The following is a 49642-nucleotide window of genomic DNA, read 5'->3' as shown; positions in this document are numbered from 1 at the left end:
CGTCACCCCCGACGAGTTCAAGTCCTACGAGACGGTCGCCTACAGCAAGGGTTTCCTGATGGTCGCCTCAAGCCCGCTGACCCGCTCCTCCCACCATGCCGGCGACGACTTCGCGCGGCTGAGGGCGGCGCGCGAAAAAGCCCCGCGACCGCAGAGAGATCCGGTGCCCGGGAACGGGAGGACCCTCGATTGCGAAATGGGTGTGATTTGACCGTCGGACGCACGAAGCACGCAAGGGAAAGATCATGTCAACGATAGCCATGCCGGAGCCGCGTGCTGACATTCTGGCGCGATTGCCTCAGATCATCGCCGAATTGGAAGCGGCCTTGCCCAAAGGCACCGTGATTTCGGATCCGCAGGAGACCCGGGCCTATGAATGTGACGCACTGACAGCCTATCGCTGTCCGCCGCTTGCGGTCGTCTTGCCGCGCAGTACCGAGGAGGTCGCGACAGCGATGCGTGTCTGTTATGAGCGCCGCGTCCCCGTCGTGCCTCGCGGGGCAGGGACCTCGCTCGCCGGCGGCGCCTTGCCCACCGCAGATAGCGTCGTTATCAGCACGATCCGGCTGCGCGAGATCCTCGAAGTCGACACGGCAAACCGATTTATCCGGGTCCAGACCGGTGTCACCAATCTTGCCGTGAGCGCCGAACTGGACGCGGATGGATTTTTCTACGCGCCCGACCCATCGTCGCAGCTTGCCTGTACGATTGCCGGCAATATCGCGATGAACTCAGGGGGCGCACACTGCCTCAAATACGGCGTCACCACGAACAATCTGATGGGCCTTCGCATGGTGCTGCCGAGCGGCGAAGTCGTCGAGCTCGGTGGGCCGTTTTTGGGGACGACCGGTCTTGATATTCTCGGACTCTTGTGTGGTTCCGAAGGCCAGCTGGCGATCATCACCGAGGCGACCTTGAAGATAATGCCCAAGGCCGAAGGCGCCCGGCCGATGTTGATCGGTTTCGAAAGCGCCGAGATTGCCGGTGAATGCGTCGGTCGCATCATCCGCTCCGGTCTGCTGCCGGTGGCGATCGAATATATGGACGACGTGTGCCTGCGCGCGGTCGAAGCATTTGCCAAAGCCGGATATCCCGCCTGCGCCGCCGTTCTGATCGTCGAGGTCGAGGGATCCGAAGAGGAGATCGACGAACAAACCCAGCGCATTCGCGCCATCGCTGAGGCGCTGGGAGCGGTAGAGTTTCGCAGCAGCCGAAACGCCGATGAATCGCTCGCGATCTGGAAAGGCCGCAAGTCGGCGTTTGGCGCGATGGGTCGTCTCGGCGACTACCTGTGCCTCGACGGAACGGTGCCGGTTTCGAAACTCCCCTATACGCTGAAGCGCATCGGCGAGCTCTCAACGCAATACGGCCTGGAAGTCGCCAACGTCTTTCATGCCGGTGACGGAAACATGCATCCGCTCATCTTGTTCAACGCCAACGCGCCGGGCGAGTTGGAGCGCGCCGAAGCTTTCGGCGCCGACATTCTTCGTCTTTGTGTTGACGTTGGCGGCTGCCTGACCGGCGAGCATGGGGTCGGCATCGAAAAGCGCGATCTCATGGCTGCACAATTCAACATGACGGACATGGACATCCAGATGGCGATCAAGGACGTCTTCGATCCGGCCTGGCTGTTGAACGCTGCCAAAGTCTTTCCCCTTGAGGTGAGTAAGCCCTACCGCGAGAGAGCTCGATCACGATGACAGAAGGCAACATGCCTGCATCCGTAGAGACCTTCTTCGCCCCCGCGGACGAACTTGAACTTTCCGCCTTCCTGGATGAGGCCTGCAAGACGGTAAAAGCGCTCCAAATCATGGGCGGCGGCACTCGCCTGAAGCCGAGTTTTCCATTCGAAACCACCACGCTGACGACCCGGCGCCTCAGCGGCATCGTGACCTACGAACCTGGTGCCATGACGCTGATCGCCCGAGCGGGGACGCCCGTTGAGGAAATCGAGGCGACGCTTGCCATAGAAGGCCAGGCACTGGCTTTCGAGCCCATGGATCATCGAACCGTTCTTAGCACGGGCGGTGTTCCAACCATCGGCGGCGTGGTTGCGACCAATGCTTCAGGGCCGCGGCGCGTCCAGATCGGCGCCTGCAGGGACCATCTGCTTGGGGTTCGCTTTGCCGATGGCCGGGGCCGGATCATCAAGAACGGCGGCCGGGTGATGAAGAACGTCACGGGTCTCGATCTTGGCAAACTTCTCTGTGGTTCCTTCGGCACACTGGGCGTCCTGACGGAAGTGGCCATAAAGACGCTGCCAGCGCCCGAAAGCGAGCTGTCGGTCGGCTTCAACAATGTGTCGGTGTCGGAAGCGAGCCGGATTTTTCAAACCGCGCTTGCCAGCCCCATGGAAATCTCCGGCGCCGCCTTTAGATCCGGGACCGCCTGGCTGAGGATCGAGGGGCGCTCCAAGCAGGTTAAATACAGGCGCGAAAAGATATTCGACCTGCTACCTCACTATAATATCGACTTTCTCTACGATGTTGTGAGCAAGGACCTGTGGAGCCGGCTGCGAGACCTGCACCACTTTGACGACCCGCAGTTGCCGCTGTGGCGAATCCTGGTCAAGCCGACGGATGCGCCGATCGTCGCATCCGCACTCGAGAACCTTGGAGGAACCGTATCGCTCGATTGGGGAGGCGGGTTGATCTGGTTTGCGGGGCAGGCGGAGCCGCTTGAGGTTCGCAGGGCCTGCGGCACCGGACAGGCCCTGTTGATGCGCAATGAAAGCCCATTTTGCGGCCCGAGGTTCGCGCCTGAAGGCGAAGCTGTTGCTCGCCTCTCGAAGGCATTGCGCAACCAGTTCGATCCCGCCGCAATCCTGAACCGCGGTTTGATGGACAGCTAGATGCAGACGAATTTCAATCAGACCCAGCTTTCAGACCCGGCTACACGCACATCAAACGAGATTCTGCGGTCCTGCGTCCATTGCGGCTTCTGCACGGCAACCTGCCCGACATATCGTGTGCTGGGCGATGAACTCGACAGTCCGCGCGGCCGGATCTACCTGATCAAGGATATGCTGGAAAACGACAGGGTTCCCGACGACGCAACCGTAAAGCACATCGACCGTTGCCTTAGTTGTCTCAGCTGCATGACGACATGCCCTTCCGGCGTGAACTATATGCACCTGATCGATCACGCGCGCGATTATATCGAGAAGAATTATACCCGCCGCTGGGACGATCGGGCGTTGCGATGGCTGCTGGCCCGGATAGTGCCGTATCCTCAGCGGTTCCGCTGGGCTTTGACCGCAGCCAAATTGGCCCGCCCCCTGCGGCGCCTTGTTCCCGATGCCCGGTTGCGGGCAATGCTGGAGATGGTGCCGGAGAGCATCCCTAAGGTCAGCAACAACGACAGGCCACAAGTATTTCCTCCAAAAGGCGAGCGGCGCAAACGCGTGGCTCTCCTGATCGGCTGCGCCCAGCGTGCGCTGAACACGGATATCAACGACGCAACGATCAGGCTTCTGACCCGCCACGGCTGCGAGGTGGTCGTTCCGAAAGGCATCGGCTGCTGCGGAGCGCTCACGCATCACATGGGAAAGGCCGAGGAAAGTCACGCCATGGCCAGCGCCAACATTCGCGCCTTGGTTCGGGAGCTTGACGGGGGAGGGCTGGATTCCATCGTTATCAACACGTCCGGATGCGGGACCACCGTCAAAGACTACGGACATATGTTCCGAAACGGCCCGATAGCGGCCGACGCCGAGCGCGTTTCGGCTATTGCCAGGGATGTCACCGAAGTCATGGCGGATATCGGGCTTGAGGACGCTGGGCACGCCGATCCGCTTCGCGTCGCCTATCACGGCGCCTGCTCCCTGCAGCATGGCCAGCAAATTCGCGCCCAGCCGAAGGATCTCCTGAAATCGGCGGGCTTCGATGTGGTCGAGCCGCGCGATTCCCACATCTGCTGCGGTTCGGCAGGCACCTACAATCTGCTGCAGCCGGCAATATCGCAGCAACTGCAATCGCACAAAGTCGCAACCATCGAGGCCGTTCGCCCGCAGCTGATCAGCACCGGCAATATCGGCTGCATGATGCAGATCGGTTCGGGTACCGAGCTTCCGATCGTCCACACCGTTGAACTGCTGGATTGGGCAACCGGCGGGCCAAAACCGAGAGGTCTTTCCAAGCTTCGATCTGGGCGACCGGCGCGGCGCGGCGGTTGAGATCGTGAGGCTATCCGCCCCCCAATCTGCGAGAAACGGTTTTCGCAGCTCCGGCGACGCGCTCGCCGATTTGCCCGATGAGCCGGTCAGGCATTCGATGCGTAGGACCGGAGACGGATATACCGGCCACGGCTTCGCCGTGTACATTCAAGATCGGCGCGGCGACACAGCGCATGCCTTTGGTCCGCTCCTCATCGTCAATCGCATAGCCCCGCTCCCGGCTGACGATCAGTTCCTCTTTCAACTGAGCGACCGAGCGCGCGGTATTTTCGGTAAACCGCTTCAAAGTGGAAGTCTTGAACAGGGCGGAAAGGCGACCATCATCATAGGTGCTCAGCAACGCCTTCCCGATGCCGGATGCATGAAGAGGCGAAAGAGTTCCGGGCGGAAAAAAGGCCCGTATGGATTCATGTGTCTCGACCTGGCTGATGAAGAGAATATTCCCGTCCTTCTCTATGCCGAGGTTCGACGTCTCTCCTGTCTCCAGCATCAATTCGCGCATGATCGGGCGGCTTCGTTCGACGACATTGGATCGGCGCAGAAATGCCGCTCCGGTGCGGTAGGCTTCCGGGCCGATGAACCAGACCTGCCGATCAGGGCTGATCTCGACGAACTCGCGGCGTTCGAGTGTGGCAAGAACGCGATGCATCGTCGCGGGCGATTGATCGAGATGGGCAGAAAGTTCAGACAGCGTCATTCCTTCCGGCGACGCCAGCGCCTCCAAGACATCCAGAGCGCGATCGAGCGACTGTATGACGCTTGAGGACTGGGGTTCGTTGAAGGATTTCGGGCGCCCTCGCCGTCGGTTTAAGTTTTGCATCGATCACCCTCGCAATTGCAGGCTTTTATCGTTAACTGAAAAACGAATTCACGCAATGAAAAATATCAAACTATTGAAATTCATTATAAAATACCAAATTATTACACGATTGAAAATATTTTTCAAAAAAATATATCTTCGCGCAAACCCATGTTATCTAGTTTGAAAGCACAGGAGGATGCATACCATGTACGGACAAAATCCGGTTTTCATCCCAGGCCCCACGAACATGCCGGAAATCTTGCGCAAGGCGGCGGACATGCCGACCATGGACCATCGTTCATCGATGTTCGGCGAAATCCTTCATCCCGCTCTGGCGGGTGTGAAACAGGTTCTCAAAACCGAAACTGCTTCCGTTTTCATTTTTCCTGCCACGGGCAGCGGGGGATGGGAGACGGCGATCACGAATACGTTGAGCCCGGGCGATCGCGTCCTGGCTGGCCGACACGGCATGTTCAGCCATAAGTGGATCGACATGTGCCGGCGCTACCAGCTGAAAGTCGATGCTATCGAGTCCTCCTGGCACGACGGCGTCCCGCTGGCGCAATACGAGGAACTTCTCAACGGCGACAAGGCGCACGAGATCAAGGCCGTTCTCGTTACCCACAACGAAACCGCGACCGGCGTCAAGTCCGACGTTGCGGCGGTGCGCAGGCTGCTGAATGCCGCCAATCATCCCGCTCTGCTACTCGTCGACGGCGTCAGCTCCATCGCTTCGATGGACTTTCGAATGGACGAATGGGGCGTCGATGTTGCCGTGACCGGGTCGCAGAAGGGATTCATGCTGCCTGTCGGTCTGGCGATTACCGCCTTTTCACCCAAGGCCATGGCGGCACTGGAAACGGCGAAACTTCCGCGGGCCTTCTTCGACGTGCGCGATATGGCCAAGGGCTATTCGACCAACGGCTACCCCTATACGCCGTCGGTCGGGCTCCTGAACGGTCTCAAAGTATCGATGGAGCTTCTTCTTCAAGAGGGGCTGGAGAACGTTTTTGCGCGCCACAGGCGCATCGCCTCCGGTGTTCGCGCCGCGGTTGGGGCCTGGCGGCTTGAGCTCTACGCCGCGCGCGAGGAGCTCTATTCCGACACGGTCACCGCGGTTCAGACGCCTGCCGGTTTCGATGCCTCCCGGTTTGTCACGCACGCTGCGACAAAATACGACGTCGCCTTCGGTGCCGGCCTCGGAGACGTCGCGGGTAAGGTGTTCCGCATCGGTCACGTCGGCAGCATGACGGATGTGATGGCGCTGTCCGGTATTGCCACGGCCGAGATGGTCATGGTCGATCTGGGCCTCAACATCAAACTCGGCTCCGGCGTTGCCGCGGCACAGGCGATCTATCGCAATAGCCAAACGTCCGCTGTCGAAATGGTCGCCTGAGGTCTGATCCAGATGTACATACCCACTCTATCCGACATGTTTGAAGCCCATCAGCGCATCAAACCGCACATCCATCGCACGCCTGTCCTTACCTCGACGTTCATCGACACGCTTGTCGGTGCCAATCTGTTTTTCAAATGCGAGAACCTGCAGAAAGCCGGTGCCTTCAAGGCCCGTGGCGCCTCCAATGCGGTCTTTGGCCTCAGCGAAGAGCAAGCGGCGAGGGGCGTTGCCACCCATTCGTCCGGCAACCATGGCACCTGCCTATCCTATGCCGCCGGGCGCCGGGGAATTCCGTGCACCGTCGTCATGCCGCGGACGGCACCGCAAGCCAAAAAGGACGCGGTGCGGGGCTACGGCGGCCAGGTCGTCGAATGCGAGCCATCGACGTCATCGCGCGAGGCGGTTTTCGCCGAGGTCGTCGCCGAAACGGGCGCCGAATTCGTTCATCCCTATAACGACCCCCGCGTCATCGCCGGCCAGGCGACATGCTCGAAGGAACTGATAGAGCAGGTCGATGACCTGGACGCGGTGATTGCACCCATCGGCGGCGGCGGCATGGTATCGGGCACCTGCCTGACGCTGACAAATCTTGCGCCAAGGGTGAAGATCTATGCCGCCGAACCCGAACAGGCCGACGATGCCTATCGTAGCTTCAAGGCCGGACACATCATCGCCGACGACGCGCCCAACACCGTCGCGGACGGTTTGAAAGTTCCGCTGAAAGAGCTGACCTGGCACTTCGTAAAGAACAATGTCAGCGACATCCTCACTGCATCGGAGACTGACATCATCGATGCCATGAAGCTCATCTGGAAGCGTATGAAAATCGTCATGGAACCGTCGAGCGCCGTTCCGCTGGCGGCCATTCTGAAGAACAAACACCTGTTTTCCGGCAAGCGCATCGGCGTCATCGTCACCGGCGGCAATGTCGATCTCGACACGTTACCCTGGCAATAAGGGAGAGGTAAATGAACATGCAAGCAAACTTCGACGGCCTTCAAGTCGGCTATGATGTACCGGCTCTGCCGGGAATGAGTGTCGAGGACATCCAGACGCCGTGCCTGATCCTCGATCTCGACGCGCTGGAGCGAAACATCCGGAAGATGGGTGACTACGCCAAAGCGCACAATATGCGTCACCGCGCCCATGGCAAGATGCACAAGTCCGTGGACGTCATGCGCCTCCAAGAGCAATTGGGCGGAGCCATCGGCGTGTGCTGCCAAAAAGTGTCCGAAGCAGAGGTCTTCGTCAGAGGCGGGATCCGGGACGTCCTCGTCTCCAACCAGGTGCGCGATCCGCTGAAGATCGATCGCCTTGCCCGACTTCCCCAGCAGGGCGCCAGGATAATCGTATGCGTCGACGACCTGGACAATGTCGCTGAACTGTCCACCGCAGCCCGGAAACATGGCACGTCTCTGGATTGCTTCGTTGAAATCGACTGCGGTGCCGGTCGGTGCGGGGTCACCACGAGTTCAGCCGTTGTCGCGCTTGCTCGCGCTATCGATGCGGCTCCAGGCCTCCGCTTTGCCGGCATCCAGGCCTATCAGGGCGCCATGCAGCACATCGACAAGTATGAAGACCGCAAGCTCAAGCTCGACGTCGCCATTGCACAGGTGAAGGACGCTGTCGAAGCTCTGAAGAGCGTCGGCCTGCAGCCTGAACTGGTGAGCGGCGGCGGTACCGGCAGCTACTACTTCGAGAGCAATTCCGGCGTCTATAACGAGCTGCAATGCGGAAGCTACGCTTTCATGGACGCCGACTACGGACGCATCCAGGACAAGGACGGCAACCGGATCGACAGGGGCGAATGGGAAAACGCGCTCTTTCTGTTGACCACCGTGATGAGCCACGCGAAGGCCGACAAGGCGATTTGCGACGCTGGCCTAAAGTCACAGTCGGTCGATTCCGGTCTGCCTTTCGTCTTTGGCCGCAGCGACGTGAAATACGTCAAATGCACCGACGAACACGGCGTCATCGAAGATCCGCATGGCGTCCTGAAGATAAACGAGAAGCTTCGTCTCGTTCCCGGCCATTGCGATCCGACCTGCAATGTCCACGACTGGTATGTCGGCGTCCGCAACGGCAAGGTCGAAACACTTTGGCCGGTATCGGCAAGAGGCAAGGCGTATTGAGATGATCATCGTTCCAGAGCGCGCAATTGCAGATCTGATCGGATCGGCCGAATGCTTTACCGCTGTAGAACAGGTGTTCGCCGCCATGGCCAGAAAATCGGCCTATAATTTTCCGGTGGTCCGCGAATCGATAGGATATGCAGACGCGCTCTACGGATTCAAATCAGGTTTCGACCGGGAGAGCCTCTCTCTCGGTCTGAAATCCGGAGGTTTTTGGCCGAAAAATGCGGAAAAGGGCCTGACCAACCACCAATCGACGGTATTCCTGTTCGACGCGGACACCGGACGATGCCGTGCTGTGGTGGGCGGAAATCTTCTGACCGCATTACGGACCGCAGCGGCGTCTGCAATCTCGATCAAATATCTGGCCCGTGAAGACGCGAAGATCCTCGGCATTATCGGCGCCGGACATCAATCAACCTTCCAGCTAAGGGCAGCAGTCCAGCAGCGAAACTTCGAGAAAGTGGTTGCCTGGAACTATCATCCGGAAATGCTGGCCCGCCTCGAGGACGTTGCCAGAGAGATCGGCTTACCCTTCGAAGCCGTCGATCTCGACAGGCTCGGAGCAGAGGCCGACGTGATCATCTCGATAACCTCGTCATTCAGTCCCAGCCTGATGGCCTCCCAGGTTCGTCCGGGCACGCATCTGGCCTGTATGGGAACCGATACCAAGGGCAAGCAGGAGGTGGACGCCAAGCTGGTGGCTGCGTCTTCGATCTTCACCGATGAAGTGGCGCAGGCGATAACCATCGGCGAATGCCAGCATGCCATCGCCGAGGGCCTGATCGCAGAAGAAGACATTCTTGAGATTGGCGCTGTCATCACAGGCGACGTGAAAGGGCGCCGCTCAGCCGACGACATTACCTTGTTCGACGGAACAGGCGTCGGACTGCAGGATCTGGCGGTGGCCTCGGCTGTCGTCGACCTTGCGGTTTCGAAAGGTGTAGCGATCGAAGTCGATTTCTAATCGTCGCTAATCATTCCGGTCGAGGCGCGAGTTTTGAAAGGACCGGTTCCCACTTCTTCTATGTGTGGCCGAGCATGAGGTTTTCGATGAGCAGTGGACTTCCAGGCTTTCGTGGCTTCGATCACATCGGCATCACTGTGCCCAATCTTGGCGAGGCAATTGCCTTCTTCTGCGATGTGATCGGATGCGAACTTATCTATCGTGCCGGCGCGTTCGGAGATGACGAAGGCACGTTCATGAGGGATCAGTTGAATGTCCACCGGCGCGCGCGAATTCGCGGCGTGGCGTTTCTGCGCTGTTGGAATAACTCGAACTTAGAGCTGTTCGAATACGATTCTCCCGATCAGAAAAATGTTGCACCCAAAAACAGCGATATCGGCGGGCATCACATCGCGTTCTACGTGGAAGATATCGAAAGGGCTGTTGAGCATCTGCGTCACCACAACATTCGCATACTCGGCAATCCGGTTGTTGAACCGGGGGGGCCGGACCATGGCGTGACTTGGCTTTATTTCCTGGCGCCTTGGGGACTGCAGTTGGAACTCATAACCTATCCGACAGGGAAGGATTACGAGGCGGAAACGCAAGCTCGACTTTGGGATCCGCGCCTCACTTGAAGGATCATGAGTTGCCATTCGTCTTCAAGCCGATCACCGCTCGTTATTTGCGGCAACGAGTCGCGGCTGCAGAGGAGGGGCATCGCATTCATAGCGCTGAATGTAATCGTTGACATAGGCAACATTGCCTGATTGTATACGTTAACATCCGCGCAGAACCAGCGACCTTGGAAGAGAGGCGACAATCTGTGAAGCTTAACGCTTCTCATCAACTGACTGCTGGAGGCGGCAATTACCAATCCCCAGGGAACTCGTCATGACAATAAAGCGACTTGATACTGTGACTCACGCTTGTGATTTGGAGGCGCGCTATCGACCAATCGCGTTGAAGGCTGTGGTTGCTGCCTGTTGCATACGCTCTAAAATAGATCATCACAGATCTGGCAAAAGAGAACCTCGTCTATTGGAATTTCATTTCGACCGTTACTCGGAACAGGAGCGATAAACGTAGCGGGATCGAAACTTTGATTGTTGGCCGATGAGGCGCATGTCTTTTCCATGGTAGTTGGCTGGCCATACCGCGTATTAGAACTTGCGGAGGCGCTGGCGCCGACCGTTGGGCATCACATAACGCCGGCGCCGACCGTCAGTGTTTTTCGCGCGGACTCTGCAGCCAAGAATGTCCCCAAGTTTCAGCAACCGGGAACGCTCTTCATTCTGCAAGGGACGGAAAAGCTATCTTGTCCCGGCAACGTCCACATCGTTGATCCAGATCATTTTATGCTGACTTCGGCCCCTGTCGCATTCCACATCGATACCGATGCTGCCGTCACAAAGCCGTTGCTGTCTGTCCACGTAGCGTTTGACCCAGCCACGGCAATGGATATCGCTTCGCAGATGGAGTGGCAAGGTGGCGCGATCAGCAAACCTGCGGCGATATGCCAGACGTCTGGTCGGATCGATGATTCAATGAAAGACTTTCTCTACCGCCTGCTGACAACGCTATGTGATCCCCTGGCGTGTCGAATTTTAATTCAAGGCCTTATTCGCGAGCTTCACTTTTTGTTACTTCAACGCGATGAGGGCAGCGCAATTCTTGCTGGGCTCGAGGGAAGGGGGGCACGTGGCAAAGTACTCAAGACCGCCGCTGAACTCTTGGATCGGCGGCGAGTTGGAATCACAATTAACACGGTTGCCGCGTCGGCCGAGCTTGGGCTTTCGTCGTATCATAGCCATTTTAAGGCACTATTTGGCTCCACACCGCTCGAATATCTGAAGGCGGCGAGGCTTCACGACGCCCGAAATTTGCTCAGGTCCCGCGATGTGAACATTGCCGCAGTCGGACAAGCGGTCGGCTATAAGGGCACGTCCCAATTTAGCCGAGAATTCCATCGGCACTTCGGTCGTACTGCGCGTGAGGAGCGGAAGCTTTTGGAGATTTCCAAAAGTAACTCCGACCTCGTATAATCAATTCGATCATCTTCCCAGTGTCCACCAGTTCGAACGAATGCCTATATCTGAAGGCATCATTAGCGACATAATGCGGTTCCATAAGATAGATTACGCCACGCCTACAATTTAAAGTTGTCAATCTCAACTCAAAGTGCGACATGCCAAGGAAAAACAATGGCGGCCGGCAAGGCGCATGGCTACTTCTCGACGGTTGCCAACGATCTCCGCCAGCCCTAGCTGACTTTTCTGCCCTCGGCGCGCCTTTCTGCGATATGGCTGGCGATCGCACCAACGATTCGACAGCGTCAGCTTAGTCAAACTTATTGGCGCGCAGGCCCTCCAAAAAGGTTCGAAAGCTCTCCACAGCCCGCTTCGCGATGGCATCCGGATTTTCGGCATTAGCGATCCATTGCGCCGCACTGCTGCTGGCGGCGTTGATCAGGCGAGCACCGGCTTCAGGGTCGATATCGACGATGACACCTTCTTGTTTCAAGGTCTCGAGACTTTGGGCCACCGCGGCGATGCAGCCGTTTGCATTCGGCCACTGCGATGGATCGCCGAGGACGGCCGGCCCATCACGAAACATGATGCGCTGAAGTTCCGGCTCCAGCGCCATTAGGACGTAACCAATATTCTCATCCACGAATCCCTGCCAGCGCGTCGATGCCATAGAAGAGATCTCGCAGAGTCGGGCCGTCATCTCGCTGTCGATCTCGGCTACAACGGCCGCGAACAGTCCTTTCTTGTCGCCGAAGTGATGATAAAGAGCGCCGCGCGTGAGTCCGGCTTCACCTGTAAAGTCGTCCATGGAAGATTCGGCGTAACCAGAGGCACCAAATGCTCTTCGGCCTGCAGCCAAGAGCTTAGCCCGAGTCTCAGCAATCATTTCATTACGTGACCTGCGCATAGGTCCTCCATCATCCATTCTCATACGTACCGTATGTTAATTGACATACGCCGTGTATTTGATTACACATTTACATACGTTACGTATGTACGTGGCGTTAGCTCTAACACGGAACACGCCGATGCATAATCCATATGTAGAAATTTTCCGCGCGCCCGGTACTAAAAGCTTTTCCGCTGCAGGTTTCTTCGCCCGCCTTCCAATAGCGATGGCGCCGATCGGTATCGTCGCCATGCTTTCTCAGACTCATGGAGGATATTGGCTCGCCGGCGCTGTCTCCGCGACCTTTGCGCTGACCAACGCCGTGATCTCCCCGCAGATTTCGCGGCAGGTGGATCAGCTGGGCCAACGGGCCGTCCTGATCCCCACCACCGTCGTCTCGGTGATCGCATTCGGGACGCTGATCGCGGCCGCAAACCAGGGTTGGCCTTCGTGGACGCTGTTCCTCTCGGCACTCTTTGCTGCAACAATGCCCAGTATTCCAGCAATGCTGCGTGCCCGCTGGACAGAGATCTTTCGCGACAGACCTGAGCTTAATACAGCCTTCGCCTTTGAATCCGCTGCGGACGAACTTGTCTATATCGCTGGCGCATCGCTTTCTGTCGGCCTGGCTGTCTCGCTGTTCCCGGAGGCGGGCATGATCGTGAGTACTCTCTTTATGGCGCTCGGCAGTTTTGCCTTTCTCGTGCAGCGTTCGACAGAACCGAAAGTGCGCCGGGTCGACATGGGCGCCAACCATCGGTCGGCAATCTGGTTGCGCCCGGTCCAGATTATCACGCTCGCGTTGGTCTTTGTCGGCTCTACCTTCGCCACGGCTGAGGTCAGCGCTGTTGCAATTACCAAAGAGCTCGGGCGGCCTGAAGCTGCCAGCTTCGTCATCGGCGTTTATGCCATTGGCTCTTTCATGGTTGGCCTCATAATCGGAGCGATAAACCCCAAGCTGGCCCTCCAGCGCCAACTGCTAATCGCTGTCGGCGTGCTTGCGCTCACCGCTCTACCACTTCTCATCGCCAGCAGTTCTGTCTGGCTGCTTGCCTTCGCAGTCTTCGTGAGCGGCATCGCCATCTCACCCGTCTTCATCACCGCCTTCGGGCTCATCGAGCGCCGCGTGCCGGAATCGATGCTGACGGAAGGTGTGACCTGGGTTATGACCGGCATTGGTATCGGTATGGCGCTCGGCGCCTTCGTCTCCGGCTGGGTGGTCGACACTTACGGCCCGAGCAATGGTTTTTGGGTTTCGGTCGCAGCCAGCTTGTCTGCAGTACTGATCATAGGCATGGGTCAGCAGAGTCTCACTGGAGACCGAACAGTGGCGCCGCTCCCGCTCAGGCAACCTGCAGAGTGATACAACCGCGTTCCCCATCTTCGCTTTCGCTCGCCGCTGGTAGAAATACGCCCTGCGGCGAGCAGTCGCACGCCTTGATGCGAACCGTCCGTTGTTTTCTATCGCACCTCGAATTCCGGATCGGGCGGAACCTGCATGGCGAGGGCGAGATGGTTTGTCTGCGCGGCAAGCCCGATGATCGTCAGGAGTTCGCCATGTTGGGCATCGCTCATCCCTCGCGCCCGGGCGGCTGCGGTGTGGGATTGAACGCAGTACTGGCAGGCATTGGCCGTCGACACCGCTATGTAGATCATCTCCCGCGTCAACGGATCGATGGCGCCTTCAACCGTCATGACCGATTTGAGCGTCTCCCATACTCGCTTGAGGTTTGCGGGGTCGTTTGCAAGAGCACGCCAGAAGTTGTTGATGAAATCGGTCTTGCGTGTCGCCCTGATGTCATCGAACACGGCTTGCACGGCCGGAATGTCTGCGGCCTCTTGATCCGACAGAAGTTTGACTGTTGCCATCGAAAGTTCCTTTCCGGCGCCGATCTACGGCATCAAGCATGATGTTGTTCGGCGATCCCGCGCCGTCGGCGGAAGATACGAAGAAACGGCAGCGGCCGCCAGCCTCCCGCCTGGCGAGGAAATCGAAGCGGCTGTTTCACGAAAGCAGGCAAAATTAGAAATTATTGTCTACAGATTTTGTAGATTATGCGGTTCCATAGCCCTGTCGACTTCAGCGCTGAGATTTCGAACGCCCAATGGATGCATCCTTGGGCGCATGTAACCCGCCGTTTTCTTCCAGATCAAACAGGAGATTTCCATGAGCAATCCGGTTCTCGTCAATCAGATCATTCCCGAGTCCGATACCGTCCCGCTGACCGGCCGTGTTGGCGCCGAAATCAAAGGCATCCGCCTCGGCGGAGAGCTTTCGGATGCAACGGTGGCCGCCATCAACCAGCTTCTCCTGAAGCACAAGGTGATCTTCTTCCGCGATCAGGGACATCTTGACGATCCAGAACAGGAAGCCTTCGCACGCCGCCTCGGCGATCTCGTGCCGCATCCAACCCAGGGACCGGTCGCCGGCACGGCGTCCATCCTCAATCTCGATTCCAGCCGCGGCGGCGGCAGGGCGGACCAGTGGCACACCGACGTCACCTTCGTCGACGCCTACCCCAAATTCTCCGTCCTTCGCGGCGTCGTCATTCCGGCGGCTGGCGGCGACACGATCTGGTCCAACACCCATGCCGCATATGAAAGCCTGCCAGCGCCGCTCAAATTGCTGGCGGATCATCTATGGGCCATTCACAGCAATGCCTATGACTATGCCGCCGTGCGCCCTCGCGCCACCGCCGAGGAGAAGAAGCATTTCGAGGAGGTTTTCACCTCGACCATCTACGAGACCGAGCATCCGGTCGTGCGTGTCCATCCGGAAACCGGCGAAAGATCGCTGTTGCTCGGCAACTTCGTTCAGCGCCTTGTCGGCCTGTCGAAGAGCGACTCCGTAAAACTCTACGAGGTGTTCCAGTCTTACGTCACCGCTCCGGAAAATACCGTGCGCTGGCGCTGGAGAGCCGGCGACGTGGCGATCTGGGACAATCGCGCCACGCAGCACTATGCCGTCAACGATTATGGCGACCAGCACCGCGTCGTGCGCCGCGCCACCGTCGATGGTGACGTTCCCGTCAGCATCGACGGCCGCCGCAGCGTAACCCACGTCAAGGCTGCCAAGCCGCAAGCAAAGGCGGCGTGATCGCGCACATATGAGTGTCGCCCGGAAGCAAAATGCGCCGCATGCCTTACGAGAAGGACAGCTTCTCGCTCGGCCGGGTCAGCGTTTCCGGGCGCAGCACCGCATCGAGATGCTCCTTCTGCATCAACCCGCGTTCGAGAAGGATTTCATAGACCCCCCGTCCCGAATGATGCGCTTCCAGCGCAACCTCGGTGGCATTGCGGTAGCCGATATAGGGGTTGAGCGCCGTCACGATGCCAATCGATTGCTCGACCATCTGCCGCAGCCTTTCGCGGTTGGCGGTGATGCCTCGAATGCAATTCGCCTCGAGCGTCAGGCAGGCATTGGTGAGATGGCTCAGGCTGCGATAGAGGCTGTAGAAGATCACCGGCTCGAAGGCGTTCAGCTGCAGCTGGCCGGCCTCGGCGGCCATGGTGATCGTCACGTCGTTGCCGATCACTTCGAAGGCGACCTGGTTGACCACTTCAGGGATAACAGGGTTGACCTTGCCGGGCATGATCGAGGAGCCGGCCTGGCGTGCCGGCAGATTGATCTCGTTGAAGCCGGCGCGCGGCCCCGAGGACAGAAGCCGCAGGTCGTTGCAGGTCTTGGAAAGCTTGACCGCCACCCGCTTGAGGACGCCCGAAAGCTGCACGAACGAGCCGCAATCCTGCGTCGCCTCCACCAGGTCAGGTGACGTCACCAGATCGACGCCGACGATCGCAGACAGGCGCTCGCGCACCAGCGCCGCATAGCGAGGATGGGCGGTGATGCCAGTGCCGATCGCCGTCGCGCCGAGATTGATCTCGCGGATCAACGACACCGCTTCGGAAAGGCGTGCCTCATCCTCCGCCAGCATCAGCGCGTAGGTTCCGAATTCCTGCCCGAGCGTCATCGGCACGGCGTCCTGCAATTGGGTACGGCCCATCTTGAGGACGTCGGCGAACTCGACCGCCTTGGCCTCGAAGGCCCGGCGCAGGATCGCCATGGCGTCGACCAGACGGTGAACGCCGATCCATGCGGCAAGCTTCAACGCCGTCGGATAGACGTCGTTGGTGGATTGCGAGAGATTGACGTGCTCGTTCGGATGCAGGTGCTGGTAGTCGCCGCGGCGATGGCCGAGGATTTCGAGCGCCCGGTTGGCAATCACCTCGTTGGCGTTCATGTTGGTCGAGGTTCCCGCCCCGCCCTGGATCAGATCGACGACAAACTGGTCGTGCAGCGCTCCGTCGCGGATTTCGATACAGGCCGCAATGATGGCGTCGGCCCGCTCCCGATCCAGAAGGCCGAGGCTAACATTGGCCTCAGCCGCCGCCTGCTTGATCGCCGCCAGCGATGCGATCAGATCCGCCGATTCTTTCAGGGTCTGACCGGTAATCGGAAAATTCTCGACCGCGCGCAGCGTATGCACGCCGTAATAGGCCGAGGCCGGTACGTCGCGATCGCCGATCAGGTCGTGCTCAACGCGGATAGCAGTCATATCGGATGTCGTCATGGCAGGAACTTTCGAAAGGGGCGCTGCAAGCACGCATTGCGGCGACGGGATGAAGAAGAGGATGGGCGCAGACGCGGCGGAATGGCCGCGTCCGGAGGTGTCATCGGGCCAGAGCGGCAGGACGAGGATCGTCCTCGTGCGGCTTCGATCCGCGCAGCTTGAATGGAAAAGACACGCCGCCTGTTGTAACACCCATCGTGTTCACGCGCGGGGGATGATGGAACGGCGCGAGCCGGCTTCGGATCTCAGGCGAACCGATGCCGAGCCGCTCGAGGAGCTCCGTCACGACGGCGTAAAGGATTTCAAGATTGCCGTCCTCGATCTTGACCGAGATGCCGAGCGCCCCGTCCGTTCCCAATCGCCGGGTTTCATCCGAGGCCCGCACACCGATCGCGTAGCTGGCATCGGCTCCAAGCTTGCCGATGAGGGCACCGTTGAATGCGCGCATCAGCAGCGTGCAGTAGCGTCCCTCGCCCGCAACCATGTCAGGATGGCGCGCCATTGCCTGGAAGATGCGGGCGAGTGCCGGCCCCCGCGTCGACGAAGCCTCGCCCGCCTCTTCCCCGTCGGCTGCCGCGGCAAGCTTGGCATAGATGCGGGCCAGGCGGTCCAGGGCAAAGGCGGGGGTCGGGAGATTGCATCCGTCGATCCCCCATTCGACCTCCCGGGCGTCCAGATCGCAGAGTTCGGCGAGCGCGCGCTTGACCCGCCCCTGCATCGGATGATCCGGCAGGTGGTAGTCCTCCATGCCTGCCCCGATCGCCCGGGCGCCGGCAAGCATGCCGACGTGCTTGCCCGAACAATTGCTGCAGACTGCCGTCGGGATAAAGTCCTGCTTGATCCAGACGCGGTTGACCGTTTCCGACAGCGAAGGATGGCCGCCGCAGCGAAGGTCGGCCTCCTCGGCCTTGATCTTCGACAGCATGGTTCGCGTGCGCGCGATATGCCGCTCTTCGCTGCTGTGGGACGCGCACATCAGCGCAATATCCGCATCATCGAAGCCGAAACGCTCGACACCCTCCGTCTCCAGGATGGCAAGCGCCTGGGCCGGCTTGGCGGCGGAGCGGGCAAGCGTCAGGCGCGCCGGATTTCCGAGCGTGTAGAGCAGCCTGCCCTTGGCATCGACGACCGCCGCGTGGACGCGGTGCCTGTTCTCGACGATCCCGCCACGATCGGTGACGACGAAATCCTCACTCATGTCTCTCTCCATTCATGCCGCACCCCGGCGGCGACTGCGCCGCCGGAGAAAGCTTGGGTATCAGGCGAGATCGAAACCGCCGCGATCCTCGCCCTGTTCGGCGGCGAGCATGTGGATGCGCTCACGCATCAAGAGCCAGCCGACCACCAGCGCCGGAATGATCAGGGCCAGAGAAGCGACCGTGTAGGTTCCAACCGGATAGTCGAGAGCCATCAGGATCACGACGACAGCAAGGAAGCCCAGGGTCAGCACGCCGGTATAGGGCGCGCCGAACATCCGGAATTCAGGCCGCGCCAGCTTGCCCTGCCGCGACAGCTGCCACAGCTTGAGCTGGCAGAGCACGATCACCCCCCATGCGGCGATGATGCCGAGGGCGGCGACATTCAGGCCGATCTCGAAGGCTTCTGCCGGAACGACGGCGTTCAGCACGACGCCGAAGGCGGTCACGACAGCCGTCACCGCAATGCCGACATAGGGCACGCCGGAGCGGTTCATTTTCGCCAGTGCGGCCGGCGCCGAGCCTGATATCGCCATGGAATGCAGGATGCGGCCGGTCGAATAGAGGCCGGCATTGAGCGACGACAGGACGGCGGTCAGCACCACGAGGTTCATGACGACGTCGGCGCCCTGGATGCCGATCTTGCCGAAGAAGGTCACGAACGGGCTCTCGCCGCCCTTATAGGCGGTATAAGGCAGCAGCAGCGACAGCAGCAGGACCGAGCCGACATAGAAGACCACGAGGCGCAGCACGACCGTGCGGATCGCCCGCGGCATGACCTTGCGGGCATTTTCGGTTTCACCGGCGGCGGTGCCGATCAGCTCGATCGAGGCATAGGCGAAGACCACGCCCTGGATCACCACGAGAGCCGGCAGGACGCTGTTCGGGAACACGCCGCCGAAATCGGTGATCGTGTTCAGGCCCGGAACATGGCCATCGATCGGCGTGCCGGTGACGACGAAGTAGACGGCGACGATCAGGAAGACGACGAGGGCAAGGACCTTGACGAGGCTGAACCAGAATTCCAGTTCCCCGAAGACCTTCACCGACAGGAGGTTCATCGAGAGGACGAGGACCAGCGCCGCCAGCGCAAACACCCACTGATCGATCATCGCGATCCACGGGACATAGGCCTTGAAGAAATTCATGTAGAGGGCGACTGCAGTGACGTCGGCGACCGCCGTCATCGCCCAGGTCAGCCAATACATCCAGCCGACCGCGAAGGCGAGCTTTTCGCCGTAAAATTCGCGGGCATAGGAGACGAACGAGCCCGAGGTCGGGCGATGGACGATCAGTTCGCCGAGGGCTCTGAGAACGAGGAAGGCGAAAAAGCCGCACAAGGCATAGACCAGCACAAGTGCCGGACCGGCAGCGGCAAGCCGGCCGCCGGCGCCGAGAAACAGCCCCGTGCCGATGGCGCCGCCGATGGCGATCATCTGGATCTGCCGCGGCTTCAGCGCCTTGTGGTAACCGAGGTCCTCCTCGGCAAAGACCTGGCCATCGGCCTCGCTTCTGTTGGATTGCATCACTGTCATTTCTCCTCCCTATCCATGGGTTCGGCAACCTCCCGGCCGCCCCTCCGCGCAGATCCATAAAGATGTTAATCTGCTATGCGGTCTGACAGGTTTGCCGATTAAAGGAAAAACTACCCTGCAGTCAAGGATTTTTGCTCTGCTATTTGTGGATGCGTAACCGACGGCCTGGGAGAGGCGGTCTTTGGCGGCAGGATTACATCGATTCACGAAGGCGTTGTTGAGAGCGCCACAGACCTTAGTGCGACTCGGCGCCGATGATACGGCTGACAGCCGCCTCGACCTTCTTCAGATGAATTTCCATTGCCGCCTGGGCTTCGGCCTCCGCCCCTTTGCGGATGGCTTCGACGATGGCGCGATGCTCTTCATTCGATTCCTGACGCCTCGGCCCCAAGGCGGTCAGCAGCCCGGACTGCCGCGCCATCGCCTCGCGGACATCATCGACAATGTCGCGAAAAACGGCATTCTTCGATGCCTCGGCAATCAGCCCGTGAAAATCCGAATCCAGCCGCACCCAGACCTCGGTATCTTCTTCCTGTTCCATCCGGTCGCAAAGCGCCAGCAGCCGGGACAGCTCATCGTCGCTCCGGCGCAGCGCCGCCCAGCCGGCAGCTGATACCTCGACGAAGGGACGCGCCTCCATCAGATCACGCGCCGAATAATTGCCGTAGCGGATATCTCCGTCGGCTGCGGCGGTAAGCACATAGGTCCCGCTCCCGGTCCGCGTCTCCGTCAGCCCCAAAATCTGCAGCGAGCGCAGCGCTTCCCGCACGATCGGGCGGCTGACACCGTATTTTGCCGCGAGTTTCGCTTCCGACGGCAGCTTCGAACCGGCGGCAAAGCGGCCGGACAGAATGAGATTGCGCAACTCCTCGAAAACCAGTTCCGAGGCGCTTTTTCGACTGAGGATCGCGGAGTCGGAAAGCCAGCTTTCTAGATCATTCATCGCTTTGCATTCGATCGGCAGCGACCCGGATATCCGGGCGCGACAGTGGAAATCATATCGTCAGCGGCGCGCGCTCTTCACCGGCAATGCCGATGATGGAGCGCTTGACCTCGAGCAGGTGCTCCGCCATGGCGGCGCGCGCATCCGCCTCGCTGCCTGCGGCAATGGCCTGCAGAATGCGGCGGTGCTCGGCGTTGGAGGCTTTGCGCCGGCCGCGAACATGCTCCACCAGTTCCGATTGCGTCGAAAGAGCGCCGCGGACATCGGCGACGACTTTCCGGAAGATCGCGTTGCCCGAGGCTTCGGCGATCTCTCCATGAAACTCAGCGTCCATCCGCACCCATGTCTGAACGTCCTCCTCCTCGTCCATCCGGTCGCACAAGGATGAGAGCGACGCCAGTTGCGCGTTCGAGCGCCGCAATGCCGCCCATCCCGCAGCCGGGATCTCGATGCAGGGGCGCGCCTCCATGAGATCGCGGGCGGAATAGGCGCCGCCGCCGAGCTGCCGCGCCGGGCTCTCCGAGACGACGAACGTGCCCCGCCCCGTCCTGGTTTGCGTGAAACCCAGCGTCTGCAGCGAGCGAAGCGCCTCACGCACGATGGCCCGGCTGATGCCGTAACGTTCGGCAAGCTGCACCTCCGCGGGAAGACGGGTTCCGAGCGCCAGTTTCCGACTAACAATAGCCGTGCGGATATCTTCGAAGACCGCTTCGGCAGCGTTTCTCCGGCCTATCTCTTTCTTCTCCGACAGCCATGAATCCATATCCTGCATCGAAGGACGATGCGGGCATTCGAAAGAGCTGTCAAGCAACCGGACAGGTGCGTGCAGACGCGCCGGCGGGATGCCGACGCGGGGCCTACCAGAGCTTCATGTGACGGTTGACGTCCTTGTAGAGCAGGTAGCGGAAGCGGCCGGGGCCGCCGGCATAGCAGGCCTGCGGGCAGAAGGCGCGCAGCCACATGAAATCGCCAGCCTCGACCTCGACCCAGTCCTGGTTGAGGCGATAGACCGCCTTGCCCTCCAGCACATAGAGCCCGTGCTCCATGACATGGGTTTCCATGAACGGGATCACCGCGCCCGGCTCCAGCGTGACGATATTGACGTGCATGTCATAGCGCACATCGGCCGGATCGATGAAGCGGGTCGTGCCCCAGCGCCCGTCGGTGTCGGGCATGGCCCGGATCGGATGGTCATCCTCATGGGTGACGATCGCCGGCGGCGGCTCCAGTCCCTCGACTTCCTGAAACGCCTTTCGAACCCAGTGGAAGATCACGGCAGCCGAGCCATCATTCTTCAGGCGCCAGGCCGAACCGGCAGGAATATAGACGAAGGAGCCGGCGCGCAGCGTATGGCTGACGCCTTCGAGCTCCACCGTCATGCCGCCTTCAACGACAAACAGCACCGCTTCGGCCCGCTTGTCCGGCTCCGGCCGATCGCTTCCGCCGCCCGGCTGAACCTCCATCACATATTGCGAGAAGGTCTCGGAGAAGCCGGAGAGCGGACGGGAGAGAACCCATGCCCGCGTCCCCTCCCAATGCGGCAGGAGGCTGGTGACGATGTCGCTCATGACGCCGCGGGGGATGACCGCGTAAGCCGTGGTGAAAACCGCCCTGCCGGAAAGCAGCTGGGTCTGCGGCGGCAATCCGCCGAGCTTCGAAAAATAATCTGTCTTGTTCATCGGTCCGGGCTTCCAAGCATTTGTTTCTGCATCTGCTTTATGCGCCGCGGGCCGGATAGGCAACTGCGAATAGGCCAAACCAACCTACCGGTCGGCCATCACCAGATGCCCGGGCCCGACCTCGCGATAGAAGGTGGCCGGGGGCTTATAGTCGACGGCACGCATCGGGCTCTTGATCTCGTCATTCGCCACCATGCGTTTTTCGTGGCGGCGGTCGGGATCCGGCACCGGCACGGCGGCGATGAGTTTCTTCGTATAGGGATGCTGCGGATTTTCGAAGACGGCGGCGCGCGGGCCGATCTCGACGATCTCGCCGAGATACATCACCGCCACGCGGTGGCTGACGCGCTCGACCACCGCCATGTCGTGCGAGATAAACAGGAAGGCGAGGTTCAGGCTCTGCTGCAGGTCGAGCATAAGGTTGATGACCTGCGCCTTGATCGAAACATCGAGCGCCGACACGCTTTCGTCGGCGACGATGACCTTCGGCTGCAAGGCGAGCGCCCGGGCGATGCAGATGCGCTGGCGCTGGCCGCCGGAAAATTCATGCGGGTAGCGCGAAGCCATGTCCGGGGAAAGGCCGACCTTGACCAGCAGGTCGACAACGACCTCCCTCGCCTGTTTCGAATTGCCCATCCGGTGTTCAAGATAGGGCTCGGCGATCGCCGCACCGACCGTCATGCGCGGATTGAGGCTGGCGAAGGGATCCTGGAAGATCATCTGCACGGATTTGCGCATCTCGCGCAGATCCTTCTTGTCGAGGCCGATCACCTCCCTGCCCTCGACGAGAACGGAACCGGCCTGCGGCTCGATGAGACGCATGATGGCGCGGCCCGTCGTCGATTTGCCGCAGCCGGATTCGCCGACAAGCGACAGCGTCTCGCCGGCGTGCAGATCGAAGGAGACGTTTTCAACCGCATGCACGCGGCTCGTCAGCCGGCCGAACAGGCCGGAGTGAATGTCGAAACGCTTCGTGAGGTTCTTCACCTGCAAGACCGGCGTTGCTGCGACGGTATCGGCGGCCTCGGCCGGAATGTCGGATTCCCCTGTCGCCGTATTGACCACGGGAAAACGCAGCGGCCGCTGACGGCCCTGCATCGAGCCGAGCACCGGCACGGCCGACAGCAGCGCCCTGGTGTAAGGATGTTTGCCGCGGTGAAAAATATCGGCGGTCGGGCCGCTCTCGACCTGCTCGCCGCGATACATCACCACCGTCCTGTCGGCGATCTCGGCGACGACGCCCATGTCGTGGGTAATGAAGAGAACCGAGGTCCCCTCCTCTTCCTGCAGCATCTTGATGAGATCGAGGATCTGGCCCTGGATCGTCACGTCGAGCGCCGTTGTCGGCTCGTCGGCGATCAGCAGTTTCGGCCGGCTGGCGAGCGCCATCGCGATCATCACCCGCTGCCGCATGCCGCCGGAAAAACGATGCGGATATTCGTCGAAGCGCGTGGCGGCCGAGGGGATGCGAACCTTTTCCAGGAGCCTGATCGTTTCGGCCCTGGCATCGGCCCTACTGATATCGGAATGGCAGAGCAGCGCTTCGGAAATCTGATCGCCGATGGTGAAGAGCGGATTGAGCGATGTCATCGGCTCCTGGAAGATCATCGCCACCTCATTGCCGCGCACCTGCCGCATGGCCTGTTCCGGCAAGGCCAGCAGATCGCGCCCGCCGAGTATGACGCGGCCCTCGATGCGGCTCACTTCCGCCTGCAGCAGCCGCATGATCGACAGCGAGGTGACGCTCTTGCCCGAGCCGGATTCGCCGACGATCGCCACGGTTTCGCCGGGCGCCACGGTGAAGGAAACGTCGCGCACGACAGGCTTCCAGGCGCCGTCGACCAGAAAGGACGTCGTCAGCCCCTCGACGGAAAGAACGGGGATGGCGGTCTCGATCGATTGTGCTTGGACGCTGCCCATGTCGGCTCCTCTTGCGGCGGATGAGAACGGCGGATCAATCCGGCCAGCGCAGCAAGCCGTCGAAGCGATGCCTGCTACGGTTTTCGATCGGGGTTGCGATGATCTCGTTGGAAGCGCGCGCCTTGTCGAGTTCCTCGGCCAGGCGGTTTGCGACGATGACCTCCTGGCCCGGATGCAGGTTGCACGGGTCGAGATAGAAGTAGCGGTGCTCCACTTCATGGTCGCGCACGATGATCGGCGGGTTGCCCCTTGCCAGCGCATCGGCGAGATCCCAGGCGGTGATATGCGCCTGTTCGGGATCGACGATCAGGCGCAGCCGGTCGAGCGGATTGTTGGTCGGGTCGGGTTCGATCAGCGCGGTGATGCCGGGGCGGCCGTCGAGCGTGCGTTTCCACAGATTGAGATAACCGGTCTCGCGTTCACGGATGCCGGCATGGTCGCGGCTTTCCCAGGCTTCGAGGGCCGCCATGACGCCGAAGATGCTTTCCTTGCCGACCTTCATGCCGCGGCCGATGCCCATATTCTGCAGGAAGGCATGGCGCACCAATTCCTTCCGGCCGGCGACGATGCCCGAGGTCGGGCCGCCGAGGAACTTGTGACCGGAATAGAGCGCGATATCGGCCCCCTGCTCGAGGAAAATCCTCAGATCATATTCCGACGCCGCATCGACGATAACAGGCACGCCCCTGGCATGGGCGATCTCGACGAATTCCTTGAGGTTCAGCAGGCCGTAATCGACGACATGATGGGAGACGACATAGACGGCGGCGGCGGTCTTGTCGGTGATCGCCTTCTCCATGTGGAAACGGTGCGTCGAGGTCGCCTGCCCCACGAGCACGACCTTGCCCCCGGCAAGCCGGATCGCCTGATCGACCGGGGCGCCATAGCTCACCACATGGCCCATCTGCACCAGCACCTCGTTCTTCTCGGGCACGGCATCCGGCAGCTTCTCGATCGCCAGCAGATCATCGCCGGTGATGGCGCCGGCGACGGCGAGCGAAATGCCGGCCGAGCAGGAGGCGGTGACGAAGCCGGCTTCCCCGCCGGTCAGCCGGGCGATGACGCTGCTTGCCTTGCGCTGCAGGTCGTTGATCTCGACGAAGTGCGGCAGGATGGAGGTCATCGCGGCGATCGCCTCCGGAACGACGATCGAGGCGCCGAGGCTGGTCATCGTGCCGGACACGTTGATGACGGGGCGAAGGCCGAGCGAAGGTCTGATATCATCGGGCATGAAGATCTCCGGAAGTCTGGGGCGAAAAGCCGAACATGGCGCGATCATCCGGCAGTGTCGAGCAGCCGGAGCAAAAGCCTGGGTTAAAATAGAAAGAGCTCATCCGAAGACCACTCCAAACATCAAAGCGCCTCAGCCATGCAAGGCGACGATGGCCTCGATCTCGACGGTGATGTTGCCGGGCAGCGAGCCGAAGCCGACGGCCGAGCGGGCATGTTCGCCGGCCGCGCCGAAGACCGCGATCAGCAGATCCGAGCAGCCGTTGATGACACTCGGATGATCTTCGAACTCAGGCACGGCATTGACCATGCCGAGCAGCTTGACCACCCGCTTGACGCGGGAGAGATCGCCGAGCGCCTCCTGCATGACGGCAAGCAGGTTGATGCCCGTCAGCCGCGCATGCCGGTAGGCCTCCTCGACACCGACGCCGCCGCCGACCTTGCCCGCATGCAGGAAGCCGTCGGCCTCGCGCGGCCCCTGGCCGGAGAGGTAGAGCATATTGCCCTCCACCACATGCGTCACGAAATTGGCGATCGGCGGCGGCGGCGGCGGCAGCTTGATGCCGAGGGCGGCTAACCGTTGGTAAGGCGAGTTCTCAACCTTGCCGGCGGCGTTGGGAAATTGATTCACGCAAACTCCTGTCATGCGAATTTTGGATTGGCGAATTTGGTTTTGGATTGGCCGATTTAGGTCGGCGGATTAAAGGTCCTTGCGAAGTCTTGGATCGAGCATGTCCCTCAGGCCATCGCCGACCATCTGCAGCGACAGCACCGAGAGGATGATGGCGACACCGGGAAACAGCGTCATCCAGTCGGCCTGGCCGATATATTGCCGGCCGGCGGCGATCATCGTTCCCCAGGTCGGAATCTCCGGGCTGACGCCGAGGCCGAGGAAGGAGAGGCCGGCTTCGGCCAACATGGCGCTGGCGAAGAGGAACGTGGCCTGCACCAGGATCGGCGACAGCAGATTGCGCAGCACATGCCGGGTCATGATGTGGAAGGTGGAAATGCCGAGCGCCCTCGCCGCCTCGACATAGGGCAGTTCGCGAATGACCAGCGTCGAGGCGCGGACAATGCGGGCAAGGCGCGGGGAATAGACGATCGACAGCGCGATGATGACAGTGGTCAAGGACGGGCCGAGCGCAGCGACAAGGGCGATCGCCAGCAGAATATCCGGGAAGGCCATCATCGCGTCGATCAGCCGGGCGATCGGCGTGTCGAGCTTCTGGAAGAAGCCGGCAAGCAGGCCGAGCGTGACGCCGATCACCGCCGACAGGCTGACGACCGCCGCGCCGACGAGCAGCGACAGGCGGCCGGCAAAGATCGTCCGCGAGAAGACGTCGCGGCCGAACTCGTCGGTGCCGAAGAAAAAGGTGCCGCCTGGCGGCTTCAGCCGGTTGACGATCGAAAGCTTGGAGGGCGAATAGGGCGCGACCATAGGCGCGAAGACCGCCAGCAGCACGAAGATCGCCAGGATCAGCAGGCCGAAGGCCACCGTCTTGCGTTTCAGCAAGCGGCGGAGGAATTTGCTGCCGCCGCTCTCGGCGGGCTTGATTGCAATGTCGGCCATCAGTAGCGCACCCTCGGATCGACCAGCAGATAGAGCATGTCGATCGCAAAATTGATCAGCACGTAGAGCGCGGCGATGACGAGCAGCGCCCCCTGGATGACGGGATAGTCGCGGCGCAGCACCGCCGAGACGACGAGATTGCCGACGCCGGGCAGGCCGAAGACCGTTTCGGTGACGACGGCGCCCGAAATCAGCACCGCCGCCGTCAGGCCGAGCACCGTGAGGATAGGGATCAGCGCATTCTTCAGCGCGTGCTTGAGGATGACCTTGCGCTCGACCAGTCCCTTGGCGCGCGCCGTGCGGATATAATCGTCGCCGAGCACATCGAGCATCGAGGCGCGGGTGAAACGCAGGATCAGCGCCGAGGAGACGATGCCGAGCGCGAAGGCCGGCAGCGTCAGATGATACATCCGGTCAAAGAAGGTCGAGCCCGGACCGCCATAACCCGAGACCGGGAAGAGGTTGAGCCGGACGGCGAAGAATTGCATCAGGATGAGGCCGAGCCAGAAGCTTGGGATGCTGGCGGCAAACATCGCCAGCGTCGTTGCCGCCTGGTCGACGAAGGAGCCGCGCCGATAGGCGGCATAGATGCCGATCGGCAGCGCGATGATGCTGGCGATGGCAAGCGAAAACAGCGTCAGGAAAAAGGTCGGCTCGGCCCGGTCGAGCAGCGCCGACGTCACAGGCATGTTGAGGAAGATCGACTGGCCGAGATCGCCCCGCAGCAGTTGGCCGATATAATAGACATATTGCAGGCCGAGCGACTGATCGAGGCCGAGCCGGGTTCGGAGATCGGCAACATCCTGCGGCGTCGCATCCGGCCCGAGCATGACGGCGGCCGGATCACCCGGCGTCACCCGCACGATGACGAAGACGATGGTGACGACAAGAAACATCACGACGATCATGCCGAACAGGCGCTGGAGGATATAGCGGATCATCCGAACTGCTCCCGCCGTTGGTGCATGGAGTACCGTAGCGAATGCCCCCTCTCTCCCTCATTCCTGTGCTCGTCACAGGAATCCAGCGCGCCCAAGTCCTTGGGCGCAGAAGACTCTTCGACTGGAAAAGGGTCATTCACGGCGCAGACGCGCCGTGGCTGGATTCCTGTGACATCCCTCGGGTCAAGCCCGAGGACAGGAATGAGGGAGCAAGCGGTGGCCAAAGAACTCTCCATCACTTCTTGATCGAAGCGTTCCAGAAATACGGCCACGGAGCCGGATCGACGCCTTCGAGCGTGACCGATTTCGCCGAGACGGCGTTGAAATCCCCGATCTTCATGAACGGCGCGTCTGTATAGATGGCCTTCTGGACATCGGCCCAGAGCGCGACGCGCTTTTTCGGGTCGACTTCGGAGGTGAAGGCATCGACGGCGGCCTTGCGGGCCGGCGTATCCCACCAGCCGGGCGAGCTGGTCGAGAGCGAGCCGATCAGCGCCGGCTCCGGCAGGAAGGGGCTGTGGGTGATGTAGATATCCCAGAGCTTCGGATCGGTGCGGCGCTGCGTCAGCGTCGCCCAGTCCACCACCTGCATATCGACGGTGAAGCCGGCAAGCTTCAGATATTCGGCGGCGACCTGCGCCATCTTGTAATGGAATTCATACTGGCGGCTGGTCAGGATCCGGATCGGCTCGCCGTTATAACCGGCCTTCTTGGCGGCAGCCGCCGCCCCTTCCGGATCGGCGACGTTATAGGCGCCCTCGACACCGGCATCCGTCGACCAGGAGAATGTCTTCGGATAGATGGCACCGTCGACCGCATAAAAATCCTTGCTGCCGAAGGCTGCGGCCAGCATGTCTTCCATGCTGAGCGCCTGGCGGATCGCCTTACGGACTTCGACATTCCCAGCAACACCTTCCTTCGTGTTGAAGACGAAGACCGGATAACCGAAGGGTTTTAGCATGACCGGCTGCGAGGCTGTGGAGGCCTTCACCTTGTCGTAGGATTCGACGGCGATCGAATCGACATAGTCATACTGGCCGGAGATCGCGGCCTCGACGCGGGTGTTCGGGTCCGGCACCGGCACGAAGCGGATTTCATCGAGATATTGATGGCGGGCGCCGCCATAACCATCACCCTCGCCTTCGCGGGACTTGTAGCCGTCGAAGCGGACGAGCTGGATATACTGGTCGGCCTTGCGCTCCTTCAGCATATAGGGGCCGGTGCCGATGAACTCCTTCATCGGCTCGTCCTGTTTTTCGGCAGGGATGATGATCGCCGCCGAATTGTTGAAGGCGAGCAGCGAGGTCAGCGGCGCATAGGGCTGCTTCAACGTGATCGTCACGGTTGCGGGATCGGCAGCAGTGATCTTGTCGATGAAGCCCGCCACCTGCTTGCCGCGCGAGGCGATCTTCATCCAGCGGCCGAGCGAAGCGACGACATCCTCCGAGGTCATGTCGCTATTGTCGTGGAACTTGATGCCGGTCCTGAGCTTGATCGTATAGGTTTTGCCGTCGGCGCTGATTTCAGGCAGGCTTTCGGCCAGCAGCGGCGTGACGTTCCAGCTCTTGTCGAACGTATAGAGCGTTTCGAAAATATGCTGCGTGACGATGCCGACGAGATCGGCCGTAGACGACATCGGATCGAGCGTCGGCGGCTCGCCGATCGTCGCAACATTGATGACGCCGCCCTTTTCCTGGGCAAAGAGGGTCGAAGGCAGGGCGACGAGCGCGGTGCCGAGCAGGAATGCGACAAGCGTTTTCATATGAGGGCTCCCGGTTAAGTTCCACAATTATGTAATTCATCTTTTTACAACAGAATAAGAGATGACGTGGTGGTGTCAAGCGGAAGCCGTCGATTATATCGTGGGACGAGGATCAGGAGGTCGGGAAGCGTGCGCCCTACTGGCCGCCTGCGCCAGGGTTGCGCATTATATCAGGGTGGAGAATCGACGGCGCCGGGGCTTCAACAGAGGGAGGACGAATGAACATCGATTTCAACGACGGAAAATGGCTGAACGAACCGGCCAGCTGGCACACCGACGACACTGCCCTCACCCTAACGACCGATGGGAAAACCGATTTCTGGCGCGAGACTTATTACGGCTTCACCCGCGATAGCGGTCACTTCCTCGCCTTTCCCACGACCGAGAGCTTCACTGCCCAGATCCGCATCCAAGGCGAATTCCGCACCCTCTATGACCAGGCCGGACTGATGGTGCGCCTCGACGAAAACCGCTGGGTCAAAACCGGCGTCGAATTCACCGACGGCGAAGCCTTCCTCAGCACCGTCGTCACCGACGGGAAGTCCGACTGGTCCGTGTCACAGCCCTTCAGGGAACTGGAAGATTTCCACATCCGCGTCACCGTCGCGGGCGGCGCCATGCGCATCCAGGCCTCCCGCGACAGCAGCCGCTGGCCGCTACTGCGGCTGGCGCCGTTCCCAATCGCCGACCGATACGAGGTTGGGCCGACAGCGTGCACGCCGGAACGCAGTGGATTGACGGTGCGCTTTTCCGAGTTTTCGATTGGCCCGGCGATTACGACGGATCTGCATGATTTGAGTTAGCGGCAACGTCAGACAATGACGCTTGGGAAAGCCTTTCATACAAGGCGCTGCACCTAGACGTTGTCAGAATGCAGTATAAAGAGGCCTGCCTCTGCGATCTCCTCCTTAAGGGTGCTTAAACAAGCGGCGTCCTCGATGATAAATAAGTCGGTTCGATCATAGCGTCCTAGCACGCGAGCCCCGTGACTCATAAAGTAGACGTCCATTGACCCTTGCTCCCGTAAGCTGTTGAGGAATATCCGGTCTAGCTCTTCGTCCGCTATATCGAGCCGGCGTAAGGGCCTTGGTCGGTTACAAATCACACCCCGTTTTGATAGCGATCGATAAAGCTCCAGGAATTTTTTTTCACCTTCCATGTATTCATCAATTTTTCCGCTGCTTCTAGCGATAGAATAACTTATTATCCGGGAATCTTCTGCTTCCCCTTTAGTGAGCCAATGATCGAATATCGAAACGTTAAGATATGTAAATCCTCCGTCACTTAAATCATCTTCGCTTAGATCCAAATCTGGAAAATGAATTTGATACGAACTAATGTTCGATGAATTTCTCATTTATACTTCCAACCGACTGATTTCATACAACTCTTTTTCGGTCGAGAGAACGACCTCTCATATCACCATAAGGGGCGCAGCAGTTTTGAAAGCCGTAAGCAATCGCGGCACATCTGATTCATCAACAGGAATTGGTTGCGATTTCGCAGAATCAAAGTGCGCCATAAATTCCTCGGGCATTCGCACTTTATACTTTTCGACCCGATGCAGTATTATCCCGTCCCAGAAATAAATCCCGTCCGAGAATACGACGTTCCGAACCAAATCAGCAGGGCTATACGGATCTGGCGTAGGGCTGACAAATTCAATAAGAACCAGTCCGCGCCTCAAATAGGCCGAAACTTCCTTTGCGAGTGACGCGGGCATTGTATTTATATTGCCTTGGATACTTTGAGTTATCGGCATCAGCTCGGCATATTGCTTTTCTCTGTACAGTACCAAGCGTTTTAGGTTCTCGACGGCATCATTTCGTCGCGTCATATCTCGTCTCAGTTCCTCGGGAGCCGGCATCGTTCAACTTCTATGCAGCTGCGTGTAGCCCGACGCTCATGTCGATCGAGCCCGCCACGGTGCCACGACGACCAGGTTCATTCTTGAACGCCGAAAGGGGCACCTTCGGCGCGTCAGGGCAGGACGTGCCAAAGACTTGCGTTCTCATCGTAGACGTTCTTGATACAGCCAGGACCGTAGCAAATCCCCTGAGCTTCCAAAAAGGGGCCGAGGCTCATGAAGCTTCCCTTCTCCCCTTTCTCGCTGTAGCGGTCGGCTTTGAGTTCTTCAATGTCATCCCGCCAAATTGCATCGCATTCCAGGCAAAACTGAACGATTTGGCCGGTTTTCATTACCCGAACAGGTACAACCCAACCCTGATTACATCGCCGGCACCATTTCTTGTGTGACATCATCCCCTATAGTGGCCCCTTTCAAATTCAGCTGCGTCTTTTGCTTCGCCTGGAGACCTTGTCCTCCCACTCGGCTTGAGTGATAACCTTGCCCGAATTTCCGACTTTCTTTCTTACGCCGCTTGGGGTCGTTCTGAAATGGATATCAAAACGCAGCCCGCATAAACACAGGCACACGGCTCACAGGTCAGGGTCGTCCTTGCAAGCTCCAGTCATCAGGCATTTGGAGCCGATTGATGTTTTATGGGGCAATTGCCCGAGGGCCTCGCACGTCCACATGTGTTTTGCGAAATTGGAATCAACTTCTGTGCCGTCAATCATGACCGTTCCGCCTCTGACAATGGGCTGGAACCGCCCGTCTCCAATCGCAATGGCGATTGCTCTAATCAATACATTCGCGGTTTGGCATGGCCGCATAGCCAGCGTAATCTTTCGCTGTTCAGCCTCTCCAAGCTCCGCCACGTCCGCCAGCTCAGACAGCAGAGGCCCATCCTCGGCTTGGATTTGCTTGCTGAGCGCTTTCAGGCCAGGCTTATCGGCCTTCTCAACCAGCCCGGCCAGTTTCACGGCCAACTGCTGAGCGCCGCTGCCGTCATTGAACCGTTCGAGTGCAGATATCAGCTGCGTCGAATCCGTAGCAAAGACGGACGCCGGCAGCGCAACGACCGCACAGAAAGCGGCGACCAATTTATTTCGGGGCATCCGAGGTACCTGCGACCAAAACTTGAATCGGCAATATCGCCCTGATCGTGTATCGGCACTGAGCGGACGGCTCAGGCAATTCTCAGAGATCGGCACTGGCTTCCGAGGACATCATCGGGGCGCGACTAATCTATGATCGTATATTCACGATCTAGTAAAATTTGGCGCCACCCGACAGTGGAATTAAATATAGCAAAATCCAATATATCATATCTATCATTTGCCGCCGTACTAACGGTTATTCTTGCGTTTGAGTAGTGAGTATATGTACCTCCTACACTCGGCAGGGCGCGATTACAAATTTCCTGCAGATCCCAATCGCCTACTTTTCCATGAGCCGCGGGTAGTGGCTCAACAAAATCGATCTCAAACTCGCGCCCAATGCGGCATATGCACGGTATATCCTTCTGCTTCAAGAGCCACTGAGACGCCAAATTTTGCTCAATTCGAAATTCCACCCACATCATGGCCTCCTTGGAACAACCACTATTCCGTTTTTCGTGAAATATTGGCTGAATGTTGTTTTGGGACTGAAATATTGAACTCCATGAGGGTCTCGAATCGCGACAACCTCTACGCCATTTCTCGTTGTCACACCATCGACGACAATTGCATGCGAAAAACCGCTGCTCTCATCGTAAATTTGAACAATCACCGGCGTACCGTCAGATGTATAGCGCGCCAGATCGGCTACATTTCGCTTGGCAAAAACATTGGCTGCCACCCCTTGCTCTCTCAAAAGTCCAACTATCTGATCGATTTCTATTCCGTTCGCATTGGGGGGAACAGCTGCTATTAGATCTTCAACATCGACAGGTCTCCCCAATGTATCCAATACCATACCGCAGGAATTATGACCGCAGGTGGGCGCTTGACCCTGATCGAGTAGCAGGCGATTGCCGTTTCTGGGCATCGCATCTGCTCTCAGCGGATTGTTTGGCGCCGACACGCCCCCTGTGACAAATTCTCCTGTCTGGGGATTTAGCTCAATATTGTTGAGCGCGGAGCGGACACTGCTATCGGCCGCATCACTCACCTTGAAGCGTATCGCAAGCGCCTCACCGCCTGACGTTACGAGCGTGGCTGCGATAAGACCGAGATCGAGAGCAAGCTGAATCTTCTGCGCTTCTTCGTCCGAATAATTCTGCTTCTTGAGCAGGGAAACCAGCAGGCTATCGGCTTCCTTGCCGGTGATGAGCGTTTCCGTATAGCCAACCAAATGGTTGGCACTGTTCATCGCTGTAGCAATCGCAGCAATACACGCCGCCGTTCCAACGTTGCACAGCGCGGCAACACCGACCGTGCCTGCGACCTCAAGGATCGCCGACATGCCCGCATTGGTTCGAGCAATCTGGGCCATTGCTCCGTCGATCGCGTCCGGTATCGAGCCACCTTTGTTGACAGCGTCAGCTACGTATCTAGCAAGGATCACATCGAGATAGACTGCGCCCTTGCCCGGAGTGAATTGGGCCAGCGTATCTGCGTCGAAGTCCAGATTTAACGAGCTATCCCCGGGTTGCTGATCGGGGAAGACATCAATGCCTGCTCTATCCAATCTTGAGGCGAACTTCAGGAAATCCTTGATCATCGAACGGCAGGTGTCCGAGGCGGGATTCTGCTGGCAGACCGCCATCATCACGATGTCATTCTGTAGTGACTGCTGCTGGTAACCTCTGACTTTCGCCCATTCAGCATCGCAATCGGACTGGCATGCCTCAGCTTCCTTGAGGGCCTTTACCGCCTCAAACAGCTCCTTGTCCGCAAGATAATTGTACTGATAATTCGCCGCACCATATGCGGCACCTTCACCACCGCCGACCGCACCACCAATAGCGGCCGCCAAGCTGGCTCCGATCAACCTGGCAAGTGCTGCACCTTCTTTTGTCCCGTCATATTTGGTGCCTTTGAGCATGCCCTCGACCAGTTTGTCGATTGCAGAACCGAGCATAGTGGTAGCTGCACCACCAAGCGCACCCTTTAGAGCTCCTTCCCAGCCATTGACGCCGCCGAGAATTCCGCCGCCAATGGCATGCAGCAGAGCTCGCCCGGCTCCATCCTTACCCCAAAAGTCTTGTTCCGCCTGCGTCGTAGCTTTCAGCATCAGGTCGTTGGCGATATCGGCCACCAAGCCCGCCATCGTCGCCTGCGCTTCCTGCAGATCGGCTTGCGTCTTGTACTGATCGCGCAGGATGTTTTGCAGATCCGGCAGGCCGGGCAGCGAGGTGTTGGTGTTATCGGTGTCGCGGCGGATCGTACCGATGTCCTGCGTCTGATGCTCGGGATCGGTGATGGTGATGCCGATGTTGCCACCGATGGCTGAATAGGCCTTGCCGGTTTCGCTCTCCCCATCGTTGACCTTTGCAAGGCTCAGGCCGCCGGAGCCGATCGAGGCGCCGTAGGTGTCGGCTTTCCAGCGCGAATGGGTGTCGACATCGGAAACTTCGAGCGTGCCGGTTTCGAGATGGTTCAGTTCCGCCGGCGCCTGACTGGTAATCAGGCCGCCCACCAGCGTCGTCTTCTTGTCGACGGTCAAATCAAGACCGCCAATGCCGGCATGGATGCCGGATTGCTCGGAGACGATGGCGGCGTCACCCGTCGCCTTCTGCGTTGAGCCGGAGGCGCTGAAACCGTCGGTGCCGATCGAACCGGAGAGATTGAGCTGGCGGGCCTCGGCAGTCGCCGTATCCACCAGGCTTTCGACCGTCAGGTTACGCACGGCGGCGGTCACCGAGTTTCCGGTGACGGTAGCACCCCTCAAAGTGAGGTCGTTGGTAAGAATGGTGACGTCGCCGGTGCCGTTGACATGGGTGTTGTAATTCGTCAGCCCCGTCGTACCGTCGTTGCCCTTGCCGTAGGAACCGCTGACGCTGACCCCGGGCACGCACTTCGACTTCGTGCTGCACTCCCACTTGACGCCGACGCCGACACTATAAGACGAGTTCTGGCTTGCAGTATCGGATGTGCCGGTCGCGGCATTGAGGGTAATATTGCCCTTCTCGGCCGACAGGACGATGTCACCGGCAAGCGGATCGTCAGAGATTGTGGGCAGGCCGAACTTATCGTAGCCGGCGGCAATCTGAGCGCCGTCGCTTGTGATCGAGCCATTCTCAGCCTCCAGCGCGATCGAGCGGCTGGCACGGATATCGGTGACGACGGGCGTCGAGGATGATGAGGACGAACTGTTTTCCTGATGGTTAACGCCAGCTGATAGCGAGACCGAGAAGTTGAGGCCTTTCGCGTCAAGAGACGTATCCGTCAGTTGCTTATAGGCTTCCTTCAGGCCCTTGTAGCCTTGATAGAAGCCGAGACCGGCAATGGCGGTGTTGGTGACCGCGTTGACGCGGGTATCGCCGGCAAGGCGCTCGGCCGAGTTCATGATGCTGCTGGCGGCTTGGCTCACCTGACTGGAGACGCTGAGCGTCACGCCGGCAAAGGTCTTCTCGTGTATCTCCTCGTAATTGGTCTTATCCGCAGCCGACAGAAGATTGATGTCGTTGGCAGCAAACAAGTTGACGTCGCGTTCAGCCGAAGCCTGCGCAGCCTGCAGGTTGATATTGTTGCCGGCAGAGATGTTGAGATCGCGGCCAGCAGACAGCGTCGACGCCGCATTGGTGTCGGACTGCTGCGCTGAACTGTCCTTACTCGTTTGCGCGCCGATGCCTATGGAGATGCCGCCATTGCCGGCAGAGAAGGACAGGCCGAAGCCGGACTTCTTCTCCTGTTCGGACTGCGAGAAGCTTTCCGCGCCGGGCGTCACGTTGACGTCGCGGGCCGCCGACAGGTTGATGTCGCGCTCGGCATCGACAGAGGAACCCATAATGTTCAGGTCGGTCGCCTTCGCCGTAAGGTTTACGTCCTCGCCAGCGGAAAGCGCTGAGCCGACATTGAGGGTCGAAGCCTGGGCGCCCTTGTTCTGCTGACTGCCGTAGATCGAAATGAAGCCGCCACCGCCGCCGACGCCGAAGCCGGACTTCTTGCGCTGCTCTTCGAGCTCGTGCGTTTCCTGCGCCCCGACGATGGAGACACTGTCGCCGGAGATGTTGATGGAGCCGTCGGCATCCGCCTTCGAGCCGGCGATTACTGCCGCGCCGCCGGCGCTCAGATTGATGTTGCCGGATGCGCCGAGTTCGGAGGCGACGGTCGTTTCGTCATAGCTTTTGTGGCTGGAGGAGCCTTTGGATAGGAAGCCGCTGCGCGACCCCTTGTCATCCTTGGCTGTAGTGTCTTTGCCGGAGGCGATGACGAGGTTCCCGCCCGCGGTGATGTTCAGGTCGGCTGGAGTGGTGCCGTCTTCCTTGCCGGCTTCGATCTTCGAGGCGGAGATGACCGTATCCTTGCCGGATTCAATATCGACGCCGCCACCGCCTGTGATGGCGGAGCCGACGGCCGTCGTCGTTTCCAGATGCGTGGTCGTCTTCTCGCTCGTGCCGAGGAAACCGCCCTTGCTGCTGAGCTTGGTGTCGAGGGTGGCGGTGTCGGTGGCTTCGGCGATCGTCACGTCGCCATCGGCCTTGAGGCCGACCTTGCCATCGGCGGCAAGCTTGCTGCCGACGATGTTGAGATCGTGATCGCCGCTGCCGTTGCCCGCTTTCACCGAGAGATCGCCGCCAGCCGATATTTCCGAGCCGACATGGGTGATCGACGAGGCGGACTTCTTGCCGAAGGTGGATGCCGAGTGCTCCTGCGCGGCAGTGATATTGATATCGTCGCCGGCGCTCAGCGCGACATTGCCGCCGGCCTTGACGGAGGAGCCGGAGAGCAGGATGTCGTCGCCGGCCTTGATGGTCGCATTCGTGCCTGATGAAAGCTGCGATTGCTGCTGGTCGGTGGAAAGCGTCCTGGTGTAGCCGGACTGGTTGTTGCGGGCGACATCGGCCGAGACGACGGCCACCGAACCGTTGTCGGCGGTCACGTCAAGCGTCGTTCCCGCCTTGGCGGAACTGCCGATGACATTGACGTTGTCGGTTGCCTTGATCGTCAGGGCTCCGCCGCTGGCGATCTGGGTACCGGTGGCATTCTGCTGACCACCGTTATCGACCTTGGCGGCTCCGAGCGTGACATTGGTGCCGGAAAGCTGGGCGGAGCCGCCGGCGTTCACCTTGACGCCCTTCAGCGCCAGATCGCCGCTGCCGCCGGCAAGCTGCACGTTGCCCGATGCCGTCACGCCGGCATTGGTGTTGACCATGTTCTGGCCGCCGATCGTCATGGTCTGGGCGGCGAGCGTGATGCCGTTGGTGGCGTTGAGCACCGTGTCGCCGCGCGACAGGAACGTTCCGCTGCCCTGAATGGTCTTGCCGGCGATGGTAAGCCCGCCGGCGGAGGCGATCAGGCCGGAGTTGGCGAGATCGCCGACATTCATGTCGACCGAGCCGCCCGCCATGGCTGCGCCGGCTCCGGTGAGCTTCTGCCGATCGGCGGCCGCGACGTAGACGACGGGGGCGAGCACCTGGACGCCGTTGACGGTCTGCATCTGGTAGAGGACGATCGACTCGGTGAGGGCTGCCGCCTGCTCCGGCGTGAGACCTTGGCCGACGGCCAGGCCGTGATCCTTCGCATAGGTCACGCCGTTGTCGAGCAGGGTCTTCATCTGCTCGATCGCGCTGTTGCCGGCAATGAAGGTGCTTCTGCCGAGCCCTTCGCCGACGAGCTGCCGCAACTGCGTGTCGATCAGCTGGTTCTCGAAATAGGCGTCGCCCAGGAAGGGAACCGTGGTATCCGGTTGATAGCCGATGTGGTCCATGAAATAGGCGGAGCCGTAGAAGGTGCCGACATCAAGGAACTTGGCGCGGGTTTCGAACAGGAAGATCTGGCCGGGGATCTGCTTGCCGAAACCGCCCGATTGCGGATTGGTCGAGGCGATAAGGGTGGTGCCGAGGCCCGAGTTGACGTTGAAGAGGGCGCCGCCGGCCGTCAGGCCGGAGAGCGCCGACAGCGGATCGCCGGGGTTGCTTGCGGCGGCGACGCTGGCGCCGCCGGCCATCGAGCCGGCTGCCGAGGTGTTGTTGACGCTGCCGAAATCGACGGAGAGCGCTCCGCCGGCCTTGATATTGGCCGAGACGCCGCCGATCGCCTGGACGGAGCTGACGATCGTTGTGCCGTTGGCGATGTTCTTCGAAGGATTGGCGTGGCCGTTGGCATCATAGGCAGTGCAGGCGCCCTGGGCGCTGCAGGTCGTCGTCGTCGTGCGGAAGAGGGTGACACCGGTGTTGGTCAGCGTCGAGCCCTTCAGCGTCGCGTCGCCGCCGGCCTCGATCGAGCTGTAGGAATTGGTGAGATTGGTGGCATCGATGGTGAGGTTGCGGCTCGCCCGGATCGTCGCTTCGGGGCTGAGCGTGCCGGTCAGGCGGTCCTCGTAGACCGACTGGCTGAGATGGGACGACCAGTCCCATGAATAGGTGGTGCTTTCGTCCGAGCCGCTGAAATTCACCTCGTCGACGATGAAATAGCGCGACGGATTGTTGGGATCGGCAACCGGGTTGCCGTTCGCATCCCTCGGCACCCTTGCCCTGATCCAGTCGATGATCGGCGTGACCTTTTCCGGTCCGTCGGCCGAGATCCAGGTCCACGCGCGGTAGGTCGTGCCGTCGGCAAGCGTCGCCTTCGACCAGAGCAGCGGCTCATAATCCTGCCACAGCCCCGGATCGACGCCGGCATAGAGCTGGAACATGTTCTGGTCTGCGGTCTCGAGATACCCGAAAGGCAGGCCGGCGGCGGCGGGATTGAGCGTGAAGCCGGTGACGACGCCGGAGGAAATCAGCGTCCCGGTCGTCCATTGCGGCGTGGCGGTCCGCTTGTTGATCAGGTTGCCGGTCAGGATCGACATGTCGTTTCCGGCCTGGATGAGGCCGGAAATATTGGTGACCTCAGTGTTTCTCAGCCCCGATGCCGTTCCGGCGATCTCAAGGTCGTTGCCGGCGAGGATGGCACCCTGATTGTTGGTGAGCACCCCGCCGATGAACAGGCGGGCGTCGTTGCCGGCATAGGCAAGGCCCGTGGCTGTGTTGGTGAAGTTGCCGGAAATGTTGAGGGTCAGATCGTCGCCGGCCGCCAATTGTCCGGCATTGGTGAGCGATAGCAGCGTCAGCGTCAGGTCGTCGTCGGCAAGCAGCGCCGTGCCGGCGGAGGTGGAGAGGCCGTCGGCATTGATGACGATGTCGCCCGAACCACCGGCATCGGTGATGGCATTGATCTTGGCGCCGCTGAGATCGGCCGTGCCGGTGAGATTGAGGGCGAAGCCACCGAGCGTGAGGCTGCTATTGCTGAGATCGGCGCTATCGGCGTTGAATGTCAGCGTGCCGCCGACGGCGATGTTGCCGGCGGCGCCATTGGAGAGATCGACGTTGGTGGTGGTGAAGGCCAGGTTGCCGGTGGTGCTGGTGGGATTGCCGTAACTGATCTGGCCCGCGGCCGTGAGCGCTGCGCTGCCGAGGCTCTGGAGCTTGTTATAGGCAATATTCTGGCTCGCCGTGGCCGAAAGATTGCCGCTGCTGAGCAGCGCGTCGCCGACGACGATCGAACCGTTTGTGGCGGTTAGGCTCATGTCGCCCGCCTGCTGTAGCACCAACGTGCCGTTGGCGGACTGGGCGGTGGCGGCGAAATCGACGCCGGAGGCGACGGTTGCAGCTGCAATCGAACCGCCTGAAGCCGTGACGTCGCCCTGCGCCAGCACATCGCCGGATATGCCGATGTCGGCACCGGCGGAAAGCGTGAGATTCTTGCCGCTGACAAGCGAGGCTGCGGCGATCGAGCCTGATGTCGCGGTGATCGTCAGCGCATCGGCGCTGTTTGCCGCGCCGGCAATCTGGATGTTGCCCGCGGTCGCGGACAGGGTGAGCGCATTGCCGGCGACGACGCTGCCGGCCGAAATGCCGTTCGATGACGACATCACCACGTTTGCGGCGCTGTTGACCTCGCCGCTGGCACTCAACAGACCGCTGCCGCTTGAAAGCACGATATCGCCATCGGCGGCGACCGTATCGAGGGTGATACCCTGATCCGCCTGAACCTCGACCTTTGCTTTCGAGGTGACCTTGGCAGCCGTCACCTTCGCCTTCGAGGAGATCGTAACACCCTGTTGGCCGGAGACGTTGCCGAGCGAGATCTTGCCGTCGGCCGACAAGGACAGCTCGTTGGTGTTGGCGGCAAGGTTGCCGCTCATGCGCACGCCGGCGCCGTTTTCGGTGACGACCATCTTGATGCGCCCGGCCTGCATCGCACCGAGCGCCGAACCGTCGATGGCGTATTGCGGCGTCCCCGACGTCGCCGACAGCGCCGTCGCATTTCCGGTCGCATAGTCGAATTTGTTGCGCCCGGCGGTCACCCGAATATCGTTGCCGTAAATGGCGCCGTCGATCGTCACCGCACGGGAGACGACATCGAAAAGGTCGACGCTGCCGGCGCCGGCGGCAAGGTTGGCGCCCTTGGAGCCGAAGCTGATATCGCCACCGTTGACGGTGAAGCCCTTCAGCGCACCATCCGCGCCGACATCGGGCACGCCCGTCGTCAGCGTCGCATGCGGCGTGTTGATGAAGCCGCAGCCGTCGCAGGTGATGCCGTTCGGGTTGGCGATGACAACATCGGCGCGCCCGCCGAACACCTCGATCGCGCCGTTCAAGGCCGAACGGTTGCCGCTGGTGACTTCGTTCAGGATGACCGTCGCCGGCCCCGACGTGTTGAGATTGGCATTGCCGGGCGTGACGCCGCCGAGACTGGAGTTGCCGATCTCACCCTTGAAGTTGTTGAGGATCAGTCCCGGCGTGCCGACGTTGAAATTGTCGTATTTGTTGTGCGACAGGCCCTGGCTATTCGGCGTGACGATGTCGATGAGCGGCACGCCATTGCGTGCCGAACCGACACCCGGCTGATTGGCGGCCGGCGCCGTGGTGCTTGCCGAGACCGACTGGGCATTGGCAAGCATCGGCTGAAAGACCAGCAGTGCGCTGAGCACGAGCGCAAGCGAGCGATGGGCGAACCTGCCAAACCGGTAAGCAAGGCCCCTGGCATTCGAACCAAAATTGGCTTCTACACGCATCGTTTCGTCTTTCCAAACGCACAACTGGTTTTGTGTCTCGACATCAATCGTGGCCGGCGCTGCCTTCCCGGCAGCGCCTCGCCTCGTCTCGCTATTTCTGGGTGAGCCAGGTCTTCACATTGCGCGTGAAGGACTTGGACAGGCGCTGTGCCATGACGTCAGGCGCGCCGGATGTTGTCGCCGCATTGACCGCGACGGCGATGATCACGCCGTAACCGCTTCCGCGCATGGAGAGGTCTTCGCCATGGATGTTTTGTGCCTGCGCGATCAACTGCCCGGTCTTGGCATCCTCCAGCCGAACGGTTCCGTCGATCATGCTGTCGTGACCGCCGATGATGCGGGCCTGCTTTGTGGTGACGTCGAACACATGCAGCGTCACGACCAGCCTGCCCCTGTCAGGGCCGCCCGGCACACCGATCAGTTCCTTCGACATCGTGGCCTGGAGGGTGCGAACCGCATCCTGAACCTGCTGTTCCGGCTTCTCGCCAAAACCGAATGTCTTGACGTCGGGAGCCAGCTCGATCCGGATCTCGCGCACGGACGTCCGCTGGAGGGCAGCAATCAGCCGGGGATCTGTCCTCGCGGTGACGCAGGACGCCAGGGTCGCCGCCAGCAGGAGAAGGCTTAGAAAACGCACGATACGCATACGAAACTCCGAAAGTCATTGATAAGGTTCAGGTGCCCGCCAAATTCAGTTTCGGCTGTCCGAGGACGATGCCGGCTTTGGTTTGCTGTCGAGATGCTTGTAGAGCTCGGTCAGCTGGGACTTTGGCGCCGGGCATCCCTTCGATTTGGCGATGCTGGTCAGGACGTTGTTCCTGTTGCGCAATGCATCGATCTCGACCTTCTCGGGCGATTTCGGGTCCATGAAAAACAGCGCCGGCAGAAACAGCAGCACACCGGTCGCCCCGAGCACGATGTTCTTGCCTTGGGCATCGGTGCGCTCTTTCACCGTCGAGGTGATCTGCCGTTCGTTGGCCTCGAATTCCCGCGCGATGCCGGCGCAATCGAAAGCGCTGTCGGTCGGGTTGGTCGAAGCCACAGGGCGTGCCTCCCGCCCGGCGCAGCCGGCAAGCGAGATGGAAAGAGCAAGGATCAGCGCCGTCGATCTTGAAAGGGTTTTGGCGTGCTTGTTCGTCGAAATAGTGCGGGTGGTCATTGTCCTGCTTTCGTTACCAATGAGCGGATGCGCTGAAATAAAAGAGCCCGCCGTCGACATCGTCGAGGCTGCTTGCAACAATGTCGGAATAGCCGAGGTCGGCGCTGATATTGCCGCCGACGGCGCGGATGCCGGCGGTCCAGCTGGCGAGGTCGCCGCCTGATATGTCGAAGCGTTTTTGCGCATAGACGTGGCCGTAATCGAAGCCGAGATAGGGGCGCAGTTCGCCGAATGCCTTCGCCGCCGCGCCGCCGCCCTGGTTGGACCCCGTTCTCCAGACGATTTCGTTGTGGCTGAACATGCCATTATTGCCGAAGAGCACGCTTTCGCGCGTGCCGCGGACATTGCTGTAGCCGCCGAGCGAGATCTGTTCGGCCCCGAGCAGATTGTCGGGGGAATATTGAGCGCTGAGCAGCGAGGTGAATTCGAACCGCCGGCCGGCGGCCTGGAATGGCTGAGTCACGCTGACGGTGGCGTTGAATTTCGAAAATCGCGGATCGGCATTGCCGGCACCCGGATCCCCTGGGTCGACCGCATCGAAGAGACCGAGCCCCTTGTCGAAGCTGGCGTCGAACATCCAGATGCCGCCGAACATGCGGCGGGAATGGGAAATGCCGATATCGCCGACCGTATAGCGGCGGCTGCCGACCTCGATCAGATTGCCGAGCAGGAAGTTGTTGGTCTGCTTGTAGGTCAGGCCGCTGCGGACGGTTGTGATCGAATCCTTGTCGCGAGAGATAACGCGATCGATACCGAGACCGACCTGCCCCGAATTGCCGGAGGTTTCGAGCGTGCTGAAGTTTCCCTCGACCGCACTTTCATATTGGTACCAGGAGCCGTTCAGCGAGAGGGTGGAATAACCGTAGGGCACGCTGACGCTGCCGGAATAGCTGTTGCCATATCCCCTTCCGTCATCGCTCCATGGATAGCTTGGGCCGCTATGTTCGTAGGAAAAATTCCACTGGTCGTTGATGCCGAGCAGATCGTCGTAGCCGAGCGATGCCGAGCTGCGGGAAAAGCCGGTGCTCTCCTGCCCCATGTTGTTGTTGCCGAAGGAGACATGCCAGGGCCGGCCCGGCCGGTTTTCGATGTTGAGGATCGAGGTTCCGTCCTTCGGGCCGGGCAGCATCGCCGATTTGGCGTCGTTGGCCTGCAGCCGGTTCATCTGGTCGAGGCCCTGCTCGATATCGCGGATATTGACGACGCGGCCGATCAGGCCGGGAAAGGCGGTCGCCAGCGAAGCATTGCCGGCCACTTTCCGGCCATTGAGATAGATGTCGGAGAGCGTGCCTTCGACGACCAGCAGACGGAGGATCCTGGTCGTGCGGATATCCTGCTGCGGCACATAGGCGCGCGAGGTCACATAGCCATGATCGATATAGAGATGCGTGACATCCCTCAGGACCGCATTGATCTCGGCGAGGCCGACGCAGCGGTTGCCGTAAGGCGCCGTCACCTTGCCGATCTCCTGGGCCGACAGCAGGCTCGCCCCATCGATCTCGACCCGCGTGATGTCGAAACAGGCGCCGTTGCCCGGTGCGGCGGGCAAAGCGCCGTTTTCCGCATCCGTGCCGCCGCCTGGTGTGGCGCGCCGCAGGGCATCAAGTCGCTGCGTCTGCGACTGCTCTTCCTGGCGGCGGTTGAAATCATCGGCAGGCGTTTGCGCGTAAGCGGGGGCGATCACCACTGCGAGGGCGGCGCCGGCAATCAGAAAGTATCGAATTTCTATGGTCATTGGTGAAATTCGGCTACTTCGCGGCGACGGACTGAAGCTCGTCGAGGGCCGGCTTCAGCCCCTTCAGCGAGAAGCGGATATTGACGTCCTGGCCATTCATCAGCCGCACCAGCCCCTCGGCCGCCGCGCCCTTCTTCAGCGCCGCGGTCATTTTCGTATCCAGCGCCAGCTGCGCCCAGCATCCGGTCTGGTTGCAATTGCGGTAATCGAGCTTGGCGACGGGCTTGCCGTCGGCCTTGATCGACAGGCCCGAGGGCAGGAAAACATTGAGCGGCAGAAGGGCGGTCAGCATCAGCCGCGGCTTGCCCTTGCCCTTGTCGGAAGGTGCGGCAGGCGCGGCCGGCGGCGCCGAGATCGCCAGCGTCAGGATATTGACGGGTTTGCCGTCCCTGGCGACTTGCGCCACCTGAGCGACTTCGCAGGCCTCGGTGCCTGCCGAACCCGTGCAGCGATAATACCAGTCGTCGAATTTCTGCGATTTTATCGCCGGCGCAGGTTGCGCCGGCGCCTGTTCCGGTTCTTGACCATCAGGAGATTGCGAAAAGGATGGGCTCGTGCAGGCGATCGATATCAGAATGGGGGCGATCGTCCAAAGGACCCGCTTCATGCCGCTTTTCAAAAATTTCTTCATTTAAAATGCAACTTCAGGAAGATTTTATTTTGGTTGGAAGTCATATCGCTACAATCCGCAATTTGGTCAACCTTAACGTGTCAGCACGGTAAAGTTTGCGTTAGGTATTTATTTCGCGTTCTGGGAGATTACGCTCAGTTTGCCCGAGACCCCATTCGCAACGAAATCGCCAACAGATTCCGAAATTCGAATAAAACCGCTTGGCGACGGACATGAGACGATGCGCAACTTACGCGAAGCTGGTCACCTGCTCGTTTTTATTGAAAATCAGGCGTATAATCGGATAGGATGAATAATTCCGCATCGGCGGCCATCCAGAAAAATCTGCGAAAGATGAGCCGTACTCATTTTGAAGAAAAGACATTCCAAGGCGCCGGCTTTATCCTCGATGCCGCCTACGAATACTGAGATGTATTTCAGAAATTCGTCACACCCGCGGGTTGCTGCGACTGTTCTTCTCGGAAGGGAAAGGACAACCGAATGGTGAAAAGGCGGCGGCCAATGCAGCCTGGGACGGAATCCGTGGGCCGTATTCGGGAAAACCTGATCAAGACCCGAATCGGCGGCAAGCTCTCGGCCCCCGTAAAGCCCGGGCCTGGCCGTCGAGGATGATAGCGTGTCCGCAGCGGACTTCACGCGCCGCGCCGTCGCAGGACTGTCATTTTCGGGATGACATCCGCCCCGTTCTCTGCGAAAAAGAACCCGATGAGAGACAGGGGCGTTCGTCGACAGGCGGGCTGAGAAGCACCCTTCGAACCTGAACCGGATAATGCCGGCGGAGGGAGTCGCTCGGGGTCGCGGTCCGCCGCACGAATGACCCCGTGCTCGCCCCCGCCTGAAAGGGGCCACATGCAGACCAGGAGCACACCAGGAGCCATGCTGAAGGCGATGCGCGAGAAGCCGCCGCTCGTTCAGTGCATCACCAATTATGTCGCGATGAACATCGCCGCCAATGTTCTCCTGGCCGCGGGCGCCTCGCCGGCCATGGTGCATGCGGCTGAGGAAGCCGGCGAGTTCGCCGTCATCGCGAGCGCGCTGACCGTCAATATCGGCACGCTGTCGACGCAATGGATCGACGGCATGCAGGCGGCGGCGAAGGCGGCGACCTCGGCCGGCAAACCCTGGGTGCTCGATCCGGTCGCCCATTATGCCACTGCCTTTCGCCGCGATGCGGTCGCTGCTCTGCTGGCGCTCAAACCCACGATCATCCGCGGCAACGCTTCCGAGATCATCGCGCTTGCCGGCGGCGAGAGCCGCGGCCAGGGAGTCGACAGCCGCGATCCGGTCGAGCAGGCCGAAGGTTCGGCGCGATGGCTGGCCGCGCGGCAGCAGGCGATTGTCGCCGTCACCGGTGCCGTCGATTTCGTCACCGACGGCGAGCGGGCGGTGCGCATCACAGGCGGATCGGCCTTGATGCCGCAGGTCACCGCGCTTGGCTGCTCGCTCACCTGCCTCGTCGGCGCCTTTGCCGCCACCGTGCCCGAGGATCTGTTCGGCGCGACGGTCGCCGCCCTCGCAACCTTCGCCATCGCGGGCGAGGAGGCAGCGCTCGGTGCGGCCGGTCCCGGCTCCTTCGCATGGCGCTTCCTCGACGCGTTGAACGCGCTCGATGCCGAAACGCTCGATGCCCGGGCAAGGATATCGGCGGCATGAAGAGTTTCGACCTTTCGCTCTATCTCGTCCTCGATCCCGATCTCTGCGCCGGGATCGGCATGGTCGAGACCGCGCGTCTTGCCGTTGCCGGCGGCGCGACGATGGTGCAGCTGCGCGACAAACATGCCGGCACGGCCGGGATGATTACGACCGGACGCGCCTTGAAACAGGCGCTTGATGGCACCGGCGCCCGCCTCATCGTCAACGACGATGTCGAGGCGGCGATCGCCATCGGCGCCGACGGTCTGCATATCGGCCAGGAGGACATGGATGCGGTGAGCGCGCGGGCGATGATCGGTCCCGGGATGATCCTCGGCCTGTCGGTCGAAACCGAAGCGCTTGCCGCTGCCGTCGATCCCGATGTCGTCGACTATACCGGCGTCGGCCCGGTGTTTGCGACCCCGACCAAGGCCAACCACAAGCAGCCGATCGGCTTTGACGGTCTTGCCAAGCTGGTGGCGGCCTCGCCGGTGCCCTCGGTTGCGATCGGCGGCCTCAAGGCGGACCATGTGGCCGCCGTCTTTGCCGCAGGCGCAAGCGGGCTTGCCGTCGTCTCCGCCATCTCGGGCACGCCGGATCCGGAAGCGGCGACGCGCCGCATCGCCGCTGAAATCCGAAAGGTCCGTGCATGATCCGCAACGTCCTCTCCATCGCCGGCTCCGATCCCTCGGGCGGCGCCGGCATCCAGGCCGATCTCAAGGCCTTTTCCGCCCGCGGCGTCTACGGCATGGCAGTGCTGACCGCGCTGACGGCGCAAAACACCCAAGGCGTCACCGGCGTGCATCTGGTGCCGCCTGCATTCGTTGCCGATCAGATCAACGCCGTCTTTGCCGATGTGCGTGTCGATGCCGTCAAGATCGGCATGATCGCCAATGCCGGCATCGCAGAAGCCGTTGCTGGAGCGCTCGCCGATCGGCGCGGCATCCCCATCGTCATCGATCCCGTGATGATCGCCAAGGGCGGTGCCGCCCTGCTGGCGCCCGAAGCCATCGATGTGCTTACCCGCCGGCTGCTGCCGCTGGCGACGCTGCTGACCCCGAACCTGCCTGAGGCCGCCGCCCTGCTGCACCAGCCGGTCGCGACAAACCGCGCCGAGATGGCGGCGCAGGCCGAGCAGCTGCGCGCGCTCGGCCCGGCCGCCGTACTGGTCAAGGGCGGTCACCTCGACAGCGAGGAAAGCCCCGACGTGCTTGCCGCGGCCGACGGCCTGCACTGGTTCGAAGCCCGACGCGTGCCGACCAAGAACACCCACGGCACCGGCTGCACGCTGTCGAGCGCGCTGGCGGCCGAGCTTGCCAAGGGCGCCTCGGTGCCGGAGGCGGTCGCCATCGCCAAGGATTATCTCGCCGGCGCGGTTGCGGCTTCAGGCAGCCTCACCGTCGGCTCCGGCCACGGCCCGGTGCACCATTTTCATGCGCTTTGGAAAGACGGGTACTGAGGGCTGCCGCCCCTCATCCGCCTGCCGGCACCTCTCCCCGTAAACGGGGCGAAGGGGATATGCTGCAACCTCTCCGTTCCCCAAACTTTTCGCGGGGCACGTCCCCTCTCCCCGTTCTTACGGGGAGAGGGTTAGGGTGAGGGGCAGCCAACGGACGTCAACTGAACGGCCGTGGCCTTATGCCGAGCATTACGAAAGAGAAGTTGCCCACTTTGTCAGGCCCGGCCCTCCCCGGGCCGTTTTTGCGTTCGGCAACCAGCTTGCTTTTGAGCGGGAGCATCGGGGCGAGCAGCGTCGCGCCATTTGAAAAACGCAGTTGACAAGCTCAGCCAGATAGCCAAGTCTATGACATTAAAAGGGGATATATTCCGCAATAACGGAATATGAGGAGGAATGACCGGTGCCAGACCTGCTTGTGAGTCTATACTCCACAAAGCTTGCCGATCTGAATCGGAAAGCCGATCATATCGGTGTCTCCATCCGCCCGGCCCTCCCCCCGGAACTGCATCTCGTCGTCGATTGGGTTCGCGAACGGTTCAGCGAGAACTGGGCAAGCGAGGTCTCGGTCGCCTTCTCCCGCCAGCCCGTTGCCTGCCTGATCGCCGTCGACGGCCGTGAGCTGCTAGGCTTTGCCTGCTACGACACGACGGCGCGCGGCTTCTTCGGCCCGACCGGAGTCGATCCTGAAGCCCGCGGCAAGGGTATCGGGCTCGCGCTGTTTTCCGCCTGCCTTCAGACCATGAAGACGCTTGGCCATGCCTATGCCTTTATCGGCGATGCCGGCCCGGTCGATTTCTACGCCAAGACCGCAGGCGCAATCACCATCCCCGCCCCCGACAAGGGCATCTACGAAGGCATGCTGAGAAGCATGCCGACATGACCATCTGATACCGGAGCACCAGAATTGTCCTCGACCCCGCTCGCCCTTTTCGTCGGCCTTCCCAATCCCGTGATTTCGGATGATGAATTCGCGCTGTTTCGCGAGACCAATCCGCTCGGCCTCTTCGTCGGCCGGCGCAATCAGCGCGAGCCGGAGCAGACCAAGCGGCTGATCGAACGCTTCCGGCAAGCCGTCGGCCGCGACGACGCCCCGGTCTTCACCGACCAGGAGGGCGGCCGCGTCCAGCACCTCGATGCCGGCCCCTGGCCGCTCTTCCGCAGCTTCGGCCAGTTTGCCGAACTAGCGCGCCGCGATTTCGAGCTCGGCAGAAAAGCGCTGCGCCTTTCCTCCCAGGCGATGGGCGCGATGATGACGGAACTCGGTCTTTCCAGCGGCTGCTCGCCCGTTCTCGACCTCGTCTTCGAGACGACGAGC

At 60.6% G+C, this 49642-nt stretch carries 40 protein-coding genes, 1 pseudogene and 1 riboswitch (1 of these 42 running past the window's edge); of the genes and pseudogenes, 18 read left to right on the top strand and 23 right to left on the bottom strand.

Translation table 11 applies throughout. The features are described 5' to 3' along the window. The 4 genes and pseudogenes from CO671_RS27690 to glcF form a co-directional block, all read left to right on the top strand. A pseudogene (locus CO671_RS27690) lies at positions 1-211 on the top strand (hypothetical protein); the annotation flags it as partial. A gap of 34 nt (positions 212-245) precedes the next feature. Then, entirely contained in the window at positions 246-1700 is a 1455-nt protein-coding gene (locus tag CO671_RS27685; protein WP_097608623.1) for an FAD-linked oxidase C-terminal domain-containing protein, read from the top strand. Next, a complete protein-coding gene (locus CO671_RS27680) occupies positions 1697-2851 on the top strand; it encodes an FAD-binding protein (protein ID WP_210201041.1) in 1155 nt (384 codons plus the stop codon). The genes CO671_RS27685 and CO671_RS27680 overlap by 4 nt, the downstream gene beginning before the upstream one ends. Beyond that, positions 2852-4174 carry a glycolate oxidase subunit GlcF gene (gene glcF, locus CO671_RS27675; RefSeq protein WP_097608622.1) on the top strand — a complete coding sequence of 441 codons (1323 nt, stop codon included), beginning with the start codon at positions 2852-2854 and terminating at the stop codon, positions 4172-4174. It begins immediately after the preceding gene. Positions 4175-4184: 10 nt separating this feature from the next. Here the strand turns inward: glcF and bhcR are convergent, their stop codons facing one another. After that, positions 4185-4994, bottom strand: a complete 810-nt coding sequence (gene bhcR / locus CO671_RS27670; protein ID WP_097608621.1) for an HTH-type transcriptional regulator BhcR — start codon at positions 4992-4994, stop codon at positions 4185-4187. A gap of 187 nt (positions 4995-5181) precedes the next feature. On the opposite strand from bhcR, the gene bhcA reads away from it, so the two are divergent. From bhcA to CO671_RS27640, 6 genes are all read left to right on the top strand, one after another. Then, positions 5182-6372, top strand: coding sequence for an L-aspartate--glyoxylate aminotransferase BhcA (gene bhcA, locus CO671_RS27665; RefSeq protein ID WP_097608620.1), 1191 nt, complete (start codon positions 5182-5184; stop codon positions 6370-6372). A 12-nt stretch (positions 6373-6384) separates the two neighbouring features. After that, entirely contained in the window at positions 6385-7332 is a 948-nt protein-coding gene (gene bhcB / locus CO671_RS27660; protein ID WP_170965063.1) for a beta-hydroxyaspartate dehydratase BhcB, read from the top strand. A gap of 11 nt (positions 7333-7343) precedes the next feature. After that, a complete protein-coding gene (gene bhcC, locus CO671_RS27655; protein WP_097608618.1) occupies positions 7344-8507 on the top strand; it encodes a 3-hydroxy-D-aspartate aldolase BhcC in 1164 nt (387 codons plus the stop codon). Between the two features lies 1 nt (position 8508). After that, the gene (gene bhcD, locus CO671_RS27650) at positions 8509-9474 is read left to right on the top strand and encodes an iminosuccinate reductase BhcD (protein WP_097608617.1); all 966 of its coding nucleotides are present in this window, start codon (positions 8509-8511) and stop codon (positions 9472-9474) included. A gap of 86 nt (positions 9475-9560) precedes the next feature. After that, positions 9561-10091: a VOC family protein gene (locus tag CO671_RS27645; RefSeq protein WP_097608616.1), complete on the top strand. Its 531-nt coding sequence runs from the start codon at positions 9561-9563 to the stop codon at positions 10089-10091. Positions 10092-10562: 471 nt separating this feature from the next. Then, positions 10563-11498, top strand: a complete 936-nt coding sequence (locus CO671_RS27640; protein WP_245425041.1) for an AraC family transcriptional regulator — start codon at positions 10563-10565, stop codon at positions 11496-11498. A 295-nt stretch (positions 11499-11793) separates the two neighbouring features. Here the strand turns inward: CO671_RS27640 and CO671_RS27635 are convergent, their stop codons facing one another. Next, a complete protein-coding gene (locus CO671_RS27635; RefSeq protein WP_170965062.1) occupies positions 11794-12390 on the bottom strand; it encodes a TetR/AcrR family transcriptional regulator in 597 nt (198 codons plus the stop codon). Between the two features lie 121 nt (positions 12391-12511). On the opposite strand from CO671_RS27635, the gene CO671_RS27630 reads away from it, so the two are divergent. Beyond that, complete coding sequence (locus tag CO671_RS27630; protein ID WP_097608615.1) at positions 12512-13735, top strand: MFS transporter; 1224 nt, start codon at positions 12512-12514, stop codon at positions 13733-13735. A gap of 98 nt (positions 13736-13833) precedes the next feature. On the opposite strand, the gene CO671_RS27625 is transcribed toward CO671_RS27630, so the two are convergent. Beyond that, positions 13834-14241, bottom strand: coding sequence for a carboxymuconolactone decarboxylase family protein (locus tag CO671_RS27625; protein ID WP_097608614.1), 408 nt, complete (start codon positions 14239-14241; stop codon positions 13834-13836). Between the two features lie 298 nt (positions 14242-14539). Between CO671_RS27625 and CO671_RS27620 the strand changes: the two genes are divergently transcribed. Continuing rightward, a complete protein-coding gene (locus tag CO671_RS27620; protein WP_097608613.1) occupies positions 14540-15469 on the top strand; it encodes a TauD/TfdA family dioxygenase in 930 nt (309 codons plus the stop codon). A 46-nt stretch (positions 15470-15515) separates the two neighbouring features. On the opposite strand, the gene aspA is transcribed toward CO671_RS27620, so the two are convergent. The 12 genes from aspA to CO671_RS27555 form a co-directional block, all read right to left on the bottom strand. Further along, complete coding sequence (aspA, locus tag CO671_RS27615) at positions 15516-16943, bottom strand: aspartate ammonia-lyase (protein ID WP_097608612.1); 1428 nt, start codon at positions 16941-16943, stop codon at positions 15516-15518. A gap of 100 nt (positions 16944-17043) precedes the next feature. Continuing rightward, positions 17044-18141 (bottom strand): asparaginase, encoded by a 1098-nt coding sequence (locus CO671_RS27610; RefSeq protein ID WP_097608611.1) that lies wholly within the window; start codon positions 18139-18141, stop codon positions 17044-17046. A 60-nt stretch (positions 18142-18201) separates the two neighbouring features. Beyond that, positions 18202-19674, bottom strand: coding sequence for an amino acid permease (locus CO671_RS27605; RefSeq protein ID WP_097608610.1), 1473 nt, complete (start codon positions 19672-19674; stop codon positions 18202-18204). A 235-nt stretch (positions 19675-19909) separates the two neighbouring features. Further along, the gene (locus tag CO671_RS27600) at positions 19910-20617 is read right to left on the bottom strand and encodes a FadR/GntR family transcriptional regulator (protein ID WP_097608609.1); all 708 of its coding nucleotides are present in this window, start codon (positions 20615-20617) and stop codon (positions 19910-19912) included. Positions 20618-20669: 52 nt separating this feature from the next. Beyond that, the gene (locus tag CO671_RS27595) at positions 20670-21389 is read right to left on the bottom strand and encodes a FadR/GntR family transcriptional regulator (protein WP_097608608.1); all 720 of its coding nucleotides are present in this window, start codon (positions 21387-21389) and stop codon (positions 20670-20672) included. A gap of 85 nt (positions 21390-21474) precedes the next feature. Then, entirely contained in the window at positions 21475-22296 is an 822-nt protein-coding gene (locus tag CO671_RS27590; protein WP_097608607.1) for a bifunctional allantoicase/(S)-ureidoglycine aminohydrolase, read from the bottom strand. Positions 22297-22380: 84 nt separating this feature from the next. Beyond that, positions 22381-24216: an ABC transporter ATP-binding protein gene (locus CO671_RS27585; protein WP_097608606.1), complete on the bottom strand. Its 1836-nt coding sequence runs from the start codon at positions 24214-24216 to the stop codon at positions 22381-22383. Between the two features lie 34 nt (positions 24217-24250). After that, positions 24251-25447 carry an aminotransferase class V-fold PLP-dependent enzyme gene (locus CO671_RS27580; protein ID WP_097608605.1) on the bottom strand — a complete coding sequence of 399 codons (1197 nt, stop codon included), beginning with the start codon at positions 25445-25447 and terminating at the stop codon, positions 24251-24253. A 132-nt stretch (positions 25448-25579) separates the two neighbouring features. Then, positions 25580-26092, bottom strand: a complete 513-nt coding sequence (locus CO671_RS27575; RefSeq protein WP_004672416.1) for a RidA family protein — start codon at positions 26090-26092, stop codon at positions 25580-25582. 54 nt (positions 26093-26146) lie between these two features. Then, positions 26147-27016: an ABC transporter permease gene (locus tag CO671_RS27570; RefSeq protein WP_097608604.1), complete on the bottom strand. Its 870-nt coding sequence runs from the start codon at positions 27014-27016 to the stop codon at positions 26147-26149. Then, complete coding sequence (locus tag CO671_RS27565) at positions 27016-27957, bottom strand: ABC transporter permease (RefSeq protein ID WP_064819917.1); 942 nt, start codon at positions 27955-27957, stop codon at positions 27016-27018. The genes CO671_RS27570 and CO671_RS27565 overlap by 1 nt, the downstream gene beginning before the upstream one ends. A 235-nt stretch (positions 27958-28192) precedes the next feature. Next, positions 28193-29719 (bottom strand): ABC transporter substrate-binding protein, encoded by a 1527-nt coding sequence (locus tag CO671_RS27555; RefSeq protein ID WP_097608602.1) that lies wholly within the window; start codon positions 29717-29719, stop codon positions 28193-28195. Positions 29720-29937: 218 nt separating this feature from the next. On the opposite strand from CO671_RS27555, the gene CO671_RS27550 reads away from it, so the two are divergent. Beyond that, positions 29938-30522, top strand: a complete 585-nt coding sequence (locus CO671_RS27550; RefSeq protein WP_097608601.1) for a DUF1349 domain-containing protein — start codon at positions 29938-29940, stop codon at positions 30520-30522. Positions 30523-30575: 53 nt separating this feature from the next. Here CO671_RS27550 and CO671_RS33470 read toward each other — a convergent pair whose 3' ends face one another. From CO671_RS33470 to CO671_RS27505, 8 genes are all read right to left on the bottom strand, one after another. Further along, positions 30576-31076 carry a hypothetical protein gene (locus tag CO671_RS33470; RefSeq protein ID WP_141514287.1) on the bottom strand — a complete coding sequence of 167 codons (501 nt, stop codon included), beginning with the start codon at positions 31074-31076 and terminating at the stop codon, positions 30576-30578. 57 nt (positions 31077-31133) lie between these two features. Continuing rightward, complete coding sequence (locus tag CO671_RS27540; protein WP_141514286.1) at positions 31134-31586, bottom strand: hypothetical protein; 453 nt, start codon at positions 31584-31586, stop codon at positions 31134-31136. A 572-nt stretch (positions 31587-32158) separates the two neighbouring features. After that, positions 32159-32665: a hypothetical protein gene (locus tag CO671_RS27530; RefSeq protein WP_245423760.1), complete on the bottom strand. Its 507-nt coding sequence runs from the start codon at positions 32663-32665 to the stop codon at positions 32159-32161. Between the two features lie 478 nt (positions 32666-33143). Continuing rightward, the gene (locus CO671_RS27525; RefSeq protein WP_097608596.1) at positions 33144-41711 is read right to left on the bottom strand and encodes a hemagglutinin repeat-containing protein; all 8568 of its coding nucleotides are present in this window, start codon (positions 41709-41711) and stop codon (positions 33144-33146) included. A 91-nt stretch (positions 41712-41802) separates the two neighbouring features. Further along, the gene (locus tag CO671_RS27520) at positions 41803-42357 is read right to left on the bottom strand and encodes a hypothetical protein (protein WP_097608595.1); all 555 of its coding nucleotides are present in this window, start codon (positions 42355-42357) and stop codon (positions 41803-41805) included. A 45-nt stretch (positions 42358-42402) separates the two neighbouring features. After that, the gene (locus CO671_RS27515; protein ID WP_097608594.1) at positions 42403-42870 is read right to left on the bottom strand and encodes a hypothetical protein; all 468 of its coding nucleotides are present in this window, start codon (positions 42868-42870) and stop codon (positions 42403-42405) included. A 13-nt stretch (positions 42871-42883) separates the two neighbouring features. Then, positions 42884-44605, bottom strand: coding sequence for a ShlB/FhaC/HecB family hemolysin secretion/activation protein (locus CO671_RS27510; protein ID WP_097608593.1), 1722 nt, complete (start codon positions 44603-44605; stop codon positions 42884-42886). A gap of 13 nt (positions 44606-44618) precedes the next feature. Continuing rightward, on the bottom strand, positions 44619-45236 hold the full coding sequence (locus CO671_RS27505; protein ID WP_097608592.1) for an invasion associated locus B family protein: 618 nt from the start codon (positions 45234-45236) through the stop codon (positions 44619-44621). Between the two features lie 704 nt (positions 45237-45940). Next, positions 45941-46037, top strand: a riboswitch (TPP riboswitch). Positions 46038-46085: 48 nt separating this feature from the next. Here CO671_RS27505 and thiM point away from each other — a divergent pair. The 5 genes from thiM to CO671_RS27480 all read left to right on the top strand — a co-directional run. Further along, entirely contained in the window at positions 46086-46889 is an 804-nt protein-coding gene (gene thiM, locus CO671_RS27500; protein ID WP_097608591.1) for a hydroxyethylthiazole kinase, read from the top strand. Then, positions 46886-47521, top strand: coding sequence for a thiamine phosphate synthase (gene thiE, locus CO671_RS27495; RefSeq protein ID WP_097608590.1), 636 nt, complete (start codon positions 46886-46888; stop codon positions 47519-47521). The genes thiM and thiE overlap by 4 nt, the downstream gene beginning before the upstream one ends. Beyond that, positions 47518-48327, top strand: coding sequence for a bifunctional hydroxymethylpyrimidine kinase/phosphomethylpyrimidine kinase (gene thiD / locus CO671_RS27490; protein ID WP_097608589.1), 810 nt, complete (start codon positions 47518-47520; stop codon positions 48325-48327). The genes thiE and thiD overlap by 4 nt, the downstream gene beginning before the upstream one ends. A gap of 400 nt (positions 48328-48727) precedes the next feature. Then, complete coding sequence (locus tag CO671_RS27485) at positions 48728-49207, top strand: GNAT family N-acetyltransferase (protein ID WP_097608588.1); 480 nt, start codon at positions 48728-48730, stop codon at positions 49205-49207. Positions 49208-49231: 24 nt separating this feature from the next. Next, positions 49232-49642 carry the beginning of a glycoside hydrolase family 3 N-terminal domain-containing protein gene (locus CO671_RS27480; protein ID WP_097608587.1) on the top strand. Its footprint extends 612 nt past the window's final position, so only the first 411 of its 1023 coding nucleotides appear in the window; its start codon is at positions 49232-49234; the stop codon falls past the right edge of the window.

The sequence above is a fragment of the Rhizobium sp. M10 genome (assembly GCF_002531955.1).
GTDB classification, from domain to species: Bacteria; Pseudomonadota; Alphaproteobacteria; order Rhizobiales; family Rhizobiaceae; genus Rhizobium; species Rhizobium etli_C.
Note: the sequence above shows the minus strand (reverse complement) of the source record. Positions and strands in the feature narration are given on the sequence as shown.

Bases quoted from the DNA above. Each gene is read 5' to 3' on its own strand.
- CO671_RS27620 (WP_097608613.1), top strand. From the start codon at position 14,540: ATGAGCAATCCGGTTCTCGTCAATCAGATCATTCCCGAGTCCGATACC.
- bhcR (WP_097608621.1), bottom strand. From the start codon at position 4,994: ATGCAAAACTTAAACCGACGGCGAGGGCGCCCGAAATCCTTCAACGAA.
- CO671_RS27580 (WP_097608605.1), bottom strand. From the start codon at position 25,447: ATGCCCGATGATATCAGACCTTCGCTCGGCCTTCGCCCCGTCATCAAC.
- bhcC (WP_097608618.1), top strand. From the start codon at position 7,344: ATGAACATGCAAGCAAACTTCGACGGCCTTCAAGTCGGCTATGATGTA.
- CO671_RS27515 (WP_097608594.1), bottom strand. From the start codon at position 42,870: ATGACCACCCGCACTATTTCGACGAACAAGCACGCCAAAACCCTTTCA.
- CO671_RS27645 (WP_097608616.1), top strand. From the start codon at position 9,561: ATGAGCAGTGGACTTCCAGGCTTTCGTGGCTTCGATCACATCGGCATC.
- CO671_RS27635 (WP_170965062.1), bottom strand. From the start codon at position 12,390: ATGCGCAGGTCACGTAATGAAATGATTGCTGAGACTCGGGCTAAGCTC.
- CO671_RS27520 (WP_097608595.1), bottom strand. From the start codon at position 42,357: ATGCGTATCGTGCGTTTTCTAAGCCTTCTCCTGCTGGCGGCGACCCTG.
- CO671_RS27595 (WP_097608608.1), bottom strand. From the start codon at position 21,389: ATGCAGGATATGGATTCATGGCTGTCGGAGAAGAAAGAGATAGGCCGG.
- bhcD (WP_097608617.1), top strand. From the start codon at position 8,509: ATGATCATCGTTCCAGAGCGCGCAATTGCAGATCTGATCGGATCGGCC.
- CO671_RS27685 (WP_097608623.1), top strand. From the start codon at position 246: ATGTCAACGATAGCCATGCCGGAGCCGCGTGCTGACATTCTGGCGCGA.
- bhcB (WP_170965063.1), top strand. From the start codon at position 6,385: ATGTACATACCCACTCTATCCGACATGTTTGAAGCCCATCAGCGCATC.
- thiM (WP_097608591.1), top strand. From the start codon at position 46,086: ATGCAGACCAGGAGCACACCAGGAGCCATGCTGAAGGCGATGCGCGAG.
- CO671_RS27510 (WP_097608593.1), bottom strand. From the start codon at position 44,605: ATGACCATAGAAATTCGATACTTTCTGATTGCCGGCGCCGCCCTCGCA.
- CO671_RS27555 (WP_097608602.1), bottom strand. From the start codon at position 29,719: ATGAAAACGCTTGTCGCATTCCTGCTCGGCACCGCGCTCGTCGCCCTG.
- CO671_RS27680 (WP_210201041.1), top strand. From the start codon at position 1,697: ATGACAGAAGGCAACATGCCTGCATCCGTAGAGACCTTCTTCGCCCCC.
- CO671_RS27505 (WP_097608592.1), bottom strand. From the start codon at position 45,236: ATGAAGAAATTTTTGAAAAGCGGCATGAAGCGGGTCCTTTGGACGATC.
- CO671_RS27605 (WP_097608610.1), bottom strand. From the start codon at position 19,674: ATGACAGTGATGCAATCCAACAGAAGCGAGGCCGATGGCCAGGTCTTT.
- CO671_RS27625 (WP_097608614.1), bottom strand. From the start codon at position 14,241: ATGGCAACAGTCAAACTTCTGTCGGATCAAGAGGCCGCAGACATTCCG.
- aspA (WP_097608612.1), bottom strand. From the start codon at position 16,943: ATGACGACATCCGATATGACTGCTATCCGCGTTGAGCACGACCTGATC.
- CO671_RS27540 (WP_141514286.1), bottom strand. From the start codon at position 31,586: ATGCCGGCTCCCGAGGAACTGAGACGAGATATGACGCGACGAAATGAT.
- CO671_RS27630 (WP_097608615.1), top strand. From the start codon at position 12,512: ATGCATAATCCATATGTAGAAATTTTCCGCGCGCCCGGTACTAAAAGC.
- glcF (WP_097608622.1), top strand. From the start codon at position 2,852: ATGCAGACGAATTTCAATCAGACCCAGCTTTCAGACCCGGCTACACGC.
- CO671_RS27585 (WP_097608606.1), bottom strand. From the start codon at position 24,216: ATGGGCAGCGTCCAAGCACAATCGATCGAGACCGCCATCCCCGTTCTT.
- CO671_RS27590 (WP_097608607.1), bottom strand. From the start codon at position 22,296: ATGAACAAGACAGATTATTTTTCGAAGCTCGGCGGATTGCCGCCGCAG.
- CO671_RS27525 (WP_097608596.1), bottom strand. From the start codon at position 41,711: ATGCGTGTAGAAGCCAATTTTGGTTCGAATGCCAGGGGCCTTGCTTAC.
- bhcA (WP_097608620.1), top strand. From the start codon at position 5,182: ATGTACGGACAAAATCCGGTTTTCATCCCAGGCCCCACGAACATGCCG.
- thiD (WP_097608589.1), top strand. From the start codon at position 47,518: ATGATCCGCAACGTCCTCTCCATCGCCGGCTCCGATCCCTCGGGCGGC.
- CO671_RS27570 (WP_097608604.1), bottom strand. From the start codon at position 27,016: ATGGCCGACATTGCAATCAAGCCCGCCGAGAGCGGCGGCAGCAAATTC.
- CO671_RS27610 (WP_097608611.1), bottom strand. From the start codon at position 18,141: ATGAGTGAGGATTTCGTCGTCACCGATCGTGGCGGGATCGTCGAGAAC.
- CO671_RS27550 (WP_097608601.1), top strand. From the start codon at position 29,938: ATGAACATCGATTTCAACGACGGAAAATGGCTGAACGAACCGGCCAGC.
- thiE (WP_097608590.1), top strand. From the start codon at position 46,886: ATGAAGAGTTTCGACCTTTCGCTCTATCTCGTCCTCGATCCCGATCTC.
- CO671_RS33470 (WP_141514287.1), bottom strand. From the start codon at position 31,076: ATGAGAAATTCATCGAACATTAGTTCGTATCAAATTCATTTTCCAGAT.
- CO671_RS27600 (WP_097608609.1), bottom strand. From the start codon at position 20,617: ATGAATGATCTAGAAAGCTGGCTTTCCGACTCCGCGATCCTCAGTCGA.
- CO671_RS27565 (WP_064819917.1), bottom strand. From the start codon at position 27,957: ATGATCCGCTATATCCTCCAGCGCCTGTTCGGCATGATCGTCGTGATG.
- CO671_RS27575 (WP_004672416.1), bottom strand. From the start codon at position 26,092: ATGACAGGAGTTTGCGTGAATCAATTTCCCAACGCCGCCGGCAAGGTT.